Origin of the sequence: Blautia sp. SF-50 (genome assembly GCF_900101315.1) — a bacterium.
Taxonomy (GTDB): Bacteria; Bacillota; Clostridia; order Lachnospirales; family Lachnospiraceae; genus Blautia_A; species Blautia_A fusiformis.
On record NZ_FMUW01000004.1, the window covers coordinates 1 to 56,179 of the forward strand.

At 43.4% G+C, this 56,179-nt stretch carries 64 protein-coding genes and 1 pseudogene (1 of these 65 cut by a window edge); 53 read left to right on the top strand and 12 right to left on the bottom strand.

Going from position 1 to position 56,179, the window contains the following annotated elements:
• Window positions 1-320 precede the first annotated feature (320 nt).
• The 8 genes from BLP57_RS03420 (at window position 321) to BLP57_RS03450 (ending at window position 7,041) form a co-directional block, all read left to right on the top strand.
• The gene (locus tag BLP57_RS03420; protein ID WP_255363754.1) at window positions 321-1,469 is read left to right on the top strand and encodes an ATP-binding cassette domain-containing protein; all 1,149 of its coding nucleotides are present in this window, start codon (window positions 321-323) and stop codon (window positions 1,467-1,469) included.
• Window positions 1,470-1,512: 43 nt separating this feature from the next.
• Window positions 1,513-2,382, top strand: a complete 870-nt coding sequence (locus BLP57_RS03425; protein WP_092069504.1) for a hypothetical protein — start codon at window positions 1,513-1,515, stop codon at window positions 2,380-2,382.
• Between the two features lie 19 nt (window positions 2,383-2,401).
• Window positions 2,402-3,433 carry a radical SAM/SPASM domain-containing protein gene (locus BLP57_RS03430; RefSeq protein ID WP_015526870.1) on the top strand — a complete coding sequence of 344 codons (1,032 nt, stop codon included), beginning with the start codon at window positions 2,402-2,404 and terminating at the stop codon, window positions 3,431-3,433.
• 72 nt (window positions 3,434-3,505) lie between these two features.
• Window positions 3,506-3,676, top strand: coding sequence for a hypothetical protein (locus tag BLP57_RS17765; RefSeq protein WP_175442947.1), 171 nt, complete (start codon window positions 3,506-3,508; stop codon window positions 3,674-3,676).
• Window positions 3,677-3,760: 84 nt separating this feature from the next.
• Window positions 3,761-4,444: an ABC transporter ATP-binding protein gene (locus BLP57_RS03435; RefSeq protein WP_059085308.1), complete on the top strand. Its 684-nt coding sequence runs from the start codon at window positions 3,761-3,763 to the stop codon at window positions 4,442-4,444.
• A 4-nt stretch (window positions 4,445-4,448) separates the two neighbouring features.
• Window positions 4,449-5,201 (top strand): ABC transporter permease, encoded by a 753-nt coding sequence (locus tag BLP57_RS03440; RefSeq protein WP_059085309.1) that lies wholly within the window; start codon window positions 4,449-4,451, stop codon window positions 5,199-5,201.
• 13 nt (window positions 5,202-5,214) lie between these two features.
• On the top strand, window positions 5,215-5,625 hold the full coding sequence (locus BLP57_RS03445; RefSeq protein ID WP_059085310.1) for a DUF1648 domain-containing protein: 411 nt from the start codon (window positions 5,215-5,217) through the stop codon (window positions 5,623-5,625).
• 3 nt (window positions 5,626-5,628) lie between these two features.
• Window positions 5,629-7,041 (top strand): B12-binding domain-containing radical SAM protein, encoded by a 1,413-nt coding sequence (locus BLP57_RS03450; RefSeq protein WP_110925732.1) that lies wholly within the window; start codon window positions 5,629-5,631, stop codon window positions 7,039-7,041.
• Between the two features lie 240 nt (window positions 7,042-7,281).
• On the opposite strand, the gene BLP57_RS03455 is transcribed toward BLP57_RS03450, so the two are convergent.
• The 3 genes from BLP57_RS03455 to BLP57_RS03465 form a co-directional block, all read right to left on the bottom strand.
• On the bottom strand, window positions 7,282-7,791 hold the full coding sequence (locus BLP57_RS03455; RefSeq protein WP_139009993.1) for a hypothetical protein: 510 nt from the start codon (window positions 7,789-7,791) through the stop codon (window positions 7,282-7,284).
• 224 nt (window positions 7,792-8,015) lie between these two features.
• Window positions 8,016-8,549 (bottom strand): hypothetical protein, encoded by a 534-nt coding sequence (locus BLP57_RS03460; protein ID WP_015526878.1) that lies wholly within the window; start codon window positions 8,547-8,549, stop codon window positions 8,016-8,018.
• The gene (locus BLP57_RS03465; RefSeq protein ID WP_092069511.1) at window positions 8,549-9,766 is read right to left on the bottom strand and encodes a MarR family transcriptional regulator; all 1,218 of its coding nucleotides are present in this window, start codon (window positions 9,764-9,766) and stop codon (window positions 8,549-8,551) included. Before BLP57_RS03465 ends, BLP57_RS03460 begins: the two co-directional genes overlap by 1 nt.
• Window positions 9,767-10,243: 477 nt before the next feature.
• On the opposite strand from BLP57_RS03465, the pseudogene BLP57_RS03470 reads away from it, so the two are divergent.
• Window positions 10,244-10,453 (top strand): annotated as a pseudogene (locus tag BLP57_RS03470) (bifunctional 4-hydroxy-2-oxoglutarate aldolase/2-dehydro-3-deoxy-phosphogluconate aldolase); the annotation flags it as partial.
• A gap of 70 nt (window positions 10,454-10,523) precedes the next feature.
• Here the strand turns inward: BLP57_RS03470 and BLP57_RS03475 are convergent.
• A complete protein-coding gene (locus BLP57_RS03475; RefSeq protein ID WP_021650735.1) occupies window positions 10,524-10,862 on the bottom strand; it encodes a hypothetical protein in 339 nt (112 codons plus the stop codon).
• A 321-nt stretch (window positions 10,863-11,183) separates the two neighbouring features.
• Between BLP57_RS03475 and BLP57_RS03480 the strand changes: the two genes are divergently transcribed.
• The 10 genes from BLP57_RS03480 (at window position 11,184) to BLP57_RS03520 (ending at window position 25,653) form a co-directional block, all read left to right on the top strand.
• Window positions 11,184-11,897 carry an ABC transporter ATP-binding protein gene (locus BLP57_RS03480; RefSeq protein WP_092069514.1) on the top strand — a complete coding sequence of 238 codons (714 nt, stop codon included), beginning with the start codon at window positions 11,184-11,186 and terminating at the stop codon, window positions 11,895-11,897.
• An 8-nt stretch (window positions 11,898-11,905) separates the two neighbouring features.
• Entirely contained in the window at window positions 11,906-15,763 is a 3,858-nt protein-coding gene (locus BLP57_RS03485) for an FtsX-like permease family protein (RefSeq protein ID WP_242872548.1), read from the top strand.
• 534 nt (window positions 15,764-16,297) lie between these two features.
• Window positions 16,298-18,952, top strand: coding sequence for a valine--tRNA ligase (locus BLP57_RS03490; protein ID WP_092069520.1), 2,655 nt, complete (start codon window positions 16,298-16,300; stop codon window positions 18,950-18,952).
• A gap of 15 nt (window positions 18,953-18,967) precedes the next feature.
• The gene (locus BLP57_RS03495; RefSeq protein WP_092069523.1) at window positions 18,968-21,079 is read left to right on the top strand and encodes an LTA synthase family protein; all 2,112 of its coding nucleotides are present in this window, start codon (window positions 18,968-18,970) and stop codon (window positions 21,077-21,079) included.
• Window positions 21,080-21,250: 171 nt separating this feature from the next.
• Window positions 21,251-22,549, top strand: a complete 1,299-nt coding sequence (locus tag BLP57_RS03500) for a bifunctional folylpolyglutamate synthase/dihydrofolate synthase (protein ID WP_092069526.1) — start codon at window positions 21,251-21,253, stop codon at window positions 22,547-22,549.
• On the top strand, window positions 22,546-22,698 hold the full coding sequence (locus BLP57_RS17770; protein ID WP_015526890.1) for a hypothetical protein: 153 nt from the start codon (window positions 22,546-22,548) through the stop codon (window positions 22,696-22,698). Before BLP57_RS03500 ends, BLP57_RS17770 begins: the two co-directional genes overlap by 4 nt.
• A 10-nt stretch (window positions 22,699-22,708) precedes the next feature.
• Entirely contained in the window at window positions 22,709-24,034 is a 1,326-nt protein-coding gene (locus BLP57_RS03505) for a hypothetical protein (RefSeq protein ID WP_092069529.1), read from the top strand.
• A 125-nt stretch (window positions 24,035-24,159) separates the two neighbouring features.
• Window positions 24,160-24,519 (top strand): anti-sigma factor antagonist, encoded by a 360-nt coding sequence (locus BLP57_RS03510; RefSeq protein ID WP_044961012.1) that lies wholly within the window; start codon window positions 24,160-24,162, stop codon window positions 24,517-24,519.
• Complete coding sequence (spoIIAB, locus tag BLP57_RS03515) at window positions 24,503-24,928, top strand: anti-sigma F factor (RefSeq protein WP_015526893.1); 426 nt, start codon at window positions 24,503-24,505, stop codon at window positions 24,926-24,928. Before BLP57_RS03510 ends, spoIIAB begins: the two co-directional genes overlap by 17 nt.
• Before the next feature lie 2 nt (window positions 24,929-24,930).
• Window positions 24,931-25,653 carry a SigF/SigG family RNA polymerase sporulation sigma factor gene (locus BLP57_RS03520; RefSeq protein ID WP_021650746.1) on the top strand — a complete coding sequence of 241 codons (723 nt, stop codon included), beginning with the start codon at window positions 24,931-24,933 and terminating at the stop codon, window positions 25,651-25,653.
• A gap of 62 nt (window positions 25,654-25,715) precedes the next feature.
• Here the strand turns inward: BLP57_RS03520 and BLP57_RS03525 are convergent, their stop codons facing one another.
• Together BLP57_RS03525 and BLP57_RS03530 are read right to left on the bottom strand one after the other, a co-directional pair.
• Window positions 25,716-26,213, bottom strand: coding sequence for a QueT transporter family protein (locus BLP57_RS03525; RefSeq protein WP_015526895.1), 498 nt, complete (start codon window positions 26,211-26,213; stop codon window positions 25,716-25,718).
• Between the two features lie 169 nt (window positions 26,214-26,382).
• Window positions 26,383-28,911: a leucine-rich repeat domain-containing protein gene (locus tag BLP57_RS03530; RefSeq protein ID WP_092069532.1), complete on the bottom strand. Its 2,529-nt coding sequence runs from the start codon at window positions 28,909-28,911 to the stop codon at window positions 26,383-26,385.
• A gap of 332 nt (window positions 28,912-29,243) precedes the next feature.
• On the opposite strand from BLP57_RS03530, the gene rfbD reads away from it, so the two are divergent.
• Window positions 29,244-30,095 carry a dTDP-4-dehydrorhamnose reductase gene (gene rfbD, locus BLP57_RS03535; protein ID WP_015526899.1) on the top strand — a complete coding sequence of 284 codons (852 nt, stop codon included), beginning with the start codon at window positions 29,244-29,246 and terminating at the stop codon, window positions 30,093-30,095.
• 1 nt (window position 30,096) lies between these two features.
• A complete protein-coding gene (locus BLP57_RS03540) occupies window positions 30,097-31,395 on the top strand; it encodes a dicarboxylate/amino acid:cation symporter (protein WP_015526900.1) in 1,299 nt (432 codons plus the stop codon).
• A gap of 118 nt (window positions 31,396-31,513) precedes the next feature.
• Here BLP57_RS03540 and BLP57_RS03545 read toward each other — a convergent pair whose 3' ends face one another.
• The gene (locus tag BLP57_RS03545) at window positions 31,514-32,431 is read right to left on the bottom strand and encodes a LysR family transcriptional regulator (protein WP_092069535.1); all 918 of its coding nucleotides are present in this window, start codon (window positions 32,429-32,431) and stop codon (window positions 31,514-31,516) included.
• A 191-nt stretch (window positions 32,432-32,622) separates the two neighbouring features.
• On the opposite strand from BLP57_RS03545, the gene BLP57_RS03550 reads away from it, so the two are divergent.
• Together BLP57_RS03550 and BLP57_RS03555 are read left to right on the top strand one after the other, a co-directional pair.
• Window positions 32,623-33,546 carry a 4Fe-4S binding protein gene (locus tag BLP57_RS03550; RefSeq protein ID WP_044961019.1) on the top strand — a complete coding sequence of 308 codons (924 nt, stop codon included), beginning with the start codon at window positions 32,623-32,625 and terminating at the stop codon, window positions 33,544-33,546.
• 195 nt (window positions 33,547-33,741) lie between these two features.
• A complete protein-coding gene (locus BLP57_RS03555; protein ID WP_044961021.1) occupies window positions 33,742-35,724 on the top strand; it encodes a sodium-translocating pyrophosphatase in 1,983 nt (660 codons plus the stop codon).
• A gap of 122 nt (window positions 35,725-35,846) precedes the next feature.
• Here the strand turns inward: BLP57_RS03555 and BLP57_RS03560 are convergent, their stop codons facing one another.
• The 5 genes from BLP57_RS03560 to BLP57_RS03580 are packed head-to-tail and all read right to left on the bottom strand — an operon-like array spanning window position 35,847 to window position 38,826.
• Window positions 35,847-36,473, bottom strand: coding sequence for a stage V sporulation protein AA (locus BLP57_RS03560; RefSeq protein ID WP_059085333.1), 627 nt, complete (start codon window positions 36,471-36,473; stop codon window positions 35,847-35,849).
• A 25-nt stretch (window positions 36,474-36,498) separates the two neighbouring features.
• Window positions 36,499-36,855 carry a SpoVA/SpoVAEb family sporulation membrane protein gene (locus BLP57_RS03565; protein ID WP_059085334.1) on the bottom strand — a complete coding sequence of 119 codons (357 nt, stop codon included), beginning with the start codon at window positions 36,853-36,855 and terminating at the stop codon, window positions 36,499-36,501.
• Between the two features lie 2 nt (window positions 36,856-36,857).
• On the bottom strand, window positions 36,858-37,913 hold the full coding sequence (locus tag BLP57_RS03570) for a stage V sporulation protein AD (RefSeq protein WP_092069537.1): 1,056 nt from the start codon (window positions 37,911-37,913) through the stop codon (window positions 36,858-36,860).
• Window positions 37,910-38,368: a SpoVA/SpoVAEb family sporulation membrane protein gene (locus tag BLP57_RS03575; protein WP_092069540.1), complete on the bottom strand. Its 459-nt coding sequence runs from the start codon at window positions 38,366-38,368 to the stop codon at window positions 37,910-37,912. The genes BLP57_RS03570 and BLP57_RS03575 overlap by 4 nt, the downstream gene beginning before the upstream one ends.
• Window positions 38,369-38,409: 41 nt before the next feature.
• Window positions 38,410-38,826, bottom strand: a complete 417-nt coding sequence (locus tag BLP57_RS03580) for a stage V sporulation protein AB (protein WP_015526908.1) — start codon at window positions 38,824-38,826, stop codon at window positions 38,410-38,412.
• Window positions 38,827-39,017: 191 nt separating this feature from the next.
• Here BLP57_RS03580 and BLP57_RS03585 point away from each other — a divergent pair, with 191 nt between their 5' ends.
• The 30 genes from BLP57_RS03585 to map form a co-directional block, all read left to right on the top strand.
• Window positions 39,018-39,749, top strand: a complete 732-nt coding sequence (locus BLP57_RS03585; protein ID WP_044961026.1) for a tRNA threonylcarbamoyladenosine dehydratase — start codon at window positions 39,018-39,020, stop codon at window positions 39,747-39,749.
• A 117-nt stretch (window positions 39,750-39,866) separates the two neighbouring features.
• Window positions 39,867-40,784 (top strand): UDP-N-acetylmuramate dehydrogenase, encoded by a 918-nt coding sequence (gene murB / locus BLP57_RS03590; protein ID WP_021650759.1) that lies wholly within the window; start codon window positions 39,867-39,869, stop codon window positions 40,782-40,784.
• 187 nt (window positions 40,785-40,971) lie between these two features.
• Window positions 40,972-41,850: an RNase adapter RapZ gene (gene rapZ / locus BLP57_RS03595; protein ID WP_015526911.1), complete on the top strand. Its 879-nt coding sequence runs from the start codon at window positions 40,972-40,974 to the stop codon at window positions 41,848-41,850.
• Between the two features lie 48 nt (window positions 41,851-41,898).
• On the top strand, window positions 41,899-42,855 hold the full coding sequence (whiA, locus tag BLP57_RS03600) for a DNA-binding protein WhiA (RefSeq protein ID WP_015526912.1): 957 nt from the start codon (window positions 41,899-41,901) through the stop codon (window positions 42,853-42,855).
• On the top strand, window positions 42,852-43,106 hold the full coding sequence (locus tag BLP57_RS03605) for an HPr family phosphocarrier protein (RefSeq protein WP_015526913.1): 255 nt from the start codon (window positions 42,852-42,854) through the stop codon (window positions 43,104-43,106). Before whiA ends, BLP57_RS03605 begins: the two co-directional genes overlap by 4 nt.
• Before the next feature lie 145 nt (window positions 43,107-43,251).
• Window positions 43,252-44,331, top strand: a complete 1,080-nt coding sequence (locus BLP57_RS03610) for a hypothetical protein (RefSeq protein WP_092069543.1) — start codon at window positions 43,252-43,254, stop codon at window positions 44,329-44,331.
• A gap of 348 nt (window positions 44,332-44,679) precedes the next feature.
• Window positions 44,680-44,997, top strand: coding sequence for a 30S ribosomal protein S10 (rpsJ, locus tag BLP57_RS03615; protein ID WP_015526916.1), 318 nt, complete (start codon window positions 44,680-44,682; stop codon window positions 44,995-44,997).
• Between the two features lie 65 nt (window positions 44,998-45,062).
• Window positions 45,063-45,695: a 50S ribosomal protein L3 gene (gene rplC, locus BLP57_RS03620; RefSeq protein ID WP_092069546.1), complete on the top strand. Its 633-nt coding sequence runs from the start codon at window positions 45,063-45,065 to the stop codon at window positions 45,693-45,695.
• A 21-nt stretch (window positions 45,696-45,716) separates the two neighbouring features.
• Window positions 45,717-46,337: a 50S ribosomal protein L4 gene (gene rplD / locus BLP57_RS03625; protein WP_015526918.1), complete on the top strand. Its 621-nt coding sequence runs from the start codon at window positions 45,717-45,719 to the stop codon at window positions 46,335-46,337.
• Window positions 46,337-46,636: a 50S ribosomal protein L23 gene (rplW, locus tag BLP57_RS03630; RefSeq protein WP_015526919.1), complete on the top strand. Its 300-nt coding sequence runs from the start codon at window positions 46,337-46,339 to the stop codon at window positions 46,634-46,636. The genes rplD and rplW overlap by 1 nt, the downstream gene beginning before the upstream one ends.
• A gap of 62 nt (window positions 46,637-46,698) precedes the next feature.
• On the top strand, window positions 46,699-47,544 hold the full coding sequence (rplB, locus tag BLP57_RS03635) for a 50S ribosomal protein L2 (protein WP_015526920.1): 846 nt from the start codon (window positions 46,699-46,701) through the stop codon (window positions 47,542-47,544).
• Window positions 47,545-47,559: 15 nt separating this feature from the next.
• Window positions 47,560-47,841, top strand: coding sequence for a 30S ribosomal protein S19 (gene rpsS, locus BLP57_RS03640; RefSeq protein ID WP_015526921.1), 282 nt, complete (start codon window positions 47,560-47,562; stop codon window positions 47,839-47,841).
• Between the two features lie 86 nt (window positions 47,842-47,927).
• Complete coding sequence (gene rplV / locus BLP57_RS03645; protein WP_015526922.1) at window positions 47,928-48,317, top strand: 50S ribosomal protein L22; 390 nt, start codon at window positions 47,928-47,930, stop codon at window positions 48,315-48,317.
• Window positions 48,318-48,328: 11 nt separating this feature from the next.
• The gene (rpsC, locus tag BLP57_RS03650; RefSeq protein ID WP_015526923.1) at window positions 48,329-48,985 is read left to right on the top strand and encodes a 30S ribosomal protein S3; all 657 of its coding nucleotides are present in this window, start codon (window positions 48,329-48,331) and stop codon (window positions 48,983-48,985) included.
• Window positions 48,985-49,422 (top strand): 50S ribosomal protein L16, encoded by a 438-nt coding sequence (rplP, locus tag BLP57_RS03655; protein ID WP_015526924.1) that lies wholly within the window; start codon window positions 48,985-48,987, stop codon window positions 49,420-49,422. Before rpsC ends, rplP begins: the two co-directional genes overlap by 1 nt.
• On the top strand, window positions 49,412-49,621 hold the full coding sequence (gene rpmC / locus BLP57_RS03660; RefSeq protein WP_021650762.1) for a 50S ribosomal protein L29: 210 nt from the start codon (window positions 49,412-49,414) through the stop codon (window positions 49,619-49,621). Before rplP ends, rpmC begins: the two co-directional genes overlap by 11 nt.
• 18 nt (window positions 49,622-49,639) lie before the next feature.
• Window positions 49,640-49,894 (top strand): 30S ribosomal protein S17, encoded by a 255-nt coding sequence (rpsQ, locus tag BLP57_RS03665; protein ID WP_021650763.1) that lies wholly within the window; start codon window positions 49,640-49,642, stop codon window positions 49,892-49,894.
• A gap of 13 nt (window positions 49,895-49,907) precedes the next feature.
• Window positions 49,908-50,276 carry a 50S ribosomal protein L14 gene (gene rplN / locus BLP57_RS03670; RefSeq protein WP_019162495.1) on the top strand — a complete coding sequence of 123 codons (369 nt, stop codon included), beginning with the start codon at window positions 49,908-49,910 and terminating at the stop codon, window positions 50,274-50,276.
• Window positions 50,277-50,287: 11 nt separating this feature from the next.
• The gene (rplX, locus tag BLP57_RS03675; RefSeq protein ID WP_021650764.1) at window positions 50,288-50,599 is read left to right on the top strand and encodes a 50S ribosomal protein L24; all 312 of its coding nucleotides are present in this window, start codon (window positions 50,288-50,290) and stop codon (window positions 50,597-50,599) included.
• A gap of 22 nt (window positions 50,600-50,621) precedes the next feature.
• Window positions 50,622-51,161 carry a 50S ribosomal protein L5 gene (gene rplE, locus BLP57_RS03680; protein ID WP_021650765.1) on the top strand — a complete coding sequence of 180 codons (540 nt, stop codon included), beginning with the start codon at window positions 50,622-50,624 and terminating at the stop codon, window positions 51,159-51,161.
• Window positions 51,162-51,174: 13 nt separating this feature from the next.
• On the top strand, window positions 51,175-51,360 hold the full coding sequence (locus tag BLP57_RS03685; protein ID WP_015526927.1) for a type Z 30S ribosomal protein S14: 186 nt from the start codon (window positions 51,175-51,177) through the stop codon (window positions 51,358-51,360).
• Between the two features lie 81 nt (window positions 51,361-51,441).
• A complete protein-coding gene (rpsH, locus tag BLP57_RS03690) occupies window positions 51,442-51,843 on the top strand; it encodes a 30S ribosomal protein S8 (RefSeq protein ID WP_015526928.1) in 402 nt (133 codons plus the stop codon).
• A 96-nt stretch (window positions 51,844-51,939) separates the two neighbouring features.
• Complete coding sequence (gene rplF, locus BLP57_RS03695) at window positions 51,940-52,479, top strand: 50S ribosomal protein L6 (RefSeq protein WP_015526929.1); 540 nt, start codon at window positions 51,940-51,942, stop codon at window positions 52,477-52,479.
• A 17-nt stretch (window positions 52,480-52,496) separates the two neighbouring features.
• Entirely contained in the window at window positions 52,497-52,865 is a 369-nt protein-coding gene (rplR, locus tag BLP57_RS03700) for a 50S ribosomal protein L18 (protein ID WP_015526930.1), read from the top strand.
• Between the two features lie 17 nt (window positions 52,866-52,882).
• Window positions 52,883-53,392 (top strand): 30S ribosomal protein S5, encoded by a 510-nt coding sequence (gene rpsE, locus BLP57_RS03705; RefSeq protein WP_015526931.1) that lies wholly within the window; start codon window positions 52,883-52,885, stop codon window positions 53,390-53,392.
• A gap of 13 nt (window positions 53,393-53,405) precedes the next feature.
• Window positions 53,406-53,585 carry a 50S ribosomal protein L30 gene (gene rpmD / locus BLP57_RS03710; protein ID WP_015526932.1) on the top strand — a complete coding sequence of 60 codons (180 nt, stop codon included), beginning with the start codon at window positions 53,406-53,408 and terminating at the stop codon, window positions 53,583-53,585.
• A 12-nt stretch (window positions 53,586-53,597) separates the two neighbouring features.
• The gene (rplO, locus tag BLP57_RS03715) at window positions 53,598-54,038 is read left to right on the top strand and encodes a 50S ribosomal protein L15 (RefSeq protein ID WP_015526933.1); all 441 of its coding nucleotides are present in this window, start codon (window positions 53,598-53,600) and stop codon (window positions 54,036-54,038) included.
• Window positions 54,038-55,351 (top strand): preprotein translocase subunit SecY, encoded by a 1,314-nt coding sequence (secY, locus tag BLP57_RS03720; RefSeq protein WP_015526934.1) that lies wholly within the window; start codon window positions 54,038-54,040, stop codon window positions 55,349-55,351. Before rplO ends, secY begins: the two co-directional genes overlap by 1 nt.
• Before the next feature lie 98 nt (window positions 55,352-55,449).
• The gene (locus tag BLP57_RS03725; protein ID WP_015526935.1) at window positions 55,450-56,094 is read left to right on the top strand and encodes an adenylate kinase; all 645 of its coding nucleotides are present in this window, start codon (window positions 55,450-55,452) and stop codon (window positions 56,092-56,094) included.
• Window positions 56,095-56,096: 2 nt separating this feature from the next.
• Window positions 56,097-56,179, top strand: partial view of a type I methionyl aminopeptidase gene (gene map, locus BLP57_RS03730; RefSeq protein ID WP_015526936.1) — the start only. Its footprint extends 676 nt past the window's final position; only the first 83 of its 759 coding nucleotides appear in the window; its start codon is at window positions 56,097-56,099; the stop codon falls past the right edge of the window.

A 56,179-nucleotide genomic window follows, 5' to 3' on the forward strand; every position in this document is an offset into this window, starting at 1 on the left:
TAAAGCATTAGGATTAGCAGAGATACCAGCCGATGAAGTCACATTGATACCAGCATTAATAAAATAATAATAACAATACAGGCACAGGCAAGTTTCATTGCATAGAATTTAGTCTTTCCAACAGACATGTGGAATTTAGTCCTGCACACTATTTCCAGATGTCCTTTTATCATGCAAAAAACTATGCTGTTTATGCCGTATAAAAGCATTATATACTAAAAAAATCAAGTTGTATATCTCCGAAAATAGAATTAAATCCCGCATAAAATCAAGGTATATTAGAATGTAGAATTTACTTTTTCATTCAAGCAAATAAAAAAATATTTTTACTTATAATGTTCATAGTTCCAGCTTACATACTTAGTTATTATTATTTAAAAAAACCGTTGTATGAGCAAAGTACTAGATATAAAGAAGAACAGTCTGCATATTACAAGCATATTAATGAACAATTTGAATTTATAAAAAAAATAAAGTTATGGGCTGATTATAAAAATAAGGAAAACAAAAGAAGAAGAGAGTTTGGGAAATATTTAGAAGAATTCATGAAGTATACTAAGCTTTCATATTTTTACAATTCTTTAGAGAGTATCATTACGCTTGTTTTTAAATCAACAGCATTAATAGTTGGTGGTATTGAGATGATTTCTGGAAACTTAACATTAGGAGAGTTTTTGATAATTTCATCATATTTTGGAATGCTGATACAGAGTATTAAATTTTTCTTTTCCTTTGGGCAAGTATACCAAGATGCAAAAAATTCTTTTGATTGGATTACAAAAATAAAAAATTTGGAGAAGGAGCAGTACGGAACAAAAATAGTTAATCAAAAGATTAATAGAGTTAAAATTAGTAGATTAGAATTCAGTTATGATAATAAAAAAATTTTAACAAATTATAATGAAGAATTTATGGAAGGAATTAATCTGATCATGGGAGCGAATGGTAGCGGAAAATCAACCCTTTTATATCTTTTGTGTGGTTTATTACACACTAAAAAGAAGGGAAACATTGAGTTTAATAATATTCCTATTTCAGAAGTAGAAATTGAATCCTTGAGAAAAAATAAAATATCTATATATATACAAAATCAAAATGAAATGGATATAACGGTAAAAGAGATGTTAGCAGAACGTTTTGATATAGGTGCTCTTGAAATATTGATAAAACAGTATCATTTAGAAAATATATATTTGACGAATCAATTTAATATTTTGCATTATTTAGATAGAGCATTTCATGAATTATCGGGTGGGGAAATGCAAAGAATTCAACTGTTACCAGTATTATTAAAAAATACAGATATTATGATTTTGGATGAACCAACATCTGATTTAGATATGAAAACAAAGGAAATATTATCAGAGATTCTTTGGGAGTTAGGAAGGGAAAGGATAATTTTTATAGTAACTCATGAAAGAAATCTTTTTGAAAGATTTTCTGATATAAAAACTATTTATCTAAAATAAAAGAAAGGAGAACTCAGTAGTTAATATCAAAGGAGGTAAGTATATGTTTTACGATAATATAAGTTTAACTAATAAGGAAAAACTATTAAAGAGTATTCCTAAATTTGAGGAAGAAAGAATATTTTATTTCCGACATGAAAAAGGTAATAAAAAAAGTTTTGCTATTGTAAACGGAAAGACTCAAGAAATGGTTATGAATGGAGAAGCATGGGAAATACTTAAGCTATGCAATGGAGAAAGGACAGTAGAACAAATCAAAGAAGATTTTGCAACAAGATATTCATATATGAATCCTACGGCTGATTTTCTTAAAGATGTTGTGGTTACATTGTTTGCATTTGATAAATTATGGGCTTTGTCATGGGGAAAAGGAGGATCACCATTTATGGTAAACGGAACTATAAAATTAAATGAAAAATATGATTTGATTTGGGCAACTGAAGATGACATTAGGGAAATATTTGCTGCATATAAAATGTATGCAGATAATACAGAATATACATATCATAATTGCCCAGCAAATAGGAATAAAGGATTGAGTGATTACCAAAAAGAAACTGTACTAAGGAGCAAGATGTTTTATTATAAAGAGGATTTTTTTGTGTTAAAAGATAGAGAAGGAAATGTAATGGGAATAACATCTATATCCAATAATCACCCAGAAACGGATATATTAGAAATTACAACATTATTAGTTCCAGAAGAAATATTGGAACAAGTACTTATAGGGTGTGAACAACTATTGAAGAGTTTGTATCCATTTAATATTTCTAAGTTGAGAATTAAAACGATAGGTTCAGATTTAGAAATGTTGGAAAAGCAGTTGTTTAATTGTGGGTTTAAAAAGGTTTCACAGTTAATGGATGAGTATGGAAAAGGAAATGACTTAATTATTTATGATTGGACAGTATGAGCATTAGAGAGGTATATATATGAATAGAAATATAGACTTTACAGTAGGACCATATCAGTTAGCTTTAGATATAACAAACAAATGTAATTTAAGATGTTTGCATTGTTACAATGCAAGTGGTGAAAACAGAGTAATGGAACATGAATTATCTGATGATGAGGTGATTAAATTTGTTAAAGATATTTTGCCTATGAAATTGTTGAATTTTTGTTTTTGTGGCGGAGAAACATTATTGAGAAAAGAACTTATCTGCAAATGTATAAAAATGTTAAGTAATTGCGGAGTCAGGACAGCAATAGTAACCAATGGCATTTTGGCATCAGAAAGTGTTATACGAGATTTATATCATTCGGGATTGAATAGCATACAGTTTAGCGTAGATGGTGCTAAAGCGGAGAGCCATGATAAATTAAGAAATAAGACAGGCGTTTATGACAGCGTGTTTAGAGCCATAGATATTGTTAGAAAGTATGATATGGAAATGTCGATTGCATTTACACCAACATCATTTAACATAGAGGAGTTGGAAGAATTACATACAAAATTAGAGTCAATGTCTTTTAATAATAAAATTGAGTTACGTGTACAGCCACTTATGCCATTAGGACGTGGGAATAAAAATTTAGAGAATATTTGTCCTACAGATATTCAATATAGAAAATTGGTAAACACAATTAATACGATTAATGCACGTAACCCAAGTATTAAAATTGTATGGGGAGATCCTGTTGATCATTTAATACGTTTTCCGGAACATACAGAACTACCGATGTATTATATAAGTATTCGTGCAAATGGAGATATTGTTACAAGCCCTTACCTGCCATTAGTTGTTGGAAACATCAGAAATCATAGTATTGAAGAGTACTGGAATGGTGGTTTATATGAATTATGGAAGAAAAAGATTCCTTGTTATATGGCAGCATTTATTAAATCAGTTGGAGACATGGGGAGAATCACAGAAAAATTTCCTGCTACGTTCATGGATGATATTTACATTGATATGTTAGAAAAGGATTTGGATGATTTGAGTCTTTTACCCAATAATTGAGATATATGATAGAGTGTTTTATCATACGTGAGTATTTTGATAAAACAAATATTTATGAAAGGAGGAAACCGTATGGGCGAGGATATGAATGGATATCAGTCACCGGTAGTGGAAGGTTTGGATGGTGATGACAGTAGTGGAGTTTCAACTTATGGTACAGAATGGGTATGGGAAACATATTATGTTACCTATGTTAACGGAGCTGTAGCTGGAGATACGGTTATCATTACAATTAATATTTAAGCCTAAACTATGGTAGCATTGAGGATTTTAGTATTTTTAAATACTAAAATCCTCTCTTAAATTATTTAAAGGAGCATTCTAATAGTGGAAGATATTATTTTAAAATGTGAAAGAATCGAAAAAAAGTATAGTAAAACAAAAGCTTTAGATAATATAAATTTATCAATATATACAGGCCATATTTATGCACTGATTGGAGAGAATGGTGCTGGAAAAACAACTCTCATGAGAATTATATCGGGACTTATTGGATCTGATAATGGAAAAATGGAGTTAAAAAGCAAAAATATAGGTGCTTTGATAGAAAAACCAGCGTTTTATCCGGGGCTTACGGCAAAAGAAAATATAAAAATTATAAGTTTGATGAGAAGCACTTTGATAGAAAAAGAAATTGTGGAGCTTGCAATGAAATTTGGAATTTGGGAAAATCATAAAAAAGTAAAAAATTATTCACTAGGCATGAAGCAAAAATTAGGTATTATCCTTGCTTTAATTGGGAAACCACAATTATTGGTATTAGATGAGCCATTAAATGGGTTAGATCCTAAAAGTACTATTCAGATACGAAAACTTTTAAGTGATTTAAGAGAAAAAGGTATTACAATTTTAATTTCAAGCCACATATTAGATGAATTATTTAGGGTAGCCACAGATTATATTTTTATATCCCAAGGGACTATTAAGAAGAATTTTACGTATGAGGAAATTGTTCATAAATATCCGGATAAGATGCCAGAAGAAATATATTTAGATATATTGGAGGAATGAGTATATGTTAGATGCTATCAGAAGCGAGCAATATAAAACACGCCACACAAAAATTTTTACTATACTCTGTGTGGGAGCATTAGTATTAGGAGTAATTACAGTTTATATGAATCATTCTATGTATATGGCGGGAAAGATAAAGGAGTTGTCAGGGGAAAATGCACTAAAAAGTGGTATGAGTAATATTAGTGTTGCAATAATCTTGTGTTCTATATTTTTGGATGTTAATTTAGGTAGCGAGTTTCAAAACAGAACATTACAATTAAGTGCATCTTTTGGCAATAATAGAAAAATAATTTTTGTCAGTAAAGGGATAGTTAATATTTTTTATAGTGTTATTTTATCTTTTTTATATCCAATGGTATTAACATGTGTAACAACCATGCTTTATGGATGGACGAATGATACTTTTTCATTTGGAATGATATTTTTAAAACTATTGGTTACTATTCTATTGGAAATTACTATATTTCTTATGTGTTTTGGAGTGGAATTTATAATGGAGGGATCCAAAGCTGGACTGTTATTTAATGTATTGGTAATAGGGATTGGTTTTCCTATATTACAATCATTAGGAGAAAAAATAAATCTTATTAAGAGAATTTTAGAAGTTACACCTATAGGTTATTTAGATGTTTGGGTAAAACAAGATATTGATATTAACTTTATTGCTAAAATATTGATAATTGTAGTAGTGTGGAGTATTTCTACATTGAGTTTATCGTATATAATATTTAAAAGACGTGATTTGAAGTGAAAGGGGTAATTATATGAAAAGGAAGGATAAGTTTACAGTAGTATCTATTATTGTAACGATAGTTTGTATACTTGTTAGTATAATATTTTTCTTTTTGGTTCCTAATAAAATATCAATTCAGTGGAGTGCAGCAGAACCCAGTAATATAGTTAGTAAGACATATATTTTTATTATGCCAATCATCTCTGTGCTTACCCTCAGCATAGGAAAAAAAATATTTAGGTTTGTTGTATATAAATATTTCCAAAGAGAAAATGAGAAATTTATTTCGTATTTGAACATGTATTTTAATATAGTTTTTTTGACATGTGAATTGTATGTTATTGCGTATGTTTATGGAGTCCGTTTAACTATTAGTTCGATAATACTTGCAGAAATAGTTATTGGGGCTGCTGTAGGAATAAAGATATTAAAAAGGAGATAATTTATGAAAGTTTTAATAGTTGCGTTACCACAAAAGATAAGTAAAAATCAATTTGAACCTTTGGAATTAGCACCGATGGCAATTTATCTTTTGGCTTCTATATTAATGAAAAATAAACATGAAGTAAGCATAATTGATCCTTGCGAATTTATCCAGTATGAACACAAGGGGGATATAGAGGAATTATGCGCTCAGTATATAATGAAAAAAATTTCTAGTAAAGATATACAGTTGATTGCGTTTTCAGTCAATTCTTTTAATTGGTCTAATACAAAGGTTATTATCCAACGAATAGCGGATAATTTTCCAGACGTTAAAATAGCATTGGGTGGGTTGCACCCATCAATATTTGATAAACATGTTTTAGAATCATCAGATGCCCATATAGTTATGCGTGGTGAGGGTGAAAAGATTATTGTGAATTTATGCAATGCTCTTGAGTATAATATGACATTAGAGGGTGTTAAAGGTATTACTTATAAACTGAATGGTAATGTGTTACGAAATGAAGATGAAATAGAACTAACAGTCGAAGAAATGGAAAATACACCGTATCCAGCATATGAATTATTACCTTCATCCAATCCATATACACAGTTGCCGGTAGAAACTTCTAGAGGGTGTCGTTTTAGTTGCGCTTTTTGTTCCATACCCCATAGGAGAAACTGGAGAGGTTTATCTGTTGAGCATGTAATTAAACGTGTTAAGCATGCACTGCAGTTTAAAGATAACATAAATAGAGGGACTAGATTACTATTCGTAGATGATTGTTTTACGGCAAATGGAGAAAGAGCTATTAATGTTTTTAAAAAGTTGCATCGTTTGTATGGTTATACCGAAAAGGTATTTATCGAAGCAAGAGTTACTGATATATTAAAGAATCAAATATTACAGAATATACCACTGCAAATGGTTTCATCTATGCAAATAGGTGTAGAATGTGGGTATAATGAAGGATTGAAAAAAATAAGAAAGGGGTTAACGGTAGAGCAACTTTTTAGTGCTTTAGAAATTTTAAAACAGTATCAATTTGATAAGCATTGTTTTCTTTCCTTTATTATAGGATTTCCATGGGAAACAATGGAAATGATCAATAAAACACTAGATACGATTGAATTAATATGTACAAAATATAAAATAGTGTGTAATTTGAATTGGTTATTATTGTTGCCTTCAGATTTATGGTGGGAAAAGGAAGATTTTAATATACATATTGAAGAAGATATGTTTGATAATTTATTATGGTATGCCAACAGTGATTATTTCTTTACAACACATCCGCTAATTAGCATGGAGGATATTATACAGGTTGAGAAGCGAATAGGGGCAATGCAAAGACAAGGAGGAACTGTAGCATATAGAAGAAGGATAGGAAATGAGGAAGATTATATAGAACCATCAGCATGCAGCGAATAAGGTGAAATTTTTTATATTAAGCTTTTATTTATTCAAGAACATAGAATTCTTAAGAATAGAAATATTCAAGGAACTCTATGTTCTTGCAATGGAGGGGGAAACGTTTTAACATGTTTAATTACTAAAAATGATAAGATGAAGAGTTAATCATCTTAAAGCACATTTAGAGAGAAATAAGTTTCCAAGTATTCTCGATGTTATAGTTTTGTAATTATTTAGTAGAACTCACTCAAGAAGTTATTAGTCTGTCTTTTTCTCGAACTTTTTGAGTTCTTCAATTTCTTTTTCTAATTTCTCAATTTTTTCTTTTAGCTCATTAGAAACACACTCATTCTTGTTTTTCTGAGGATCAATGCTTGAGAGAAAATCGGGAATAATACAAGCATCAAAAATGAAAAGAAAGGCAGTATATAATTGGATGATTAATTTAAGAGTGGGTTGATTGAAATCTGCAAGAGCCAGACAGGATGCAAACCATAAGCTGGCAAAAAAACTCATTTTCTTCAAATATTGTTTTCCGTGTTTATCAAGTATTAAAATCATTACTATGAATGCAAAACTTATAGCAAACCCTATTATTTGTAAAAAAAGTATAAACTCATTATCTGTCAAGTATTCTGACGAAATCAGAAGTACAAACATAAGAATGGTTATCCCCATCATGAATGGCCATTTTTTCAATGCATTGTACATTGCTTTTAATTGTTCTGCCACACTTTTAAATTCCTTAGGCATATCTAATTCTTTCACTCCGTTAGTCATTTGAAATAATAGGTAAAATTAGAGAAATCTCCCCTATTTTGTAAAGAAATTATTGGTTTTCAACTATCATATTATAGCAAATAAATATAAATAGAACAAGATGTGGTATTTGGAAACTTATAACTACTGTAAAAGGTACAATTGGGAAAATCAATTTTTATAGGCACTCATTTTAATATAGAGAATGAGTGCCTATATGGAAAATGTCGATTTTATTTTGGGAAAAACTTATTTAAAGTTTCCAGTGTCCCCTTTGCAGAAAATCCCCATAGTATGCTGCTAAGAGCGTTAATAGCAGCCTGCCTCCTTCGGTAGTACGTCCGGTAGGAGATACTGGGAACGTGCTTTTCCAACTCTTCCAGGATTTCCTCTGTGTTTTTCAGTTCATGGGGAGACAGAAAGGCGTAATATAATATCCAGTAATATTCTTCCCCATGTTTATGATTTTTCCGGAGCAGATCCACAGAAGAGAGAAGCAGCTTTATCATTTTGTTACTGCGGGCAATGCTTTTTGCCCATTCTTCAATCTGGCTGTCTCCCAGATCTGCTCCTGCAGCATAGATGGAATCTAGAAATTCGTCTACACTGGTGTTGTATTCCAGTTGGAATTGAATTTCCACCTGCCGGACAGCAACCATAAGGCTATAAGTAGAATCCCGGTAACAACGGAGCAGTTTATAGGTATCATGGTACAGCGGATTATTTTCTACTTCAGCAGAAACAGGGTGGTGATTTTTCTTTGCCATTATACAACCCCTCCTTTCAACAGAACTTCTGGGATTTCAGTGAAGGCAGGTAAGGTATGCTGCAGAGGCGGAGTATGCCCTGGGACGTTGGTGACGGCGGGATTTTCCGGTTTTAGTTTTAACTCAAACTGATAGGCGGCTTTCCCCCAGGGGCAGATAATACGTAGTGAATATAGATATATACTATCCTTGCAGGCTGATAAAGGAGATAATATATACTTTGTTTTGGGGCATCTACAACAAGAAATGCCTTGTATTTCCAGTATTTCAGCGACTTTGCGAACAATGGCTTTGATGTGTGATTCTGGAACGCAGGAGCCTTCCTGTGAAACGATGATTTGTTCGTCAGTAATAGATTCTGAAACGCATTCAGAATTGTTTTTAACAGGCAAGGTGTCTTCGGGTATATGTATTGGCAGTTGCATTTTCATGGCAACTTCCTCCTTATCAATCATGACATCACTGATATTAAACATAACGGACAGATAATTACGTAGATATACCATGCTGCCATGTTTCCCGGAATAGGAAATCAGTGTGATCATGTCGGTATCTTCAAGTTTTTTAAGCAGACGGGACACAGAAGATTTCGACTGTTTCCAACGTCTGGCAAGTTCCTGATAACTGAACAAGGGATTTCCAGTCTGATTGCGAAAATATACTACCGGACCGGCATCAGAGCCTTGCACAGATGGATCATTATAGACTGCATGAATCCAAAGATCCAAAAGAGCATCCATTTCCGAACATTTTCCTAGTCCGATTAGTTTATGAACATCTGCGATTGGAAAAAAGAAAAACCCGATGTCTTTTTTGCATGGGTAATTATAGGAAAGGGCAGTATTATCTTTTGGCCAGTCTTTGATCTTGTATTGGATAATCTTATTTTTTTCGTGTAGTGAGTAGGTTAGAAGGTTTTGCTCTACCAGGGTATCCAGTATGGATATGACCTGGTGCTGGAATTTTTGGCGGAAGTGAATCTGTAGTTCTTTAAGAGAACAGATCCATTCTCCAGGAACAACTTTGTAAGTAAGGTGTTCGATGTTCCGATAAGAGGAACTGTAATTTGCATAAGAACATAAAATGAGAAAATAAAAAAGACAGGAACCTCCGTTGGTACGGATGCTTCTGTCTTTCATAAGGGTTTGTATAAATTCCCGGTAAATCCGGCAGCGTGGAAAATCCACAATTTGTTTTAATTCTAATTGATAATTCACGATAAACCTCCATATAATATTGTAGTTGTAGTAAAATAATTGTAGACGAAAGATACTAAAATGTTTATAATATGCCCATAGGGGTGCTAAGTGGCATAGATTTGGCACAGTAAAATACCTGATATGGCATGAAAGCAACATGAAAATTAGGGTGGATATAAGGTGGACAGTTTGGAAAACCTTAGAGTTTTAGAGGGTTCCGAGGTTTTTTTCCGGGGTCTGCAACACCTCTATCCCCGGTTCAAATCCGGGTGGCACCTCTTAGAAAGCCCTGGAAAGATGAATTTCCAGGGCTTATTTTTCCTATAAAAATGTACTTGCTGAAGACCGTGAAGACAGACTTCTGGAAGATCGGACAGCATCCTTTCCTGATGCTGTCCGACAGATCAGGAATTTTTTTCCGTAAGCAGGATTCGTTCACGATTATAAACCAGATGAAGGTACATGGCATCCTGAGCACGCAAAGCGTCATGCTCTGCAATGGCAGCTCCTTATACAGGAATCTGTTTTATGCCTACCGGCGGGATCAATGCGAAAAACCTTGAGGACTATCTTTCCTGTGACAAAATCCTCTGCTGCGGCGGAAGCTGGATGGTAAAAGGAGATCTTGTGAAGGCAGGAGAATTTGACAAAATAAGAGAACTGACAGCAGAAGCAAAAAAGCTTGCGGATTCCATAAGAAAGTAATCAAACTTAATACACATATTCAATAAAAAAAGCAGAACCCTGTACAACCAGGCAGAGTTCTGCTTTTTTGTCAATTATTGTGAAAATAGATCAATGAAGCAGGATCGGCAGAAGCTTTTTCAGCTTCAGCTGCCAGATCAGCTGCAGGACCCGCAGAAGGTTTCCGAAGATCCATTCGGTAAAGATAAAAGATCCCACCGAAGAAACCGGGAATCAGTCCGGCGTATCCACCGGCACATAAGATCACAGTCAGCTTCACCATCAGTTCTGTCTGAAGTTCCAGACAAACAAGTAATCCTGCAAGAATTCCGGCTACACTCCATCCAACTGTCAAAAGTGCAAGAAAAACAGCTGGCGCAGGGGCCTTTTTTAAATTTTGATCTAAGTGATTCCACAGTACTTTATACATAATCCATTCCTCCTGTTTTGCTGGAATTATACTTCTGCTGTTGTCAGCAACAGTCAGCCATAATATTGATTTCCTTTATCTGTCTGTATTATAGAAAAGAAATGTAAAATACAAATGCGCAGGAATGAAAAATCTTTGTAAAATATAAGTAGAAATTGCATTTTGAATTAAGAACCGATATACTTATAAATATAGTTATTGATAATATTCGATCACAGCCGAAAACATTTTTCTACAGCTGTGATACGTGAGTGAGAGAATTAAAAGGGGGCAGATAAAAGCCCCCTGAAATCATATAGAGAGTAAAGAGGAGGGGTGGAAATGGAGCATACGGAAGAATATGTGAAGCTGGAGAATGTATCCAAAATCTATGGCTCAAAAGAAGTGAAGATCATAGCTGTGGATGAGATCAGCTTCCGGATAAAAAAAGGAGAATTTGTGGTTGTGGTAGGACCAAGCGGTGCCGGAAAGACAACGGTGCTGAATATCCTGGGCGGAATGGATAAGGCCACATCCGGCAATGTCTGGATCGATGGAAAAAATATTGCAAAATATACAGACCGGCAGCTGACCGGATACCGACGGGAGGATATTGGATTTGTATTCCAGTTTTATAATCTGGTGCCAAATCTGACTGCATTGGAGAATGTGGAGCTTGCTCTTCAGATCTGTAAGGATCCTCTGGATGCCAGGACAGTTCTGGAGGAAGTAGGGCTGAAGGAAAGACTGACCAATTTTCCGGCACAGTTATCCGGCGGTGAGCAGCAGAGAGTTTCCATAGCCAGAGCGCTGGCGAAGAATCCAAAGCTTCTGCTCTGTGATGAACCTACAGGAGCGTTGGATTATCAGACCGGCAAGGCAATCCTGAAGCTCCTTCAGGATACCTGCAGGGAACGGGGCATGACGGTTATTGTCATTACTCACAACTCTGCATTGACACCTATGGCCGACCGTGTGATCAAGATCAAAAACGGCAAGGTTTCCAGGATGACTGAAAATGCACATCCCACACCAGTGGAAGAGATTGAATGGTAGGTGACGGAATGAAAGCATTACACAAAGATTTCTGGATGGAGATCCGGAAAAGTAAAGCACGTTTTATCTCGATCTTTCTGATCGTGGCACTGGGTGTTGCATTTTTTTCCGGGATCCAGGCGTCTTCTCCGGATATGAGATATTCCGGAGATGCCTATTATGAAGCGGCAAAGCTGATGGATCTGAAAATCCAGGGAACGCTGGGACTGACGCAGCGTGATGTAAAAGCAGTATCGGACATTGACGGTGTGGAACTGGCTGAGGGCGGTTACTCTACGGATGTTATGAGTGGAGAGGATGATGCCAGGAAGGTTCTTCATCTGGAAGCCATCAGCAGCAATTTTAATCTGCTCACAGCAGATGAAGGAAGGATACCGAAAAAAAGCGGTGAGATTTTTCTGGACAAGCCATTTGCAAAGAATCGGGGGTATAAAATCGGGGATACCATATCTGTCAGTGAGGATGGAGACAGTGAGCTTCTGAAAAAAACAACCTATACAGTTGTGGGAATCGGAAGCAGCCCTCTTTATATTTCATTTAACAGAGGAAATACGACTCTTGGATCGGGTGAGGTCAGCGGCTTCGGATACATTCTTCCAGAGGATTTTGAACAGGAGGCTTTTACCCAGATCTATGTTATGGTCCATGAATCCGGGGATGTGATCAGCTATACAGATGCCTACGACAATCTTATCAAAAAGATCCGGAAACGCGTGGAAGGTATCGAAAAAGAACAGTGCAGCCTGCGCTACGAGGAGATCGTCGCAGAAGCCAATGAAAAACTGAATGATGCCAGAAAAGAGCTTGAGGACGGAAAGAAGGAAGCAGAGGAAAAACTTGGCGACGCGAAGAAAAAGCTGGATGATGGGCAGAAGAAGTATGAGGATGGAAAAAAAGAGTACGAAGATGGAAAACAGCAGCTCAGTGATGCAAAAAAGGAGCTGACCGATGGAAAACAGCAGCTTGCTGACGGAAGAAAACAGATTGAAGATGGATGGTCTCAGCTTAACAGCGCAAAACAGCAGGTGGAAGACGGTCTGTCCCAGTTAAATGCTGCCAGATCCCAGCTTGCTGACTCCGAAGCACAGATAAATGAGAAGCAGTCAGAGCTGACTGCCGGATATGAACAGCTGACTGCCGCAAAACAGCAGGTAAGTGACGGTGAGGCCCAGCTCCGGGAAGCGGAGAAAACACTGGAAAGCAAACAGGCTGAGCTTGACAGTGGAAGAGAACAGTTGGAAAAGGGAAAGAATACGATCAAAGAAACAAAGGCTGCTCTCAACGGTCAGAAAGAACAGTGTGAGGCAGGACTTGTACAGGTTTCCGAGGGCGAATCCCAGATCAGTTCCAGTGAAGAAGCCCTTTCCGGGCAGCAGGCACAGCTGGATGAACTGACCAGCCAGAAAGAGGCATTAAGCAGTCAGGCGGCGGAGCTGCAGGCGCAGTATGACGCCGGTGCGGAAGCAGGAAAAACCGAGGAAGAGCTGGCGGAGCTTTCCACGCAGATCCAGACATTAAGTGGCCAGATCAGTGCAATGGAAGAACAGATAAATGCAGGTCAGGCACAGATCGACGGGGCGCAGGCAGAGCTTACTGCAAAAAAATCAGAGCTGGCCCAGACAAGAGCTGAACTGGAGAGCAGCCTAGGTCAGATCAATGAGGGCTTCAGCCAGATCAAAGAACAGGAAGAGACACTTTCCGGGACAGAGGCACAGCTGAATGAAGGCCAGGAAGAACTGGATAAAGGGAAAAAAGAGCTGGAAACAAAGAAAGCAGAGCTTTCCGCGGCAAAAGAAGAAATTGCGGCAAACCAGGCAACTCTGGATGATGGCCAGAGCCAGCTGGATTCGGCCAGAGCCCAGCTCAGCTCAGGGCGGCAGCAGCTGGAGGAAAAACAGGCCCAGTTAAATGCCGGTCAGGCAGAGATCCAGGCCAATACAGAAAAGCTTACCAGCAGTCAGGCAGAACTGGATGCAAATGAACAGAAGCTCCTGGATGGTGAAAAAGAGATCCGGGAAAATGAACAGAAATTAAAAGACGCCAAAAAAGACCTGGAGGACGCCAAAAAGAAGCTTTCCGATGGAAAGAAAGAATATCAGGACGGCAAAAAAGAAGCCGATGACAAAATTGCGGAAGCCCAGCAGAAGATCGAGGATGCCCAGAAAGAGGTGGATGATATTGAAACACCGGAGTGGATCGTCACGGACCGCAATGACCTTCCGGAATATTCGGATTTTGGTGATAACGCAGAGCGACTGAAAAACATCGGAAAGGTTTTCCCGATGATATTCTTCCTTGTAGCGGCTCTGATCAGTCTTACCACGATGACACGAATGGTGGAGGAACAGCGAACCCAGATCGGAACCATGAAAGCGCTGGGATACGGAAAAGCATCCATCGCATCAAAGTATCTCAGCTACGCATTTCTGGCTACAGTAGGCGGAAGTATCGCAGGAGTACTTTTCGGAGAAAAGGTTCTTCCGTTTATCATTATCCAGGCGTATGGAATCATGTACTGGAATATTGGCGATCACATGCAGTTGGATTATGAGTTACAATATGCACTGATCGCTTCCGGGGCAGCGGTGATCTGTACTATGGGCGCTACACTGTTTTCCTGCGCAAAGACCCTGGCAGAAACACCGGCATCTCTGATGCGTCCGCCTGCACCGAAAGAAGGAAAACGGATCCTTATTGAACGGATTAGCTTTATCTGGAAGCATCTGAGCTTTTCCTGGAAATCGTCCATGCGAAATCTTTTCCGTTATAAAAAGCGTCTTTTTATGACCATTTTCGGAATTGCAGGAAGCATGGGACTGATGCTTGTAGGATTCGGACTTTATGACTCCATTATGGATATTGCGATTCTCCAATATGACCAGATCCAGCACTATGATGCCATGGTGATCAATGATGAGGATGCCACAGACAGCCAGGAAAAGGATCTTCTGAAATTCCTGGACGGAAACAGCAAGATCGATCACTATACCCGTGTGCAGCTCACCAAGATGACGGCACCAAAAGAAAAGGGAAGTGTCAGTATCTATGTGTATGTTCCGGAAAATACGGAAAATTTTAAAGAGGATGTAACATTACGTGACAGAAAGTCCCACGAGCAGTATGAGCTTACCGATGATGGAGCGGTGATCTGTGAAAAAACGGCTTCTCTTATCGGTGTGAAAGCAGGAGACAAGATCACCCTGGAGAAAGACAACAGAAAGTATAAAGTAAAGATCACTGCTGTCACAGAGAACTATATGGGACATTACGTTTACATGACCCCATCCTGCTATGAAAAAACATTCGGGGAGAAACCGAAGTATTCAAGTACAGTATATACTATGAAAGAGGATGCAGAGAGTGATCTGGAAACTCTTGGAAATGCGATCCTGAAATATCCGGCAGCTTTAAGTATCAGCTATACAAGCAGCACAGCAGGTCAGGTAGAGCGAATGCTGGGATCCCTCGGAGCGGTGATCTGGGTCCTGATCATTTCTGCCGGAATGCTGGCATTTGTGGTACTGTATAATCTGAACAACATCAATATCACAGAGCGGCAGAGAGAGCTTGCAACATTGAAGGTCCTGGGATTTTATGATGGCGAGGTTTCCCAGTATGTATTCAGGGAAAATATCCTGCTGTCCTTCATAGGGATTCTGGCAGGCGCAGTGTTCGGAATCTTCCTCCACCGGTATGTGATCACAACCGTTGAGGTAGATGCGGTGATGTTCGGAAGAAATATCAAGCCACCAAGCTTTATCTACAGTGGAATCATCACCTTTGGATTCTCCATGTTTGTAAATATGGTGATGCATTTCAAACTGAAAAAGATTGACATGGTAGAGTCGCTGAAAAGCGTAGAATAAAATACGGAAATGAGAAGAAGGCCTGCATACAGGGAAATATGTGAAATCCCCGGAAATGCAGGCCTCCGTCTTGACAAAAAAAGAAAATTTCATTATAGTAGGAACATGGTAAAGGCGTTGAATAAGAGGAGTATGCAGGAATACGCTGACAGAGAGAGATGCACGGACGCAGAAGGAGCGCAGGCTGGAAGGCATTTTCAGATGGAAGACTGCAGAAGGTAGCTTAGGAGCCGGGAGACTGAAGGCAATAATTTCTGGGAGTGCTATAAGAACAGACACAGAAGCTGCTGCGTAGGTTTTCACGTACCCCGCGTTAAGGGATAAGAGATAGACGGGAATAACAGATAAGATAGTTTTCCCGGATAATGAAGGTGGTACCGCGAGAATGATCGCCCTTCGCACAGGAGTTGTTAGCTTTGGTGTGGAGGGCGTGCTTTTTTCTTGCAGAAAACAGGAGCATTTTAAAGCTTCCATAATCAGAAAGAGCTGCCCCAAAAAGACAGCTTGATCCCAAGAAAGATTCAGGAGGAAAACATGAGCAAAGAACTTGCAAAGACTTATGATCCCAAGGGTATTGAGGATCGTCTGTACAAAAAATGGATGGACAACGGATACTTCCATGCAAAAGTAAATCCGGACAAAAAACCTTTCACAATCGTAATGCCGCCGCCCAATGTAACCGGACAGCTGCATATGGGCCATGCACTGGATGAGACCATGCAGGATATCCTGATCCGTTTCAAGAGAATGCAGGGTTATGAGGCTCTCTGGCAGCCGGGAACAGACCATGCAGCCATCGCTACAGAGGTTAAGGTAACAGAGAAACTTCGTAAAGAAGGTATCGACAAGAACGAGATCGGCCGCGAGGAATTTATGAAACATGCCTGGGCATGGAAAGAAGAGTACGGCGGAAAGATCATCAACCAGCTGAAAAAACTGGGTGCATCTGCAGACTGGGAGCGCGAGCGCTTTACCATGGATGAAGGCTGCTCCAAGGCTGTTCAGGAGGTATTTATCCGTCTCTATGAAAAAGGATATATTTACAAAGGTTCCAGGATCATCAACTGGTGTCCGGTATGCCAGACTTCTATTTCCGATGCAGAGGTTGTACATGAGGACCAGGATGGATATTTCTGGCACATCAATTATCCGATCGTAGGTGAGGAAGGACGTTTCGTTGAGATCGCAACCACTCGTCCGGAGACACTTCTCGGTGATACAGCAGTTGCTGTAAATCCGGAGGATGAGAGATATAAAGATCTTGTAGGCAAGATGCTGAAACTTCCTCTTACAGACAGAGAGATCCCGGTTATTGCCGATGAGTATGTTGACAAGGAATTCGGAACAGGCTGCGTTAAGATTACACCGGCACATGACCCCAATGACTTCGAGGTTGGACGCCGCCATAATCTTGAGGAGATTAATATCCTTAACGATGATGCGACTATCAACAGCCTTGGCGGAAAATATGCAGGTATGGACCGTTACGAGGCACGTAAGGCCATGGTAGAAGACCTGAAAGAGCAGGGACTCCTTGTAAAAGTTGTTCCGCACAGTCACAGCGTTGGTACCCATGATCGCTGCGGTACAACCGTAGAGCCAATGATCAAACCACAGTGGTTTGTAAAAATGGATGAAATGGCAAAAGCTGCCATCAAGACTCTGGACGACGGAAATCTTCAGTTTGTTCCGGCACGTTTTGACAAAACTTACCTGCATTGGCTGGAGAACATTCGTGATTGGTGTATTTCCCGTCAGCTCTGGTGGGGACACAGAATCCCGGCTTATTACTGCGATGAGTGCGGTGAGATGGTTGTTGCAAGAGAAATGCCTGAGAAGTGCCCGAAATGCGGATGCACACATATGCACCAGGATGAGGACACTCTGGATACCTGGTTCAGTTCCGCATTGTGGCCATTCTCCACGCTTGGATGGCCGGATAAGACACCGGAGCTTGAGTACTTCTATCCGACAGATGTTCTGGTAACCGGATATGATATCATCTTCTTCTGGGTTATCCGTATGGTATTCTCCGCACTGGAGCAGACCGGTGAGACACCGTTCCACCATGTACTGATCCACGGTCTGGTACGTGACTCACAGGGACGTAAGATGAGTAAGTCTCTTGGAAACGGTATCGATCCGCTGGAGGTTATCGACAAATACGGCGCAGATGCCCTTCGTCTGACACTGATGACAGGTAATGCACCTGGAAATGATATGCGTTTCTACTGGGAGCGTGTAGAATCCAGCCGTAACTTTGCAAATAAGATCTGGAATGCTTCCCGTTTCATTATGATGAACCTGGAGGGCAAGACAGTAACAGCGCCGGAAGACCTGAACGCACTGTGCAACGAGGATAAATGGATCCTTTCCAGACTGAACACAGTGATCCGTGATGTTACTGAGAATATGGATAAATATGAGCTTGGAATTGCCGTACAGAAGGTCTATGATTTCCTGTGGGATGAGCTCTGTGACTGGTATATCGAGATGGCAAAGGTAAGACTGTGGAAGGCAGAGGAAAACCCGGCAGCAGCAAACGATGCACTGTGGACACTTCGCACTGCACTGACACAGGGACTGAAGCTTCTTCATCCGTTCATGCCGTTTATCACAGAAGAGATCTACTGCACACTGCTTCCGGAGGAAGAGTCCATCATGATCTCTGACTGGCCGGGATACAGAGACGAGATGGATTTTGCAGATGCTGAGAAAGCAGTTTCAAGCTTCCAGGAGGTTGTACGTGGAATCCGTAACACCAGAAACGAGATGAACGTACCGCAGAACAGAAAGACCAATATCTACATCGTAGGCAAGGATGCAGAGTGCTGTGCACGTTTTGAGTCCTGCAAGAAATCCTTTACAAACCTTGCGTTTGCAAAAGAGATCCACGTACAGCAGGATAAGAACGGAATCGGTGAGGATGCGGTATCCATCGTTGTGGCAGACGGTGTGGTTTATCTGCCGCTGGAGGATCTGATCGACCGTGAAAAAGAGATCGAACGTCTCACAAAAGAGCAGGAGCGACTTACAAAAGAGATCGCACGCTGCGAGGGAATGCTGAACAATCCGAATTTTGTGAACAAGGCACCTGCAGCCAAGGTAGAGGCAGAGAAGGAGAAACTTGAGAAATACAAAGAGATGAAAGAGAAAGTGAACCTGCAGTTAACACAGATGGTGAAATAACGAAGGAGTGTTTTAATGAAGTGGTGTAACTTTTTCAATAAGATTTCGCTGATACTTCAGGCTCTGGGCTGTGCAGTCCTGTACTTTGTGATCGAGGCCATATGCAGGCACTCGTTCACAGAGGCGTGGACCTACATGACCACAAAGCCGCTTGTATTTGCTTATAATGCAGCGTTTATCTTTACGACGATGCTGATTGTTTATCTCTTCCGAAAGAGAATTTTCTGGCGTATCTTTGTGGGCAGCTTATGGCTGTTTCTGGGAATCGTAAACGGTGTGCTTCTTCTCAATCGTGTCACACCGTTTACAGGACCGGATGTGAAGAATCTGACAGATGGTCTCAGTATTGCAAAAAAATATCTGACCCATACCCAGATGACCATAGGTGCAGTTCTTCTGGGAATTGCGGTTCTGATCCTTCTGATCATCCTGATAAGGTCGCCGAAGTACAGAGGCAAGCTGAAATATAAGGTGAATATTCCACTGGTCCTGGTTGGGGTTCTTGCATTTGGAGGAATCACACAGCTTGCTCTGGAAAAAAGAGTTCTTTCCAATTATTTTGGAAACATTGCCATAGCTTATGAGGATTACGGATATCCTTACTGTCTGGCAACGACGATCTTTAATACCGGAATCAGTGCCCCGAGAGACTATTCCAAAAGCGAGATCAAAAGGATCGAGAAGTCGGAAGAAAATCTTCCGGAAACGAAAGAAGGCAGTCATCCGAATATTCTGTTTTTACAGCTGGAGTCCTTTTTTGATCCTACGCTGGTAAATTATCTGGAGCTGTCAGAAGATCCTATCCCGAATTTCAGAAAGCTGATGAAGGAGTATTCCTCCGGATATTATAAGGTACCTTCCGTAGGAGCCGGAACCGCAAATACTGAGTTTGAATCCATTACCGGAATGAGCCTTCATTATTTTGGACCGGGAGAGTATCCTTACAAGAGTATCCTTAAGGAAACTACCTGTGAGAGCGCACCGTATGTTCTGAAGAATCTGGGCTATACTGCTCATGCAGTACATAATAATGAGGCAAATTTCTACGGAAGAAGAAGTATTTTTCCGAATCTGGGATTTGATACCTTCACTTCGGCAGAGTATATGAAGGATGAAAACCAGAAGAACTCGTTGGGTTGGACCAAGGACAGTGTCCTCACCGATGAGATCGTCAAGTGTCTGGATTCCACAGAAGGGCCTGATTATGTATATACTATTTCCGTACAGGGACATGGAGATTATCCTTCAGAACCGGTACTGGAAAATCCGGAGATTACAGTTTCCGGGGCACCTACTGACGATCTGAACAATAAGTGGGAGTATTATGTAAATCAGATCCATGAGATGGATAATTTTGTCAAAGAGCTGACTGACAGGCTGGCAGATTATCCGGAAGATGTGGTACTGGTCATGTATGGTGATCATCTGCCGACCATGGGACTGACCGTGGAGGATGTGGAGAATAAATATCTGTTCCAGACAGAGTATGTGATGTGGGATAATTTCGGACTTAAGAAAAAGAAAGAAAATCTTGCGGCATACCAGATGGCAGCAGAGGTTATGGACCGTGTAGGTATCCATGAGGGAAATGTTTTCAAGTATCATCAGGCAAGAAGAAACACCAAAAATTATCAGGTGGATCTGGAGACCCTGCAGTACGATCTTCTCTACGGAAAGCAGTATACATATGACGGAGCGAATCCTTTTGAGCGGACAAAGATGCGTATGGGAATCTATGATACCACGCTGGATTCCATTCAGGTTGTGTCTGAGACGGATCACACCTATTATATCCAGGGGACAAACTTTACGCCGTCCAGCCAGGTGAAGATCAACGGAGAATGGTACGATACGGTTTACGTGAATCCTACCAAGCTGATCATTACCGGAAAGGAACTGGATGATTTTGACCGGCTCTCGGTAGTGCAGCGAAGCAACAGTTCCACAAGAAAGGCCATGACAAAGAGCCATGACCGGGCGGTCTATGCGCTGCTCGCTGACAGCAAGTGGAAGCTTGACAGTGAAAAGAGCAGTTCTGATACAGGGTCAATGGAGGAAACGGATACAGCGTCAGAAACGGAATCCACAGAAGATTCCGGTGAAGAAAACAGTACAGACAACCAGTAAATGGCATAGAAAAGATACTCCGATACAAAAAATGTCGGATAAAATATTACGATTAGGACTGGACATCTTCCACCACTATTATATAATGGTATCGTAACGAACAGGAGGGGAGAAGTTTTTCTCCCCAAAAGTTCTTTACGAATACATTATAGATAAGTGATGGTTTTTTTTATGAATTACGAAGAAGCAGTTGCGTATATTGAAGATATACCGAGATTTACTACTAAGAATAGCCTAGACCATACCAGAGAATGCTTAAGAAGACTTGGAGATCCGCAGAGGAAATTCCGTGTGATCCATGTGGCAGGAACCAACGGAAAGGGAAGTACCTGTGCTTTTATCACATCGGTCCTTCGGGAAGCTGGATATTCCTGCGGACTTTTTACATCTCCTCATCTGGTGGAGATCAACGAGCGTTTTCAGATCAACGAGGAAGTGATCGATGACGATACTTTCCTTCGTGCTTTTGAAAAAGTTAAAAAGCTTTCCGATGAGCTGGTTGCGGAGGGAAGCTATCATCCCACCTATTTTGAGACACTCCTTCTGATGGGAATGGTGATCTTTGCAGAAGCCGGCGTGGACTATGTAACACTGGAGACCGGTCTTGGCGGACGTCTGGATGCAACCACTGCTGTGGAGGATCCGGCAGCCTGTGTGATCACATCCATCAGCCTCGATCATATGCAGTATCTTGGAAATACAGTTTCCGAGATCGCAGGAGAGAAGGCAGGGATCATGGTGCCGGGGGTTCCGGTGATCTACGATGGAAATGATTCGGATGCGGCCGGAGTGATGCGTGAGCATGCAGAGAAGCTGGGATGTCCATATTATGAGCTGAAACGGGAAGACACAGAGATCCATAAGATCACAAAGGACGGAATCCGATTTTCTCTTAAGGACGAGACATATGGCGATACCGTATTTGATATACCGTTTATCGCCCGTTATCAGGTTATGAATGCAGCTCTTGCGGTGAAAACCATTCAGGTACTGGAAGATCAGATTCCGGTATCTCTGGAGGCTCTGAAAGCTGGTATGGCAAAAACACGCTGGCAGGGAAGGATGGAAACGGTTCTTCCGGGTGTGATCGTGGATGGCGCACATAACGAAGACGGTGTTGAGAAGTTTGTAGAGACAGCAGAACATTTCCAGAAGGAATTTCCTCTGACTCTGCTGTTTTCCGCAGTGGATGACAAGGACTATACGGATATGATCCGCACGATCTGTAGCAGGATCCGTTTTCGACATGTGATCGTCACACAGGTAGGCGGATACCGCAAAGTTCCGGTAGAAGAGCTTGCGGAGATCTTCCGTGAAGACGGAGTGCCGGAAGTGGAAGCAATAGAGGATGTTCCAGCAGCTTTTGAACGGGCAGTAAAGGAAAAAGGTGAGGATGGAATGCTGTTCTGTGTAGGATCCCTTTATCTGGTCGGTGAGATCAAGGCTGTGATCAGGAGGAAAAAATTATGATCGATTACGAAGAGGAACTGAAGAAATTTGAACCATGTCTGGATGTGGCAGATGTAGAAGGTGTCATTTATGACCGGGAGATCACAGATATCATGGATGTACTCCAGGAGATGCTGCGTGAGGTCAAGAGCAACAGACGTGTAAGATAAGGAGAAGTGGATGAACTGCATAAACTGTGGAGCGTTCCTGACGGATACAGATCTGGATTATTGTCCGCACTGTGGAGCCAATGTACTGATCCAGAAGAAGGTGGATTATCTTTCCAAGCTTTATTATAATCAGGGGCTGGAAAAAGCCAGCATCCGGGATCTGTCCGGGGCGATCAGCTGTCTGAAGCAAAGTCTTGCTTATGACAAACGGAATATCCGTGCAAGAAATCTTCTTGGTCTTGTATATTTTGAGACCGGTGAGGTGGTTGCCGCACTGAGTGAGTGGGTCATCAGCAAGAATATCCAGAAGAACCGAAATCTGGCTTCAGAATATATTGCCAGGCTTCAGGCAAACCAGAACAAACTGGAAACAATCAACGAAAGCATCAAGAAATATAACAATGCCCTTGCCATGTGTAGGGAAGGCCATGAGGATATGGCGGCCATCCGCCTGAAAAAGATCCTGTCCCAGAATCCCAAGCTGATCAAGGGGTATCATCTTCTTGCTCTGATCCAGATGAAGAATCAGGAGTGGAATAAGGCGAGAAGAACCCTGAAAAAAGCAGCCAGGATCGACAAGACCAATACCACCACACTTCGTTTCCTGCGTGAAGTTGACGAGCAGACGGGTGTTACCACAAAGATGGAAAAACGGCGTAAGGGCTTGTTTGGAAATGAAAAAAATGAGAATGATAATATTTCAGGAGAAATCGTTGTAAGGCCGTCGTCTTATAAAGAAAGATCAAAGATATCACTTTTCTTTACCACGGTACTTGGATTTGCGGCAGGGGCGGCAGCATTCTGGCTCCTTGTACTGCCGGCTGTGAAACAGGATATTTACAGGCAGGCCAATCAGCAGATCATACAGTACAGTGATTCTCTTTCCAGCCAGAGCGTGGAGCTTACCAAAGCTCAGGGAGAAGCTGCCCAGTCCAGTGATACGGCAGATGCAGTTGCCAAGCAGGCAGAGGAAGAGCAGAAACGCAGTCAGAGCTATGAGGCTTTGTTTAATGCATATACTGCCATGCAGCAGGAGGATTTGGATACAGCGGCGCTGGAACTACAGAAGGTATATGTGGATACACTGTCAGATTCTGCAAAGGGGATTTACAGTACTATCAGCGGAAAGACCGGTGTAAGCGGGATCGAGAGCGGAGCTTCTGGCGGAACGTCCAGTGCTGACAGCAGCACAGATGGAACAGCTGAAGCTGGAGCGGATGCCGCAGCTTCGGCGGGAGAAGATGCACAGAGCTCTGACGGAGATTCCGGAGAAGACAGCAGCTACAGTGACGGAGGAGATGAGGATTCCTCTTACGATGGAGGTTATACAGAATAAAAAAGATCATAACTCATACAGAGGAGAAACCTCGGATAAGGGGAATGTGCGTTGGCGCATTCCTCTTTTTTTACCCTTTGGTCATGAGAAATGGAATAAAAAATCAAAAATGGGGGAATGATAGAATGACATCAGGTTTTGAAAAATCCGGAACCGTGCTGACTGTACATCTTCCGGCGGAACTGGATCATCCGGCTTCTGATGAGATTCGGAGAGATTCAGACCGAATTATTGGACATAACTATATAAAAAATATGATTTTTGATTTCTCAGAGACCGTTTTTATGGACAGTTCCGGGATCGGTCTGCTGATGGGTAGGTACCGGGCACTTGGCATGAGGGGGAAATGTGTGCAGGTTGTCAATGTGAACAGTCATATTGCAAAGCTTCTGCGGCTATCCGGAGTGGGAAAATATATTGAAATCTGTGGAATTAAAAAATCGGCAGGTGAACAGGAGGGTGTTTATGATGGAAAACACAAATGAAATGACGATCATTTTTGACAGCAGACCGGTAAATGAAGCACTGGCAAGAGTTGCTGTGGCTTCATTCTGCACACAGCTGAATCCTACGCTGGAGGAAATTTCGGATCTGAAGACCGCAGTATCGGAGGCAGTGACCAACTGCATCATACACGGGTATGAAGGGGAGATACATAAGATCCGGGTAGAATGTCGTCTCCGGGGGCAGGAGCTTCAGGTAGATGTGACAGATCACGGAGCCGGGATCCCGGATATCAAAAAAGCCATGGAGCCTCTGTTTACCACAAAGGCTGATAAAGACCGCTCCGGTATGGGGTTTACATTCATGGAGGCGTTTATGGATGAGCTTCAGGTGGAATCGGAGGTTGGCCGTGGAACTACAGTGCACATGAAAAAGATCATCAGGAGGTAACTATGGATCGTACTCTTGTCCTCATCGGGCGTGCACACCAGGGGGATAAAGCGGCAAGAGATCTTTTGTTTGAGGAAAATACAGGACTGATATACAGTGTGGCAAAGCGTTTTCTGGGACGAGGGGTGGAGATGGAGGATCTGTTCCAGATCGGCAGCATCGGACTTCTGAAAGCTGTAGATAAGTTTGACATGTCCTATGATGTGAAATTTTCCACCTATGCCGTTCCCATGATCATCGGAGAGATCAAACGTTATCTCAGGGACGACGGGATACTGAAGGTAAGCCGTTCTCTGAAGGAAAACCACTACAGGATCTATCAGGTGAGAGAAGCACTGACACGCCGGCTGGAGCGGGAACCTACGACGGGAGAAATGGCAGAGGAAATGGGAATTTCCATAGAAGAACTGGTAATGACCATGGAATCCGGTGCAGAGGTGGAATCTCTTCACAAAACGATCTATCAGGGTGAGGGAACGGAGATTTCTCTGATGGACAAGCTTCCGGAAAAAGAAAATCGGCAGGAAAAAGTACTGGACAGGATTTTTCTGGAAGAGATACTGGGGACTCTGGAGGCAAAGGAGCGGAGGTTGATCTATATGCGGTATTTTCAGAACATGACCCAGATGGAGATCGCCCATGAGCTTGGCGTATCCCAGGTACAGGTATCCAGAATGGAAAAGAGGATCCTGCGCAGTCTGCAGGAATCCGCAGAGAAAAAATAAAAGAGAGCCATGAGAAATGCTGCTGTTTTCTCATGGCTCCTTTTTGTGGGCAGCAGATTTAGTCAGACTGCTGCTTTTTTATGAAAAAGTACATTTTTGTATTTGGAAAGTGCTCCAAGAAGGATCATACCGATCACACCGGCTGAGATAAATTCGCCGGCTCCTACTGTGAGCATCATAAACGGGATAGGAAGGTTAATGCCATATCCGTAACGAAGCACAAGAGGAACGATCACAATGTTGGAAACGATCGGCGGGATCGGGGCTGTCCATTTGCCTGTATTGCGAAGCTTGTAGGTAAAGAATGCACCGATAAGTGTGGCAATGCTTCCGAAAATGATGTCAACTGGAATCGCACCGCCAAGAAGATTGGCAATGATACATCCCACGAACAGTCCCGGGATGGCAGCCGGTGTGAAGAACGGAAGCACGGTCAGCGCCTCGGAAAACCGGATCTGAACTTCACCGAAGCTAAGTGGCGCGAATACCAGTGTCAGGACAACATATACAGCTGCAATGGCAGCTCCCTGTACCAGAAAATGAGTACCTTTGTTTTTCATGTTTTTTATTCTCCTTTAGTTTTGTTTTACGAGTGGAAGGTCACGAACACTCGGCACATTTATAGGCGGTGACCGCCTTGTAAGCCCTGTACGACCTTGGTTTTTGCGGGCTTTTGCAGCGAAACTGAGTATAGCATAAGGGGCGTGGAAATGCAAGGTACGATCCTGACTATTTGATAACCCTGGCCTGTGTGGACAGACCCTGGCTCTGAAACAGCTTTTTGTAAGAGGAAAGTCTGCTTGCCGGAACCTTTACAGTCAGTTTTTTGTAATTATTCTGACCTGCTCTTGTGAAGATATATTTACCTGAGCTTTTGGAAGTAAGACGTCCTGTCTGTATGGTGACAGAGGTAAGGGCCTTACAGTCACAGAAAGCTTTTGTGCCGATCGCAGAAACTCGGGAACCGATTTTTACAGTACGAAGACTTGTGCATCCCTGGAAGGCTCCGGCACCTATGCTTGTGATATTTCCTGAAATCGTTACCTGTTTCAGGTTTTTACAGTTTTTGAAGGCATTGGCTGCAATGGCTGTGACTTTGTAGGTTTTTCCGTTAGCTTTGACAGTGGCCGGAATCTTTGCAGTGACAGTATTGCGTGAACGTGGTCCCTTCAGTGCTACGGAAGTCCCGGTGGTATTGACTGTGTAGACATTATAAGCATCCCGGAATGTTTTTGCAGTCTGTGGCTTTGGTGTGGCTGCAGGAGTGATCTGGAAATTTAAGGTGATGGTTCCGTAGAAATGGTAATCACCGATGATCTTCAGGGTAGCAGTTCCTGCTTTTTTATTGTTCTGGTATGTCACATGATAATCATTGATGCCAGAAAGCTTTGCTTTTCCAAGAGTTACGGTTGGAACGGGCTTTATGTCAGAGCCTGTATAGGTATATGTTTTTTTGATCCCTGTTACAGCTGCATCGGAAATATTGCATGCATAGCTGATATTGTTTTTCTTGGCATATGTAACTGCGTAAGAGCCGTACGGAGCATGGATCTTGCAAAAATATGCATGAGAGTTGACATACCCGTAGCCGCCCCACACAGCATCCGTTCCAATGCTTTTAACAGTATCAGGTATGTTGATCCTGGATAGCTTGTCACAGTAGGCGAAAGCTTCTTTTCCGATCTTTGTGACCCCTTTCTGGATGTCCACTTCTTTCAGCTCAGGAAGACAAACAAAGGCCCTTTCGGAAATACTTGTGATCCCAGGCTTTATTATTACCTTTCTGATCTGGTTTTTGATAGCTTTCCAGGAGGAATCGTTGGAGAAGATAAACCAGCCTTTTGTTGAAGAGACCGGGTATCGGTGGTTTTCCTCTGTGGAAATAGAAAGTGGTCCGTAGCCGGAGATCGTAAGGATACCGTTTTTGAAATTCCAGGTTGCGTTGTCACCTGCGATATGGTAAGTTTTTTTGTCAGCTTTTCCGTTGTCGGAATTAATGGAATAAAAGTTCAAGGTGTTGGAGTTTGAAGCATAATAAACGACCCTGGAATCCTTTACCACAGGCTGACAGTCAGAAATCGGAGCAGCTGTTGTAAACTCTTTGCTGAGACTCTTTCCCTTTCCGTCCACAAAAAGATAATGAAGGGTGCTGGAAGAGAGCGGATCGTTAGCGGAAGAGTTTTTCTTGTTATCGTCGGAGACGTATTCTTCCCAGGAAATCATAAAACGGTTGTCATTTATTTTGGTGATCTTTACGCCCGCAAAGCTTTTTCCTCCGCCTGTAAAGTTGGTAAGCTTCCTGGTAATGGTTGCTTTTTCGGAAAAGTCAGACATTGGTGTGACGGAAAGATAAAGGTTATGAGGCGTGTTTTCAGATACCTTATCATATTTGGACTGATCGATGGAAGTGCCAACGCATAATACACTGTCAGAGGAAACAGCCATGCCGTCAACGCTTGCGTAGCAGGCCAGTGCCCACACAGAAGTATGTGAGCCTCCGTATGGCAAAAGCTCTATGGTGGTGCTGGCAAGTGTAGTGCTGTCGTATCTGGAAAGAATTGTACATCGTGAACCCTCACTCTGCTCCAGTACGTAGAGATAAGAACCTTGTGATTTGATATACTGTGCAAAGGAATGCCACAGATCGCAGGAAACGATCTTTCCTTTCATGGTTGCCTGGTCGATCTCGACCATAAGGAAGCCCTGATGTCCCTGACCGACAGAGGAATCCACATATCCTTCGTGACCGGTAACAACATAGAGCTTACCGTTGCTTTCTGTCATTTCCACACAGCCATAGTCAAAGGGCGTGCGGACCTCACCGCCAAAAAGCTCCGGGTTACTGGTAATTGCTGCTGCACCGTTCCGGTTCCAGTTTGTATCGTAGCGGATAACGCGGATGACCTCAGCGGAATCGTTTTCTTGGTTGTTTGTCTGGCCTTCTACCAGATAATATCCGTCAGATCCGGCATAAAAGCCACCCCACAGTGGAAGCTCCATGTTGATCTTGCGCTTGCTTCTGATCTTCAGATCATTATCGTAATATTCAACGCCGACAGAATTTTTCTGGTGGAAGACCCTCATGTATCCGCCGGAAACAGGAATAAGATCAGAGGTACGGCGTAACCTGACATTGAGATTGTCCTGTGCGGTTGGCGTAAGAGAGCCTGCCCGGGCTGTCTGTGGAAACAGGATCAGACAGAAGCAAAGACAGCAGAACAGAAATAGCAGAGATGTTAATTTTTTTAGCTTTTTCATAAGTTTCTCCTTTGTATGTGTTTTTAGATGATCTCCTGTTTAGATTATAATTCATGGGACAGAATTTACAATACAAAATCGGGAGTTATGGAACTCCCGATCCTCAGGATTTCTGTAAATTCTGTTCACAAAAACATCTTGAGGAAATACTGCTGGTGGGCAGTAACATCAGCAGCAGGAACCTTATGGAAACAGGGGCTTTTTTCTTGACAGTTTTTTGTGATATTGATAAAATATATTTCAGTATATAGGTTAAAGGGGCATTGGTTTTGATCTAAATCAATGTCTCTTTATTTTATATATCACACATATTACACCAGGGAGGTAGAAAGATGTTAAAAGTATGGATCGCAGGTGCCAACGGACAGATCGGACGGGCACTGAATGATGTTCTGGATCCAATGCAGATCGAGACTCTGAACACAGATCTTGATGAGCTGGATATCACAGACACAGATGAAGTGATCAACTTCGGTTCCATTAACCGTCCGGATGTGATCATCAACTGCACCGGTATCACAGATACCGATGAGTGTGAGAAGAATCCGGAACATGCATACCGTGTCAACGCACTGGGAGCAAGAAACTTAAGCATCGTGGCAAGAAAATGCGGGGCAAAGATCGTCCAGCTTTCCACAGATGATGTTTTCGACGGAAAGAGCAAAAAACCGTATACAGAGTTTGACGATACCAATCCGCTGACTGTTTACGGCCGTTCCAAGAGAGCCGGAGAGAACTATGTAAAAGAGTTTACACACAAACATTTCATTATCCGAAGCAACTGGGTATACGGAAAAGGCGGAAACAATTTTGTAAACCGTGTGCTGGAGACAGCAGAAAAAGGCCAGGCGCTTTCCGTTGCTTCGGATCAGTTCGGATCACCGACCAGCGCCAAGGATCTGGCAAGAATGATCCTGTATCTTATCGATACCAACGAATATGGAACTTATCACGTAACCTGCAGCGGTGTATGCAACCGTTATGAGTTTGCAACCGAGATTCTTCGCCTTGCAGGAAAGGAGATCGAACTGAGATCCGTGCCGACAGAGCAGTCAGATCTTTCTTCTGTCAGACCGCCATATGCCGTCCTTGATAATTTTATCCTCCGTATTATTGAAGTGTATGACATGCCGGACTGGAAAGCATCGCTGAAAGAATATATGGATGAAAGAGCGGAGGACTAGAATGAAAGAGAAAAATATAAAAGAGAAAACACAGCAGAAAAAGAAAATGGGCCTTACCACGAAGATCTTTGTGGCGCTGATCGCAGGTGCGATACTGGGAATCATTCTCTGTTACCTGGTTCCTGACAGCAGCTTCAAGAAAGATGTGATCGTGGAGGGAATCCTTTATGTGATCGGACAGGGATTTATCCGTCTGATGAAAATGCTGGTTGTACCGTTGGTATTCTGTTCCCTTGTCTGCGGAAGTATGTCCATCGGTGATACCAAGAAGCTTGGAACCGTAGGTGTGAGAACACTGGTATTTTATCTGGCGACTACAGCTCTGGCTGTTTCGGTTGCTCTGACGGTAGGTAATCTGATCAATCCGGGTGTGGGACTTGATATGAGCTCTATTCAGTCCTCCGCTTCCTCTGTGGAGACTATGGAGGCGACCTCTCTTACGGATACCATCCTGAATATCATTCCGGACAATCCGATCAATTCCCTGGCAAGCGGAACCATGCTTCAGGTTATCGTATTTGCCCTGATCGTGGGTGTGATCCTTGCGAAAATGGGAGAGCGCGCAGAGACAGTAGCGAACTTTTTCAGCCAGTTCAATGACATCATGATGGAGATGACCATGATGATCATGGCACTTGCACCGATCGGTGTATTCTGCCTTATCAGCAGAACCTTTGCAAACATCGGTTTCAGCGCGTTTATCCCGCTGGCAAAATATATGATCGGTGTTCTCCTTGCACTGGCGATCCAGTGCTTCGGCGTATACCAGATCCTGCTGAAGATCTTCACAGGACTGAATCCGATAAAATTCATCAAGAAATTTTTCCCGGTTATGGCATTTGCATTCTCAACAGCTACATCCAATGCCACGATCCCGATGTCCATTGATACCCTGTCCAAAAAAGTGGGTGTTTCCAAGAAGATTTCTTCATTCACCATTCCTCTTGGAGCTACCATCAACATGGACGGTACCTCTATCATGCAGGGTGTTGCCGTAGTATTTGCGGCACAGGCTTTTGGTATCCACTTAAGTCCGATGGATTATGTGACGGTTATCGGAACTGCAACCCTTGCTTCCGTAGGAACTGCCGGTGTACCAAGTGTTGGTCTTGTTACCCTGACCATGGTATTTAACTCTGTAGGACTTCCGGTTGAGGCAATTGGTCTGATCATGGGTATTGACCGTATCCTGGATATGACCAGAACAGCAGTTAACATTACCGGTGATGCAGTCTGCACAACCATCGTTGCACACCAGAACGGTGCACTGGATAAAAACGTGTTCAACGAATCAAACTAAATATCCGGTTCAAAAAAAGATCCGACCCTGTCGGGTGAGAAAAAACGAAAAACGGCTGTACATATCGTAAAAGCGATATGTGCGGCCGTTTTTTTACTGGATCAGGTGAGTCCCCTGCTTATTCCTGCTCCAGAACACCCATGACAGAGGGCACTTCCAGCTGCTGATAGGTGTGAAGGATCTTTTCCAGCTCAAAGATAGCAGGGGTAAGAAACTTATTCTTGTGATAGACCAGCTTGAATTTCCGGTTCCATTCCCCTGCTTCGTTGCAGAAGACCCGGACTGAACGGTGACGGATCTCATGATGCATAAGACGGATGGACATAACAGAGAGCATCTGGTTATACAGCACTGCGTTCAGCAGTGCCCGCGGACTGTTGGCTTCCCAGGCAGTTCGGATCTTCAGATCATGGCGAAGGGTGTAATCCTCAAAAAGCTGTCTGGTACCGCTTCCATATTCCCGGACTGCAAATTTCTGGTTGTTCAGCTCCTGGACATGGATGCGTCCTCTGCGGTAAAACGGATGCTTTTTTCCGGCGGCAAGGACCAGACAGTCGTCGATGATGGGAAGAACGACAAGGTCCGGGGAATGGATCTCACCTTCTACCACAGCAGCGTCCAGCTCAGAACGCAGAAGCTTCTGTTCGATATTTTGCGTGTTGGTGACAAAGGAGTAAACGTCAAGGCCCGGGATTTTTTTCTGCAGATCCAGGATAATGGATGGGGTCAGGCAGGTTCCCACAGTGAGGGTGGAGCCAAGCTTCAGGGTGGAAGACTGTCCCTGGTTCTGCATCAGCTCTTCCAGCTGCTGAAACTGGCGGATCATTTCACGGGCATGGGGAAGAAGAAGCTTTCCCCGTTCTGTGAGATAAAGCTTTTTCCCAAGACGTTCAAAGAGAAGGCCGTTATAATGAGCTTCCAGCTCACGGACGGCCTGACTGACTGTTGGCTGGGAAAGATAAAGATGTTTGGCAGCAGCACTCATGGAGCCCTGTTCCGCAACGGCCGCAAAAACAGTGAGATGGCGGATGGTCATATGGAATCTCCTTTTATTGTAAATTGGTATATAGGTAAAACCTATCATTTTTATAAAATAATATCATTTCTCAAATACATCTTCAAGTGGTATAGTAGGAAGTACGTGAAAACGATTTCAACATTGCAAAATACAGGGCAACGATACCGTGGGAAAGTATCGGAATGCCGGTGAGACCAGGAGGAGGAAATATGTCAGCATTAACTGTAAGCAAAGAGGAAGAGAAAAGACTGAAGGGGCAGGGTTTTTTAAATAACCGGGGAACCGATGAATTTTCTGCACGGGTGATCACTGTAAACGGAAAGGTGACAGCGGCACAGCACAGATGTATGGCGGAAGCAGCAGAGAAATTCGGCAACGGAAATCTTACCTACACGACCAGGCTTTCCGTGGAGATCCAGGGAATCCCCTACGAAAAGATCGAAGAGTTTCAGGAATTTATTGCGAAGGAAGGTCTGGAGACAGGAGGAACAGGAGCAAAGGTCCGACCGGTAGTATCCTGCAAGGGAACCACCTGTCAGTATGGACTTCTGGATTCCTATGCAATTTCAGAAGAGATTTTCCGGAGATTCTATAAAGGCTACCGTCAGGTTGCACTGCCGCATAAATTTAAGATCGCAGTAGGCGGATGCCCGAATAACTGTGTGAAACCAAATCTGAATGATGTGGGGATCATCGGACAGAGGATCCCGCACTTTGACAGCGAGGCCTGCAAGGGCTGCAAAAAATGTGCCATTGAAGCTGCATGTCCGAATAAAGTGGCGAAGGTCGTTGACGGGAAGCTGCACATCGATGAGGAGCTTTGCAGACACTGCGGAAGATGTGTGGGAAAATGTCCGTTCCACTCCATTCCGGACGGTATCTACGGATTCAAGATCTATATCGGTGGACGCTGGGGAAAGAAAATTTCTCATGGAAAGGCCCTGAACCGGATCTTTACGTCGGAGGAAGAGGCACTTGATGTTATTGAGAAGGCAATCCTGCTTTTTAAGGACCAGGGATTAAAGGGAGAACGTTTTGCCGAGACTATAGAACGAATTGGATTCGAAAATGCAGAAAAACAATTATTGGAAAAAAATCTTCTGGAAAGAAAAATGGAAATTTTGTCCAAATAGAGATATAAAAAACTTCCTATTATATAAGCTGTCTGAAACTGAAAAAATGCGAGCAATAATATAAAAAATTTTTATCCCATTTATATAAATTTTTATTATATCACAATATTAACAAAAAACTAAGTGAAAATTCTATTTGAAATATGCAAAATAATGTGATAAAGTATTAACAATACATGAACGGAGGTAAAAAGAGTGGAAAACTACATGTATTTGGTGCCGGTGGCAGCAGTACTGGCACTTCTGTTCGCAGCATACCTTGCAGCGAAGGTCAGCAAGCAGGATGCAGGAACAGACAGAATGAAGGAGATCGCAGGTGCGATCGCAGAAGGTGCCCGCGCCTTCTTAACAGCAGAGTACAAGATCCTGGTTATTTTTGTAGCCGTACTTTTTGTACTGATCGGAATCGGAGTTGGAAGCTGGGTAACAGCAATCTGCTTCGTAGTAGGTGCTCTGTTTTCAACAATCGCAGGATACTGCGGTATGACCGTTGCAACAAAGGCTAATGTAAGAACAGCAAATGCAGCAAAAGAGGGAGGAATGAACAAGGCTCTTTCCATTGCATTCTCCGGCGGTGCTGTTATGGGTATGTGTGTTGCAGGTCTTGGTGCACTGGGTGTCAGCGTTGTGTATATCATCACAAAGAACGTTGACGTACTTTCTGGATTCAGCCTTGGTGCTTCTTCCATCGCACTGTTTGCACGTGTTGGTGGTGGAATCTATACAAAAGCAGCTGACGTAGGAGCTGACCTTGTAGGTAAGGTTGAGGCAGGAATCCCGGAGGATGACCCTCGTAACCCGGCTGTTATCGCAGATAACGTAGGTGATAACGTAGGTGATGTTGCCGGTATGGGTGCAGACCTTTTTGAGTCCTATGTAGGATCTCTGGTATCTGCCCTTACACTTGGTGCGGTAGCCGGAGCAGTTTCCGGTGTTCTTTATCCGCTGGCTATTGCAGGCTGTGGACTGATCGCATCCATCATTGCAACATTCTTTGTAAAAGGTGATGATAATTCCAATCCGCAGAAAGCCCTCACAAGAGGAAGCTATGTATCTGCAGCACTTGTTATCATCGTGTCCCTGATCCTCAGCAAGACTCTCTTCGGAGACATGAAGGCAGCCATTGCTGTGATCGCAGGTCTTGTTGTCGGTGTCATCATCGGAAACATTACAGAGTATTACACATCTGCAGATTACAAACCGGTTCAGGGAATCGGCGAGCAGTCTGAGACAGGTGCAGCTACAACTATCATCAGTGGTATCGCAGTAGGTATGAAATCTACAGCATTCCCAATCCTGCTGATCTGTGTTGGTATTTTTGTAGCATACGGTGTGGATGGATTATACGGAATCGCTCTTGCAGCAGTTGGTATGCTTTCCACAACAGGAATCACAGTTGCCGTTGACGCGTATGGACCCATCGCTGACAATGCCGGTGGTATTGCAGAGATGTCAGGTCTGGATGAGTCAGTTCGTGAGATCACAGATAAGCTTGATTCTGTAGGTAACACAACAGCAGCTATGGGTAAAGGCTTCGCGATCGGTTCCGCAGCTCTTACAGCGCTTGCTCTGTTTGTATCTTATGCGAATGCAGTAAATCTGGATGCGATCAATATCCTTGCTCCTCGTGTTACGATCGGTATCTTTATCGGTGGTATGCTTACATTCCTCTTCTCGGCCTTCACAATGGAATCCGTTTCCAAGGCTGCTTACAAGATGATCGAGGAAGTAAGACGCCAGTTCCGTGAGAAACCGGGTATCATGAAGGGTACCGAGAAACCGGATTACAAATCATGCGTTGCGATCTCCACAACAGCAGCTCTTCACGAAATGATGCTTCCTGGAATCATGGCGGTCGTTGTTCCGGTTATCGTAGGTGTTGTTCTTGGCGTTGAGGCTCTTGGAGGACTTCTTTCCGGTGCTCTTGTAACAGGTGTACTGATGGCGATCTTCATGTCCAACGCAGGTGGTGCATGGGATAATGCAAAAAAATACATCGAGACAGGTCATCATGGCGGAAAAGGCAGCGAGGCGCACAAAGCAGCCGTTGTCGGCGATACAGTCGGCGATCCGTTCAAAGATACATCAGGGCCTTCCATTAACATCCTGATCAAGCTTATGACTATTGTATCACTGGTATTTGCTCCTCTGTTCTTATCCATCGGAGGACTTCTGTAAATATCATTTCAGAAAAAAAGTAAACCCATATTATATAAAAAAGCTCTTTGCAGAGAAATCTGCAGGGAGCTTTTTTTGTGCGACAGGCGGCGGAATTGTACGGATATGAGAGTGGGCTCTGGTTATGAGTCAGTTTCTGGATTTTCTGTTCGTGCAGCCTGTTCGATCAGTGTCCGGTTTACATCATCCTCATAGGTCCGCATCTGCACCTGCATAGGTGTGGGATCATCGCTTAGCTTCAGATGCCCGAAATGATTAAAGAAGATCAGTACGCCGAGGCCGATCCCGATGGAGTAGGAAATCTCCAGGATGGTAAAGCCGGAGGAACTTTTTCCCGTAACAAGAGTGTAAAACTGGCTAAAAAGGCTGCCCATATCTACGTCATTATTAAAGGTCATAATGGAAAAAGCGGCGCCGAAAAAGGAAACCAGGCATACAAAAAGGATTTTCACATACCGGAAAATTTTCCCTGTGGCAGAGCTGATGCGGTAGGTGATGATAAAATCCGTTTCCCCGATGGGAGAAATATCAATGGAGGGTTCCAGCTTCTGGATCTTTTTCAGAAGATCCGAGACAGACATCACATAGCGTCCGGGCTTTTTCACATCCAGAACGATCACAGGCATGACCCGCAGACGATTGAGGATTTTGGGGTCACTCATGGAAAGTGCAGCGATATCCTGAAGATATACATGTGGGTTGGTGACTTCAATGTTCTGATCCAGCTGCAGATAAAGAGTATCACTCATGAGAAAAAACTCCTTTCCCGGAATATTATTTTTTCATTTTTGGACGGAAGAAGAGACTGGCCAGATAAGAGAAGATCAGGGCGGAGGAAACTCCGGCAGCACAGGCAGTGAAGCCTCCTGTAAAAAGCCCAAGGATGCCGTCTTCTTCAATGGCTTTTTTCATACCCTCCCATAATACATGTCCGAAACCGATCAGCGGGACGGAGGCCCCGGCACCTGCAAAATCCACCAGCGGCCGGTAGACGCCAACGGCACTTAACAGGGCGCCGCTGCATACCAGAAGTACCATCACACGGCCAGGCATCAGCTTTGTCTTGTCTAGAAGGATCTGGATCAGGGCACAGACAAGGCCGCCGAACCAGAATGCGTTAAAGTAATCCATGCTCATACCTCCATATGCTCGATGACAACTCCGTGGGCAATACCCGGAATACTGTCACCTTCATTAAAGCTTACTTTGGAAAGAAGCGCTCCTGTTGGTACAAAAAGGATCCGCTTCCATTCTCCGGATACAATCTTCGGAAGGATATAGGAGGCAAGGACTACAGCAGAACAGCCGCAGCCGCTTCCTCCTGAGTGGGTGTCCTGAGAAGGATTGTCATAGATCAGGATACCGCAGTCTTTATGAATGGGAGAAAGCCGGATATTTTGTTCCTCCAGAAGATCCAGGAGAATTTTCTGCCCGATGATCCCCAGATCCCCGGTAAAGACGGCATCATAATCCGAAGGCGTCCGCCCGAAATCCGAAAAGCTTCGTGCAATGGTATCGCAGGCTGCAGGAGCCATACAGCCTCCCATGTTCATGGAATCCCTGAGACCGTAATCCATCACACGGCCGGCAGTAAGGCCGGTGATAGCAGCACAGCCTTTGCCGGAGCGCAGAGGAGCTTTTTCTCCGGGAGGAGATGTACTTAGGATACAGGCACCGCTTCCGGTTACTGTCCAGGTGGCAGAAAACGGCCGCTGGTTTCCGTATCCCAGGGGAAAACGAAATTCTTTTTCCGCACTTGCGAAATGGCTGGAGGTGGCACATAAGACCCGTGTGCCGAATCCGGCGGTCAGAGCAAGGGAACCGAGAGAAAGTGCTTCCCCTATGGTGGAGCAGGCGCCGTAAAGACCGTAAAAGGGAATTCCAAGTCCAGCGGAGCCGAAACAGGTGGCTGATGTCTGAGCGAGAAGATCTCCGGCGAACATCAGATGGATATCTTCGGAGCTCAGTCCGGCTTTGCTTATGGCCTGAGTGGCAGTTTCTTTCTGCAGTGTGCTTTCCGCAGATTCCCAGGTGTCACAGCCAAACATGGGATCTTCACAGACCAGGTCAAAAAGATCTCCAAGAGGACCGTCCGCCTCTTTCTGACTGACGATGGATGCGGCGCTTTCGATATACAAAGGCTGTGAAAATGCAATGCTGGCTGCGCCAAGTCTGAGATTTTTGCTCATGATATCACCTCCAGGATCTTCAGGATATAATAGATCACACCCAGTCCCCAGGCGCTTAAGATGCCGTAGAGGATCACAGGACCTGCAATAGTAAAGATCTTGCACCCTATGCCGAAAACCTGTCCTTCTGCCCGGAACTCAATGGCGGATGCAGCCACTGAGTTGGCGAATCCGGTAATGGGAACAAGACTTCCTGCACCGCCGAATTTGCCGATTTTGGGATAAATACCAAAGCCTGTGAGAAGGACGCTTAAGAGAATGAGAATGACAGAACACCAGGTTCTGGAATCGGAAGCATCTGCACCGAGAGCCTGTGCTGTGTTTAAGATAACCTGTCCAAGAAGACAGATCAGTCCGCCTGTGAGAAAAGCTTTTGCCATATTCAGCGGCAGACTGTGGGTGGGAGTAAGCTGCTTGACATATTGTTCATATTTTTTTTTGTTGATATTTTGCATATGGAAAATCCTTTCGTGAGATGGTAGAGTGACAGTAAGAATTACATCCAGCTCATGGCATAATAAAACAGGGAGCCCAGGGCTTTTCCGGCAGCAATGGAAATTATTACCGGAGAAAGCCCCTGAGAGAGCTTCAGCCGTCTGGCAAAGACGGGAAAGACTTTTGCGATTTCTGCCAGTGCAAGGATCCAGCCGCCCAGGAAAATTCCGAAAAATACTCCGCAGACAGCCAGGAAAAAAGGTCCCAGCGGAATTCTGATCGGAAACAGGGTGACCACGGTTCCGGCAACTGTTCCCAGAAGTGTCAGATCTTCATAAAGAAAAATCTGGTCAGCTGTATGCGTGATACCTGCATAGCGGGGAACAATGGAAAGGCCGATCAGCAGTCCGGAGACACCTCCTGCAACGATGATCCCGGCACAGAAACCGATAAAGCACAGAATCAGCTGTTGAAGCATGGACAGAACCTCCTTGTGGGATTGTATGGGAATAGTATGAGAAAATATAAATTTTTTATGCGAAAATCTTAAAAAACAAGAATATCTGTACATTTACGGACAGAGATAGTATAATAAAAAAGAATATAGACAGCGGCGGACAGGCGCTGTCTTTCTCAATCAAAAGAAAAAACAGTGTCAGGAGGACGGATATGCAGGATGCTTTTTCACGTATGGAATTGCTCGTTGGAAATACAGGTGTAAAAAAACTCAGCAGGGCGAAAATTGCAGTATTCGGTCTTGGCGGAGCCGGATCACAGGTGGCAGAGTCACTTGCGCGCTGCGGTGTGGGGAGTCTGACACTGATCGATCATGAAAAGATCACATTGACGAATATCGGAAGCCAGGTGCTGGCACTTCATTCTACTCTGGGAATGAGCAAGGTAGAGGCGGCCAAGAAGAGAATCCGGGATATTGATGAGAATATTTTGGTGCATACCTACGAAACCTTTTATAATGAGGAGACTGCGGGAATGTTTGAATTGCGTTCCTTTGATTATATTGTGGATACAATGGGAACACTGTCGTCAAAACTGCTTCTGATCAGCAGAGCAAGGGAGGGACGTGTGCCTGTGATCTCCTGCCTGGACATCGGGGACAAGATAGACCCGTCTAGACTTGAGGTTGCGGATATCAGCAGGACCACAGTATGCCCGGCGGCCAGGATCATAAAAAAAGAACTGCGTAAACAGGGAATACGTAAACTCAAAGTACTGTATTCCAGAGAACAACCGGCAAAAGAAAAGCTTTTCAGACGGAGAAGAACTATGGTGAAGAAGCCTGCCGAAGGAAATATTTCCTTTGTGACAGGGACTGCGGGATATCTGCTGGCGGGAGAAGTTGTGCGGGATATACTGTCAGCCGGAAACGTTTCACACAGCTGACAGCAAATGAGAAATTGAGCGCAGATCACGGACAGATCCAGTTCATGAGCATGAGTCAAGGCGGAACAGTAATGTCTGCTTTACAGAAATAAAACAGAAAGACTGAGGAAATAAAAAGTGAATTCAGAAATCATAAAAAAGTTCTGCGATCTTCTTGGAGAAGAACGTGTTTTTACAGGCGAAGCAATGAGCCGTCATACAACTTTTAAGATCGGAGGTCCGGCGGATTATTTTTTGATGCCGGATAAAGACACAGATGTGGGGCGTATCGTAAAAATCTGTAAAGAAAGTGCGATCCCTTATTTTATCCTCGGAAACGGAAGTAATCTTCTGGTAGGAGACGGCGGTTATCGTGGCGCGGTTATCCAGATCTACAAAAATATGTCTGCCGTTACCGTAGAAGGAACAGAGATCACCGTACAGGCAGGTGCGCTGCTTTCATCGGTGGCAGCAGCAGCAAAAAATGCAGCTCTTACAGGCTTTGAGTTTGCAGGCGGGATCCCGGGAACTATGGGCGGTGCGGTTGTGATGAATGCAGGTGCCTATGGCGGCGAGATGAAGGATGTTCTCACAGAGGTAACTGTGATGGATGAGGAGGGAGAGATCGTTACCCTTCCGGCAGATAAACTGGAATTGGGATATCGTACCAGCATCATCAAAACCGCAGGTTATATCGTGCTGGAAGCAAAGCTACAGCTGAAGGAGGGAAATCCGGAAGTGATCCGTGAGACCATGAAAGATCTGACGATCCGTCGTACCACCAAACAGCCGTTGGAGTATCCCAGTGCTGGAAGTACCTTTAAGAGACCGGAGGGATATTTTGCAGGTAAGCTGATCATGGACAGCGGTCTTGCTGGATATCAGGTAGGTGGTGCACAGGTTTCTGAGAAACACTGTGGCTTTGTGATCAATGCAGGCGGTGCAACTGCCAGGGATGTCCGCACGCTGATGGATAATGTCAGGGATATCGTTTATAAGAAATATGGAGTTACGCTGGAACCGGAGGTGAAGTTCCTGGGTGATTTTGAAGCCTGATGACCATTTCTGGTACATCGTTTTCAAAATAATTATACCACTTACTTGTCTGTGGATCCGATCGCACAGACCTAAAAGCCTCAGCGTAGCCCGGCTTTCAGATACCCAGGATATGAAACAGAGGGAACAGGAATGCGTATGTACGCTTTACAGATAACGGAAGAAGAAATGGAAAGGAAGAGAGACTATGCGTTTTGTGATCGTTACAGGAGTGTCAGGAGCAGGAAAAACAGCTGCACTTAAAATGTTGGAGGATATGGGATATTTCTGCGTGGATAATCTTCCAATCCAGCTTCTGGAAAAATTTGCTTCCCTTCTTCCTGAGATGCAGAGCGAAAATGTTAGAAATGTGGCTCTGGGGATCGATGCCAGAAGCGGAAGTGCCCTTGATGAACTGGAAGTAGTTCTGGACCGTATGAAGCAGACCGGGTATGATTACGAGATCCTGTTTATGGATGCAGAGGATTCTGTCCTTGTAAAACGCTATAAAGAATCCAGAAGAAGCCACCCGCTGGCAAGAGCAGGGAGAGTGGATGAGGGAATCCGCCTGGAACGTGAGAAAACAAAATTTCTCCGGAAACGTGCGGATTATATCATTGATACCAGCCATCTGCTTACCAGGGAGCTTCGCCAGGAAATCGAAAAGATCTTTGTGGATGACAGAGAGTTCAGCAATATCATGATCTCTGTGCTTTCCTTCGGCTTTAAGTATGGAATCCCGGCAGATGCAGATCTTGTGTTTGATGTGCGATTTCTTCCCAATCCCTATTATGTGGATGAACTGCGTCCTCTGACAGGCCTTGACGATGAAGTGTTCAATTATGTGATGGCCAGTGATACGGCGAAAGCCTTCGCGGACAAACTGGAGGATATGATCCGTTTTCTGATCCCTAACTACATTAAAGAAGGGAAAACAAGCCTTGTGATCGGTATCGGATGTACAGGGGGAAAACATCGTTCTGTTACTATTGCCAGAGAACTTTTTTCCAGGCTTTCCAAATCGGATGAATACGGCATCCGCCTGGAGCACAGGGATGCGGAGAAGGACAGACTTCTGAAAAAATAACTGCCGCGATGAAAAGGGTGGCAGGGAAACAGTAAAAGAGGGTTCGGGATGTCATTTTCAGGAAAAGTCAAAGAAGAACTTGCAGGACAGCTTAGTCTGGCCAGGCACTGTCAGGTGGCAGAACTGGCGGCACTGCTCTGCGGCTGCGGCCGTGTGGAAAAAATGTCGGATGGAAACAGAAAACTATGGATCCAGACAGAAAATGAAGCAGTTGCAAGAAAAAGCTTTACATTATTGCGAAAAACCTTTAATATAGAGACAGCGATTGTTATCCGGGAAGGATCTCATCTCAAACGGGGTAAGGTATATCTTGTTGAGGTTACGGATCCTGCCAGAACAGAGGAAGTACTGCAGGGGACAAAGCTTTCTGTGGATAACGAAACCGGTTTACTTGAAATGGATAATTCGCTTGTGGTTCAGATGAACTGTTGCAAGCGGGCATTTATTCGCGGTACTTTTTTGTCGTCCGGTTCGATCAGTGATCCAGAGAAAGGGTATCATTTTGAGATCGTGTGTCCGGACAGCAGGAAAGCAGAACAATTACAGGGGATTATCCGCAGTTTTCACGTAGAAGCTAAAATTGTGGTGCGCAAGAAATCATATGTGGTCTATGTGAAGGAAGGCGCGCAGATCGTTGACATGCTGGCAGTCATGGAGGCGAACGTAGCCCTTATGGATCTGGAGAACATCCGGATACTTAAGGAAATGCGTAACACGGTAAACCGTAAGGTGAACTGTGAGGCTGCGAATATCAATAAAACGGTAAATGCGGCAGTGAGACAGGTGGAAGATATACAGCTGATCAGCAGAACTATCGGCTTTGAGAGCTTAAGCGATGGACTGGCACAGATAGCCAGGCTGAGACTGCAGTATCCGGATGCCACACTGAAAGAATTAGGTATGATGTTGAATCCGCAGGTGGGCAAATCAGGTGTGAATCACCGGCTTCGCAAGCTGAGTGAGATCGCAGATGAGCTGCGGGAGAACAAGGAGGAGCTATTATGATTAAAAAACCAATCACTATCAACTTATCCACTGGACTGGAGGCAAGACCTGTAGCACAGCTTGTTCAGGTGGCAAGCCAGTTTAACAGTGAAATTTATGTTGAGATTGGCAAAAAAAGAGTCAATGCAAAGAGCATTATGGGAATGATGACCCTGGGACTTGACGCTGGAGAAGAGATTACACTGTCTGCCAACGGTGATGATGAGAATGCAGCGATGGAGAGCATTGAACAGTATTTAAGCAACCAGTAATCAGTTGGGACAGAGCAGTCCGCGGAAAAGGGTAGATTCCTGCGGATGTGGAATATAAAGGGATACAGACGGAAAGGAAGACCGATTCCCGCTGTATCCCTTTCCGCTTCAAAGTACCTACAAATATGAAAGAGGAAGATTACCTATGTCAAAAGTATTGAAATTTATCGTACATTTTGTTGTGATATGCACACTGATCTGTGTACTGGGACTTGTTCTTCCGCCGTTCTTCGGGGTGAGAACAGTGATCGTGGATAAATCCGATAAGGCAACGAACCTCCCAGTCGGATCTGTTACATATGCGATCCCGGAGAAGAGTTCTGCGATCAGCGCAGGTACTCCGATCCTTGTACAGAAAGATTCCGAGACATATAAATATACGATCACCAATCTCGATGCCTCCAAGGGAACCGGAACAGTAACAGATCAGTCCGTTTCCGGAGGAAAGACTTTTACCATTAAGGTTGGAGATTATGTTCCGAAAGTTGTAGTTACCATTGGCTATGTGGGATATCTTATGGTGGCTACAGAAAGTATTGAAGGCCTGATCATTCTTGGTCTGGTCGTATTGTTCCTGATCATCCTGTATGTGATCGCAGAGCTCTGGAAGAAAGAGCCGGATGATATTGAGGAAGATGTGAACGATCCGGAACCGGGTTATGTGAAGTCCAGGAAAGAACTGAAGCAGGAAGAAAAAGCACGTGCCAGAAGAATGAAGGAAGAAGAAAAAGAGATCATTCAGGAAGAAAAGGCACGAAAACACAAAAATAAAAAAGCAGATAAGCGTAAGGTCCGTACGGGCGGTTTCGTAGATGAGATTGACGAAGAGGATGTTACAGACTATTCGGAGAATAAAAAGAAGGCTGCCATACAGCAGACTGCACAGACTGCCGCAAGTGAGGCTCATGCGGAACTTAAGAAAGAGATTGCAGCAGCCACTTCAGAAGAAGCAGATATGCTTTCCAGACTGGAAATGGCAGAACGTACGGTTGAAGAAAACAGAAAGCCGCATCCGGCCGGAAAGGTCGAAGAGGTTCCGGAAGAGGAAGAGGAGCCGGTTACCATTGGAAGCCTTGCGATGCCGTCTTATTCCGCAGCGCAGCTTGCAAGCCGCGTAAAGAAGGCAGGTGATGCACCGGATATCGTTAAGGATGACATCACGAAGGTTACACTGTTTGATTACTCGGATATCATCAGTGGTGATGTGGACGATATGGAAGAATAAAATAAGTACCTATTATATAAGAAGAAAATGGTTCAGAAATGAGCCATTTTCTTCTTTTTTAAAAAAAATCAAAAAAATTTAAAAAAAGGCTTGCATTCTGAAGAATCATCGTATATACTAATCCTTGCTGTGACATTGATAGCTATGAAGCGCGAGGTTGCTGCCACACTGGCAGGTTTTCCGTGGAGCGAATGTCAAGTTAGGAAACTGACGACAAGTCACTGTACAAAGTTCAATAACCATCATGGGATGGGCGTGTGTGTAAATATACCATGACACACACGGAGATGTGTACAGTCGCCGCTTGTCGTACTGCTATATAAGTACGAATAGGAGGAGACTTTTTTTATGGCAAATCAGGTAATGAGAATCACATTAAAGGCATATGATCATCAGCTCGTTGATGCATCTGCAGCAAAGATCATCGAGACAGTAAAGAAGAACGGAGCAATGGTAAGTGGACCGGTTCCGCTTCCTACTAAGAAAGAGGTTGTTACAATCTTAAGAGCTGTTCATAAATACAAAGATTCCAGAGAGCAGTTTGAGCAGAGAACACATAAGAGACTTATCGATATCCTGACACCAACTCAGAAAACAGTAGATGCACTTTCCAGACTGGAGATGCCGGCTGGTGTTCACATCGATATCAAAATGAAAAATCGTTAATAATGTCATTTGACATTAACTATATGATTACCGAATGGTAATCCGCTATAAGGAGGAAGAAAGAAATGCAGAAAGCTATTTTAGCTACTAAAGTCGGAATGACTCAGATCTTCAATGAAGATGGAATGTTAATTCCGGTAACTGTTTTACAGGCAGGTCCTTGCGTTGTAACTCAGGTTAAAACTGAGGAGAACGATGGATACGCATCAGTTCAGGTTGGCTTCGGCGAGATCAGAGAGAAACTGGTCAACAAACCGGAGAAAGGCCACTTTGACAAAGCTGGTGTAGCTGTAAAGAGATTTGTAAAAGAATTCAGATTTGACAATGCCGGCGAGTATGAGGTTGGACAGGAGATCAAGGCTGATATCTTTGCAGCAGGAGATCATATCGATGCTACTGCAGTTTCCAAAGGTAAAGGCTTCCAGGGCGCCATCAAGAGACATGGCCAGTCCAGAGGACCTATGGCTCACGGTTCTAAATATCATCGTCATGCAGGTTCCAACGGCGCTTGCTCCGATCCGAGCAAGGTTTTCAAAGGAAAACATATGCCAGGTCACATGGGACATGTTCAGGTAACTGTTCAGAATCTTGAGATCGTACGTGTAGATACAGAGAATAACTTACTGTTAGTTAAAGGTGCTGTTCCAGGACCTAAGAAATCTTTGGTTACAATCAAAGAGACAGTAAAGTCCTTATAATAGGAAAGGAGGAGCATCAGAATGGCTAATGTAACTGTTTATAATATGGAAGGCAATGAAGTTGGCACAATGGAGCTGAATGACGCAGTATTCGGCGTTGAGATCAATGAGCATCTCGTTCATCTTGCAGTTGTTCGTCAGCTTGCAAATAACCGTCAGGGAACTCAGAAAGCGAAAACTCGTTCTGAGGTAAGAGGCGGCGGAAGAAAACCGTGGAGACAGAAAGGAACAGGTCATGCAAGACAGGGTTCCATCCGTGCACCACAGTGGACAGGCGGCGGTGTTGTATTCGCTCCGGTTCCGAGAGATTATGAAGTGAAAATGAACAAGAAGGAAAGAAGAGCAGCTCTTAAATCCGCTCTGACATCCAAGGTTCAGGATAATAAACTTGTTGTTGTTGACAGCCTTGCACTTGCTGAGGTTAAGACAAAAGAGATGCAGAAGGTTCTTACAAACCTGAAAGCAGAGAAAGCTCTTGTAATCACAGCTGACAACGATCAGAACGTAGTTCTTTCCGCAAGAAACATCGCTGACGTGGAAACTGCAACACCGGCTACAATCAACACATACGATGTTATGAAACACAACACCGTAGTTGTTACAAAGGATGCCGTTGCATCTATCGAGGAGGTATACGCATAATGGCAAGTATTCAGTACTATGACGTAATCATCCGTCCGGTTATCACAGAGAAATCCATGGCAGACATGGGTGAGAAGAAATATACATTCCTTGTACATCCGGAAGCTAACAAGACTCAGATCAAAGAGGCTGTTGAGAAGATGTTCGAGGGAACAAAAGTTAAGAGCGTAAACACCATCAACAGTGATGGAAAGAAAAAACGCCGTGGAATGGTAGTTGGAAAAACTGCTAAGACTAAAAAAGCTATCGTAGCTCTTACAGAAGAGAGCAAAGATATCGAGATTTTTGAGGGACTTTAATTAACAGATAAGTCCGAATATGTGCACGAAAGCACGAGAACAAATTCGAAAGGAGAAACATCATGGGAATCAAAAGCTATAACCCATATACACCGTCAAGAAGACATATGACTGGTTCCGACTTCTCTGAGATTACAGCTGCAAAACCAGAGAAATCCCTCGTTACTTCCCTTAAGAAGAACGCTGGACGTAACAATCAGGGTAAGATCACTGTAAGACATCAGGGTGGCGGAAGCAGAAGAAAATACAGAATCATCGACTTCAAGAGAAGAAAAGATGGAATCCCTGCAACAGTTAAAACAATCGAGTACGATCCGAACAGAACAGCTAACATCGCTCTGATCTGCTACGCAGATGGCGAGAAAGCTTACATCCTCGCTCCAGAGGGACTTAAAGTAGGCCAGAAGGTTTACAATGGTCCGGAAGCTGAGGTTCGTGTTGGAAACTGCCTCCCACTGGAGCTTATCCCGGTTGGTACTATGGTTCACAACATTGAGCTTCATCCTGGAAAAGGCGGACAGATGGTTCGTTCTGCAGGAAACGGCGCACAGCTCATGGCTAAAGAAGGAAAGTACGCAACACTTCGTCTTCCTTCCGGTGAGATGAGAATGGTTCCGATCGTATGCCGCGCAACTGTTGGTGTAATCGGAAACGGAGATCACAACCTTATTAACATCGGTAAAGCCGGACGTAAACGTAACATGGGTATCAGACCTACAGTTCGTGGTTCCGTAATGAACCCGAATGACCATCCACATGGTGGTGGTGAAGGTAAGACCGGTATCGGACGCCCAGGTCCTTGCACACCGTGGGGCAAACCTGCTCTCGGCCTGAAGACCAGAAAGAAAAACAAACAGTCCAACAAGTACATCGTAAGAAGACGCGATGGAAAAGCATTATCGAAATAATAAGGAGGAGAAAGCATGTCTCGTTCACTGAAAAAAGGACCTTTTGCAGACCAGAGCTTACTTAAAAAAGTAGACGCTCTTAACGCTGCAAATGATAAATCCGTAATCAAAACTTGGTCTCGCCGTTCCACAATCTTCCCGTCTTTCGTAGGACACACAATCGCTGTTCATGACGGAAGAAAACATGTGCCGGTATATATCACAGAGGATATGGTAGGACACAAACTTGGTGAGTTCGTTGCAACAAGAACTTACAGAGGACACGGAAAAGACGAGAAGAAGTCCGGAGTACGCTAGTCATCAGATTTATAACTGCCCGCTGTCAATTTAAGACAGCTGGCAGATAACTTAGATATCGAATTTAAGAAAGGAGGCACTTTAAGATGGCAAAAGGACATAGAAGCCAGATAAAGAGAGCCAGAAATGAGAATAATAGAGAGACAAGGCCGTCTGCAAAGTTATCTTATGCAAGAATTTCTGTTCAGAAAGCCTGCTACGTATTAGATGCGATCCGTGGCAAAGATGTACAGACAGCACTTGGTATCCTGACATACAATCCGAGATACGCTTCCAGCGTGATCAAAAAACTGCTTGAGTCAGCAGTAGCAAACGCTGAGAACAACAACGGAATGAACGCAGACAACCTTTATGTTGCAGCATGCTATGCAGATAAGGGACCTACAATGAAGAGAATTCAGCCGAGAGCACAGGGTAGAGCTTACAGAATCGAGAAGAGAACTAGCCATATCACAGTTGTGCTTGATGAAAGGTAAGGAGGAAAAGCATGGGACAGAAAGTTAATCCGCATGGCCTTAGAGTCGGAGTTATCAAGGATTGGGATTCCAGATGGTATGCAGAAGACAAGTTTGCTGACTACCTGGTAGAAGACTACAACATCAGAACATTCCTTAAAAAGAAATTATACAGCGCAGGTGTTTCCAAAATCGAGATCGAGAGAGCATCTGACAGAGTTAAGATCATCATCTACACAGCAAAACCTGGTATCGTAATCGGTAAGGGCGGCGCAGAGATCGAGAAAGTTAAAGCTGAGCTTCAGAAATACACAGACAAGAAGCTTATCGTTGACATCAAAGAAGTTAAGAGACCGGACAAAGATGCACAGCTGGTTGCTGAGAACATTGCTCTTCAGCTTGAGAATCGTATTTCCTTCAGACGTGCTATGAAGTCCACAATGCAGAGAACAATGAAGGCTGGCGCTAAGGGAATCAAGACTTCCGTATCCGGACGTCTCGGCGGAGCTGATATGGCTCGTACAGAGTTCTACAGCGAGGGAACAATCCCGCTTCAGACACTTCGTGCAGATATCGACTATGGCTTTGCGGAAGCAGACACCACATACGGTAAAGTTGGTGTTAAGGCATGGATCTACAATGGTGAGATTCTTCCGACAAAAGGAACTAAGGAAGGGAGCGATAAATAATGTTAATGCCAAAAAGAGTAAAACGTCGTAAACAATTCCGTGGCTCCATGAGAGGAAAAGCCCTTAGAGGCAATGTTATCAACTATGGTGATTTCGGTCTTGTTGCTACTGAGCCATGTTGGATCAGATCTAATCAGATCGAGGCAGCCCGTGTTGCTATGACCCGTTACATCAAACGTGGCGGTAAAGTTTGGATTAAGATTTTCCCGGATAAACCGGTAACAGCTAAACCAGCTGAGACTCGAATGGGTTCCGGAAAAGGCGCTCTGGAGTACTGGGTAGCAGTAGTAAAACCAGGTCGTGTTATGTTTGAGATTGCAGGCGTGTCCGAAGAGGTTGCCCGTGAAGCATTACGTCTTGCAATGCACAAGTTACCATGTAAATGTAAAATCGTTTCTCGTGCAGACTTAGAAGGCGGTGATAACAGTGAAAATTAATAAGTTCGTGGAAGATTTAAAAGCAAAGTCAGTTGCAGAACTGAATGAAGAATTAGTAGCTGCTAAAAAAGAGCTTTTCAATCTGAGATTTCAGAATGCAACAAACCAGTTAGACAATACAGGACGAATCAAAGAGGTTCGTAAAAATATTGCCAGAATCCAGACAGTAATCACTGAGCAGGCAAACGCTTCCAAATAGGACAGGAGGACATAAATCGTGGAAAGAAATCTGAGAAAAACCCGCGTGGGTAAGGTTATCAGCGACAAAATGGATAAGACCATCGTAGTTGCAATTGAAGACCATGTAAAACATCCTCTTTACAAAAAAATCGTGAAGAGAACATATAAATTAAAAGCTCATGACGAGAACAATGAGTGCAACATCGGAGATACCGTTAAGGTAATGGAGACCAGACCGCTGTCCAAGGACAAGAGATGGAGACTGGTTGAGATCGTAGAGAAAGCTAAATAAGGAGGAAACCAGTATGATTCAGCAGGAAACTAGACTGAAAGTTGCCGACAACACTGGTGCAAAAGAAATCCTTTGTATTCGTGTTATGGGCGGCTCTACAAGAAGATATGCAAACATCGGTGACACAATCGTTGCTACGGTTAAAGATGCAACACCAGGCGGCGTTGTTAAAAAAGGTGACGTTGTTAAAGCTGTAGTTGTTAGAACTAAAAAAGGCGCTCGTCGTAAAGACGGATCTTACATCCGTTTCGATGAAAATGCTGCCGTAATTATCAAGGATGACTTAACTCCGAGAGGAACACGTATCTTTGGACCAGTTGCCAGAGAGCTTCGTGAGAAGAAATTCATGAAGATCGTTTCCTTAGCTCCGGAAGTATTATAGGAGGGTGCCGAATGTCAGCTATGAAAATTAAAAAAGGTGATACTGTAAAGGTAATCGCTGGAAAAGATAAAGGTAAGGACGGAAAGGTCCTTGCAGTTAACGTAAAAGACAACACAGTAGTTGTTGAGAACGTAAACATGGTTACAAAGCACGCTAAACCGTCCGCAGCTAATCAGAACGGTGGAATCGTGACAAAAGAAGCTCCGCTTCACATCTCCAACGTAATGCTCGTTGTAGACGGAAAAGCTACAAGAGTTGGATTCAAGATGGATGGAGACAAAAAAGTTCGTGTTGCTAAAGCAACAGGAAAGACAATCGATTAATTAAGAGAGGAGGCATATAAAGGTGAGTAGATTAAAAGATCTTTACAAGAACGAGATCATGGATGCCATGACCAAGAAATTCGGATACAAAAACGTAATGGAAGTGCCAAAACTCGAGAAAATCGTTGTTAACATGGGTGTTGGCGAGGCAAAAGAGAACGCTAAACTTCTTGACGCTGCAATCGCAGATATGGAACTTGTTACAGGACAGAAAGCAATCGCTACAAAAGCTAAAAAATCTGTCGCTAACTTCAAAATCAGAGAGGGTATGCCGATCGGATGTAAAGTTACTCTGAGAGGCGAGAAGATGTATGAGTTCGCTGATCGTCTTATCAACCTTGCTCTTCCACGTGTACGTGACTTCCGTGGTGTTAACCCGAACGCATTCGACGGCAGAGGAAACTATGCTCTTGGTATCAAAGAGCAGCTGATCTTCCCAGAGGTTGAGTACGATAAGGTTGATAAAGTAAGAGGAATGGACGTTATCTTCGTTACAACTGCTAAAACAGATGAAGAGGCACGCGAATTACTGACATTATTCAACATGCCATTTGCTAAATAGGAGGAAAAGATTCATGGCTAAGACAGCAATGAAAATTAAACAGCAGCGTAAAGCTAAATTCTCCACAAGAGAGTATACTCGCTGCAGAATCTGTGGCCGTCCACATGCATACCTGAGAAAATACGGAATTTGCAGAATCTGCTTCCGTGAGCTGGCATACAAAGGTCAGATCCCGGGTGTTAAGAAAGCTTCCTGGTAGGCCGAGGCGAAAGCAACTTTTTAATCATTTAAATAATATTCACACGACATGTAAAGTCTGAAGAAAGAGGAGGAAACTTACATGACAATGAGCGATCCGATCGCAGATATGCTTACAAGAATCCGTAACGCAAATACTGCAAAACATGACACTGTAGACGTACCGGCATCCAAGATGAAAATTGCTATCGCAAACATCCTTGTAGATGAGGGATACATCGCAAAATATGATCTGGTTGAGGATGGAGTTGTTAAAACTCTTCACATCACACTGAAATATGGTGAGGACAAAAACCAGAAGATCATCACAGGACTTAAGAGAATCTCCAAACCAGGTCTTCGTGTATACGCAGGCAAGGATGAGCTTCCGAAGGTTCTTGGTGGACTTGGTATCGCAATCCTTTCCACAAACAAAGGCGTTATCACTGACAAAGAGGCTCGTAAGCTTCAGGTTGGTGGCGAGGTACTTGCATTCGTTTGGTAGGCCAAAGCCGCTTAACGAAGCAGTCATATAGCTTTTAAACTGAAAACAGAGAGGGCATGGGCCCTCTCCGACAATCTAAGTAAGGAGGACAAATTTATGTCACGAATCGGAAGACTTCCGGTTGCAATTCCAGCTGGCGTTGAGGTTACAGTCGCAGATGGAAACGTTGTAACAGTAAAAGGACCTAAGGGAACACTTGAGAGAGCACTCCCGACAGAGTTAGAGATCAAAGTTGAAGACGGTCATGTAGTTGTAACAAGACCGAACGACTTAAAGAGAATCAAAGCCCTTCACGGCTTAACAAGAAGCCTTATCCACAACATGGTTGTTGGTGTAAGCGAAGGATACAAAAAAGAGCTTGAGGTTAACGGTGTTGGTTACAGAGCTGCTAAGCAGGGCAAGAAACTTGTACTTAACCTCGGATATTCTCACCCGGTAGAGATGGAAGATCCAGAAGGTCTTGAGTCCACAGTTGACGGAAACAAGATCATCGTATCTGGTATCAGCAAAGAAAAAGTTGGCCAGTACGCAGCTGAGATCAGAGACAAGAGAAGACCTGAGCCATACAAGGGCAAGGGAATCAAGTACGTTGACGAAGTTATCAGACGTAAAGTCGGTAAGACCGGTAAGAAATAATTAAGGAGAGTGAGAATATGATTAACAAAGCATCCAGAAGCGAAATTCGCGAAAAGAAGCATAGAAGATTACGTCATCATTTAAACGGAACTGCAACTACTCCTCGTCTGGCAGTATTTCGTTCCAACAAGCACATCTATGCACAGATTATTGATGACACAGTTGGTAAAACTTTAGTATCCGCTTCTACTCTCCAGAAGGACGTAAAAGCAGAGCTTGAGAACACTGATGATGTACAGGCTGCAGCAAAAGTTGGAACAGTGATCGGTAAAAAAGCTGTTGAGGCTGGTATCGAGAGCGTTGTTTTCGACAGAGGTGGATATATCTACCACGGAAAAGTTAAAGCACTGGCAGATGCAGCAAGAGAAGCTGGACTGAAATTCTAAGAGGAGGAAAAGAACACATGAAACGTAATCTTATTGATGCTAGTCAGTTAGAGTTAGAAGATAAAGTAGTATCAATCAAGCGTGTTACCAAGGTTGTTAAAGGTGGTCGTAACTTCCGTTTCACAGCTTTAGTTGTTGTAGGTGACGGCAATGGACACGTTGGTGCAGGTTTAGGAAAAGCAGCAGAAATTCCGGAGGCGATCCGCAAAGGTAAAGAGGACGCTATGAAGAAGCTTGTTACTGTTGCAAGAGACGAGAACAATTCCATTACACATGACTTCATCGGAAAATTCGGAAGCGCTGAGATGCTTCTGAAGAGAGCTCCGGAAGGTACTGGAGTTATCGCCGGTGGCCCGGCACGTGCCGTAATCGAGCTTGCAGGTATCAAAAACATCCGTACAAAATGTATGGGTTCCAGAAATAAACAGAACGTAGTTCTGGCAACAATCGCAGGCCTGAGCCAGTTAAAGACTCCGGAAGAGGTCGCAAAGCTCCGCGGAAAATCTGTAGATGAGATTCTGGGTTAAGGAGGATATGGAAATGGCAGATACAATCAAGGTTACACTGGTAAAATCTCCAATCGGTGCAGTACCGAAACACAAAAAAACTGTAAAAGCTATGGGTCTTACAAAGATGCATAAAACAGTTGAGATGCCAGACAACGCTGCAACCAGAGGAATGATTCAGCAGGTGCAGCACCTGGTAAAAGTAGAAGATTAAGGAGGTGCCAGAATGGAATTATCAAACTTAAGACCCGCAGAGGGTTCCAAGCATAGCGATAACTTCAGAAGAGGCCGTGGACATGGTTCAGGAAACGGCAAAACTGCTGGTAAAGGACATAAAGGACAGCTTGCTCGTTCCGGACACAAGAAACCGGGATTCGAGGGAGGTCAGATGCCTTTATACAGACGTCTTCCTAAGAGAGGTTTCACTAACAGAAACTCTAAAGAAATTATCGCAATCAATGTAGACGTTCTCAATCGTTTTGAGGATGGCGCAGAGGTTACAGTTGACAGCTTACTTGCAAGCGGTGCAATCTCCAAGATCGGTGATGGTGTTAAGATCCTTGGAAACGGCGAGCTTACAAAAAAACTTAATGTTAAAGTAAACGCTGTCAGCGAGACTGCAAAAACAAAAATTGAAGCTGCTGGTGGTACAGTAGAGGTGATCTAATGTTTGAGACTCTTAAGAGTGTTTTCAAAGTAAAGGAAATGAGAAGAAAGCTTCTCTATCTGATCTGGATGATATTCGTGATCAGAATCGGATCCCAGCTTCCTGTACCGGGAGTCGACAGTGACTTCTTTAAGCAGTGGTTTGAATCTAATACCGGTGACGCATTCAATTTCTTTGATGCGTTCACCGGCGGTTCCTTTACTCAGATGTCAATTTTCGCATTGAACATCACACCTTACATTACTTCTTCCATTATCATTCAGCTTCTTACCATTGCCATTCCGGCACTGGAAGAGATGCAGCGTGACGGAGAAGAAGGAAGAAAAAAGCTTACAGCAATCACACGTTATGTAACGGTTGGTCTTGCTCTGTTTGAGTCTGTTGCCATGGCAATCGGATTTGGACGTCAGGGTATGATCCCGAACATGAGCTTCCTTAAAGGAATCGTAGTTGTTGCAAGTTTAACAGCGGGTTCCGCAATGCTTATGTGGCTGGGCGAGCGTATTACAGAGAAGGGCATTGGAAATGGTATTTCCATCGTCCTGACTATCAATATCGTGTCCAGGATCCCGAGTGATATGTCCCTTCTTTATGAGAACTTCGTCAAGGGCAAAACAATTGCAAAAGGAATGCTTGCAGCCTGCATCATTGCTGTGATTATTCTGTTTGTTGTAGTGCTCGTACTTATCCTCAACGGAGCAGAGAGAAGAATTCCGGTTCAGTATTCCAGAAAGATGGTTGGACGTAAAATGATGGGCGGTCAGTCCACAAACATCCCGCTCAAGGTAAATACTGCCGGCGTTATCCCGGTTATTTTTGCTTCCTCTATCATGTCTTTCCCGTCGATCATTGCTCAGTTCGCTGGCAAAGGAAACGGAACGGGCATCGGAAGTGAGATCTTAAGAGGACTTTCCTCCAATAACTGGTGTAATCCAAGTCAGATCCAGTACAGCTGGGGTCTGATCGTGTATGTGGTACTTTGCGTATTCTTCGCATACTTCTATACATCAATTACCTTTAATCCGTTGGAAGTAGCCGATAATATCAAAAAGCAGGGCGGTTTTATCCCAGGCATCCGTCCGGGAAAACCGACTTCAGATTATTTGACTAAAATCCTGAATTATATTATATTTATAGGTGCAGTAGGTCTTGTTATCGTGGCCGTTATACCGTTCTTCTTCAACGGTGTGTTCGGTGCGGATGTTTCCTTCGGCGGTACATCTATCATCATCATCGTAGGTGTTATCCTGGAGACCGTTAAGCAGGTGGAATCTCAGCTGCTTGTACGTAATTACAAAGGCTTCCTGAACTAATTGAAAATGAAGGTTGCGGTGCGAAAGTGTCGCAGCCTTGATTTGTAAACAGGACTGTCTGAAAATCAGGCAGAAAACAGGAAAATGGAGGGTATGCTATGAGAATTATTATGTTGGGTGCACCGGGGGCAGGTAAAGGTACTCAGGCTAAGAAAATTGCGGCGAAATATGGGATTCCGCACATCTCCACAGGAGATATTTTCCGTGCTAACATCAAAAACGGTACCGAGCTTGGAAACAAAGCAAAAACTTACATGGATCAGGGACTTCTTGTTCCGGATGAACTGACCTGCGACCTTGTTGTTGACAGAATCCAGCAGGATGACGCAAGGGAAGGGTATGTTCTGGATGGTTTCCCGAGAACAATTCCGCAGGCAGAATGTCTGACAGAGGCTCTGAACAAACTTGGAAGCAAAATTGACTATGCGATCGATGTGGATGTGCCGGATGATAACATCGTGAAACGTATGGGCGGACGCCGTGCATGTGTGAAATGCGGTGCAACTTATCACGTTGTATTTGCAGCACCGAAGACAGAGGGGGTCTGCGATACCTGTGGTGACAAGCTTGTACTCCGTGATGATGACAAGCCGGAAACAGTTCAGAAGCGTCTGAATGTTTATCATGAGCAGACACAGCCATTGATTGACTATTACACCACACAGGGTGTTTTGAAGACGGTAGACGGAACCAGGGATCTGAATGAGGTATTCCAGGAGATCGTTGACATCTTAGGAGAATAAGAATGTCCGTAACAATTAAGACACAGCATGAAATCGAACTTATGAGAGAAGCAGGCCATCTTCTTGAGAAGGTGCATGACGGTTT

Excerpts from the sequence above, each read along its gene's own strand:
- BLP57_RS03425 (WP_092069504.1), top strand. The coding sequence starts at position 1,513 with ATGTTTTACGATAATATAAGTTTAACTAATAAGGAAAAACTATTAAAG.
- BLP57_RS03430 (WP_015526870.1), top strand. The coding sequence starts at position 2,402 with ATGAATAGAAATATAGACTTTACAGTAGGACCATATCAGTTAGCTTTA.
- BLP57_RS17765 (WP_175442947.1), top strand. The coding sequence starts at position 3,506 with ATGGGCGAGGATATGAATGGATATCAGTCACCGGTAGTGGAAGGTTTG.
- BLP57_RS03440 (WP_059085309.1), top strand. The coding sequence starts at position 4,449 with ATGTTAGATGCTATCAGAAGCGAGCAATATAAAACACGCCACACAAAA.
- BLP57_RS03445 (WP_059085310.1), top strand. The coding sequence starts at position 5,215 with ATGAAAAGGAAGGATAAGTTTACAGTAGTATCTATTATTGTAACGATA.
- BLP57_RS03450 (WP_110925732.1), top strand. The coding sequence starts at position 5,629 with ATGAAAGTTTTAATAGTTGCGTTACCACAAAAGATAAGTAAAAATCAA.
- BLP57_RS03460 (WP_015526878.1), bottom strand. The coding sequence starts at position 8,549 with ATGGCAAAGAAAAATCACCACCCTGTTTCTGCTGAAGTAGAAAATAAT.
- BLP57_RS03475 (WP_021650735.1), bottom strand. The coding sequence starts at position 10,862 with ATGTATAAAGTACTGTGGAATCACTTAGATCAAAATTTAAAAAAGGCC.
- BLP57_RS03480 (WP_092069514.1), top strand. The coding sequence starts at position 11,184 with ATGGAGCATACGGAAGAATATGTGAAGCTGGAGAATGTATCCAAAATC.
- BLP57_RS03485 (WP_242872548.1), top strand. The coding sequence starts at position 11,906 with ATGAAAGCATTACACAAAGATTTCTGGATGGAGATCCGGAAAAGTAAA.
- BLP57_RS03490 (WP_092069520.1), top strand. The coding sequence starts at position 16,298 with ATGAGCAAAGAACTTGCAAAGACTTATGATCCCAAGGGTATTGAGGAT.
- BLP57_RS03495 (WP_092069523.1), top strand. The coding sequence starts at position 18,968 with ATGAAGTGGTGTAACTTTTTCAATAAGATTTCGCTGATACTTCAGGCT.
- BLP57_RS03500 (WP_092069526.1), top strand. The coding sequence starts at position 21,251 with ATGAATTACGAAGAAGCAGTTGCGTATATTGAAGATATACCGAGATTT.
- BLP57_RS17770 (WP_015526890.1), top strand. The coding sequence starts at position 22,546 with ATGATCGATTACGAAGAGGAACTGAAGAAATTTGAACCATGTCTGGAT.
- BLP57_RS03505 (WP_092069529.1), top strand. The coding sequence starts at position 22,709 with ATGAACTGCATAAACTGTGGAGCGTTCCTGACGGATACAGATCTGGAT.
- BLP57_RS03510 (WP_044961012.1), top strand. The coding sequence starts at position 24,160 with ATGACATCAGGTTTTGAAAAATCCGGAACCGTGCTGACTGTACATCTT.
- spoIIAB (WP_015526893.1), top strand. The coding sequence starts at position 24,503 with ATGGAAAACACAAATGAAATGACGATCATTTTTGACAGCAGACCGGTA.
- BLP57_RS03520 (WP_021650746.1), top strand. The coding sequence starts at position 24,931 with ATGGATCGTACTCTTGTCCTCATCGGGCGTGCACACCAGGGGGATAAA.
- BLP57_RS03525 (WP_015526895.1), bottom strand. The coding sequence starts at position 26,213 with ATGAAAAACAAAGGTACTCATTTTCTGGTACAGGGAGCTGCCATTGCA.
- BLP57_RS03530 (WP_092069532.1), bottom strand. The coding sequence starts at position 28,911 with ATGAAAAAGCTAAAAAAATTAACATCTCTGCTATTTCTGTTCTGCTGT.
- rfbD (WP_015526899.1), top strand. The coding sequence starts at position 29,244 with ATGTTAAAAGTATGGATCGCAGGTGCCAACGGACAGATCGGACGGGCA.
- BLP57_RS03540 (WP_015526900.1), top strand. The coding sequence starts at position 30,097 with ATGAAAGAGAAAAATATAAAAGAGAAAACACAGCAGAAAAAGAAAATG.
- BLP57_RS03545 (WP_092069535.1), bottom strand. The coding sequence starts at position 32,431 with ATGACCATCCGCCATCTCACTGTTTTTGCGGCCGTTGCGGAACAGGGC.
- BLP57_RS03550 (WP_044961019.1), top strand. The coding sequence starts at position 32,623 with ATGTCAGCATTAACTGTAAGCAAAGAGGAAGAGAAAAGACTGAAGGGG.
- BLP57_RS03560 (WP_059085333.1), bottom strand. The coding sequence starts at position 36,473 with ATGAGTGATACTCTTTATCTGCAGCTGGATCAGAACATTGAAGTCACC.
- BLP57_RS03565 (WP_059085334.1), bottom strand. The coding sequence starts at position 36,855 with ATGGATTACTTTAACGCATTCTGGTTCGGCGGCCTTGTCTGTGCCCTG.
- BLP57_RS03570 (WP_092069537.1), bottom strand. The coding sequence starts at position 37,913 with ATGAGCAAAAATCTCAGACTTGGCGCAGCCAGCATTGCATTTTCACAG.
- BLP57_RS03575 (WP_092069540.1), bottom strand. The coding sequence starts at position 38,368 with ATGCAAAATATCAACAAAAAAAAATATGAACAATATGTCAAGCAGCTT.
- BLP57_RS03580 (WP_015526908.1), bottom strand. The coding sequence starts at position 38,826 with ATGCTTCAACAGCTGATTCTGTGCTTTATCGGTTTCTGTGCCGGGATC.
- BLP57_RS03585 (WP_044961026.1), top strand. The coding sequence starts at position 39,018 with ATGCAGGATGCTTTTTCACGTATGGAATTGCTCGTTGGAAATACAGGT.
- rapZ (WP_015526911.1), top strand. The coding sequence starts at position 40,972 with ATGCGTTTTGTGATCGTTACAGGAGTGTCAGGAGCAGGAAAAACAGCT.
- whiA (WP_015526912.1), top strand. The coding sequence starts at position 41,899 with ATGTCATTTTCAGGAAAAGTCAAAGAAGAACTTGCAGGACAGCTTAGT.
- BLP57_RS03605 (WP_015526913.1), top strand. The coding sequence starts at position 42,852 with ATGATTAAAAAACCAATCACTATCAACTTATCCACTGGACTGGAGGCA.
- BLP57_RS03610 (WP_092069543.1), top strand. The coding sequence starts at position 43,252 with ATGTCAAAAGTATTGAAATTTATCGTACATTTTGTTGTGATATGCACA.
- rpsJ (WP_015526916.1), top strand. The coding sequence starts at position 44,680 with ATGGCAAATCAGGTAATGAGAATCACATTAAAGGCATATGATCATCAG.
- rplC (WP_092069546.1), top strand. The coding sequence starts at position 45,063 with ATGCAGAAAGCTATTTTAGCTACTAAAGTCGGAATGACTCAGATCTTC.
- rplD (WP_015526918.1), top strand. The coding sequence starts at position 45,717 with ATGGCTAATGTAACTGTTTATAATATGGAAGGCAATGAAGTTGGCACA.
- rplW (WP_015526919.1), top strand. The coding sequence starts at position 46,337 with ATGGCAAGTATTCAGTACTATGACGTAATCATCCGTCCGGTTATCACA.
- rplB (WP_015526920.1), top strand. The coding sequence starts at position 46,699 with ATGGGAATCAAAAGCTATAACCCATATACACCGTCAAGAAGACATATG.
- rpsS (WP_015526921.1), top strand. The coding sequence starts at position 47,560 with ATGTCTCGTTCACTGAAAAAAGGACCTTTTGCAGACCAGAGCTTACTT.
- rplV (WP_015526922.1), top strand. The coding sequence starts at position 47,928 with ATGGCAAAAGGACATAGAAGCCAGATAAAGAGAGCCAGAAATGAGAAT.
- rpsC (WP_015526923.1), top strand. The coding sequence starts at position 48,329 with ATGGGACAGAAAGTTAATCCGCATGGCCTTAGAGTCGGAGTTATCAAG.
- rplP (WP_015526924.1), top strand. The coding sequence starts at position 48,985 with ATGTTAATGCCAAAAAGAGTAAAACGTCGTAAACAATTCCGTGGCTCC.
- rplN (WP_019162495.1), top strand. The coding sequence starts at position 49,908 with ATGATTCAGCAGGAAACTAGACTGAAAGTTGCCGACAACACTGGTGCA.
- rplX (WP_021650764.1), top strand. The coding sequence starts at position 50,288 with ATGTCAGCTATGAAAATTAAAAAAGGTGATACTGTAAAGGTAATCGCT.
- BLP57_RS03685 (WP_015526927.1), top strand. The coding sequence starts at position 51,175 with ATGGCTAAGACAGCAATGAAAATTAAACAGCAGCGTAAAGCTAAATTC.
- rpsH (WP_015526928.1), top strand. The coding sequence starts at position 51,442 with ATGACAATGAGCGATCCGATCGCAGATATGCTTACAAGAATCCGTAAC.
- rplF (WP_015526929.1), top strand. The coding sequence starts at position 51,940 with ATGTCACGAATCGGAAGACTTCCGGTTGCAATTCCAGCTGGCGTTGAG.
- rplR (WP_015526930.1), top strand. The coding sequence starts at position 52,497 with ATGATTAACAAAGCATCCAGAAGCGAAATTCGCGAAAAGAAGCATAGA.
- rpsE (WP_015526931.1), top strand. The coding sequence starts at position 52,883 with ATGAAACGTAATCTTATTGATGCTAGTCAGTTAGAGTTAGAAGATAAA.
- rpmD (WP_015526932.1), top strand. The coding sequence starts at position 53,406 with ATGGCAGATACAATCAAGGTTACACTGGTAAAATCTCCAATCGGTGCA.
- rplO (WP_015526933.1), top strand. The coding sequence starts at position 53,598 with ATGGAATTATCAAACTTAAGACCCGCAGAGGGTTCCAAGCATAGCGAT.
- secY (WP_015526934.1), top strand. The coding sequence starts at position 54,038 with ATGTTTGAGACTCTTAAGAGTGTTTTCAAAGTAAAGGAAATGAGAAGA.
- BLP57_RS03725 (WP_015526935.1), top strand. The coding sequence starts at position 55,450 with ATGAGAATTATTATGTTGGGTGCACCGGGGGCAGGTAAAGGTACTCAG.